Here is a 57,671-nt window from a genome sequence, read left to right on the forward strand (position 1 = left end):
ATTACTTGAGATCAAAGGTTTCGGAAAGCATAAAATTGAAAATTATGGTGAAGAAATACTGGAGATCCTTGAAAGTGTCTGATTTTTTCAGAAGAAATGACCACATAATTGTAAAAGCTGGGGGAAGATTCTTTCTTCAGCTTTTTTATGCTGTGTAAAGTCCATGCAATTCCGTACTTTTGCGTAGATTAAAAAGACATACAAGAAATGAAGCCAAGTTTAGCAAAAGGAACAAGAGATTTTACGGCGCAGGAAGTTTCCAGAAGAAAATATATCATCAATATTCTACAGAATAATTTTGAATTATTCGGATTTCAGCCATTAGAAACACCTAGCTTTGAAAACCTTTCTACTTTAACAGGGAAATATGGAGAAGAAGGAGATCGTCTGATTTTTAAAATTCTGAATTCCAGTATTAATGAAGCTAAGGACGAAAAGAAAACTCAGATGCTTACAGATTTTCAAAGAGCATTAGAAAAGCCTTTCAGCTCGGAAAATATTACAGATAAAGCCCTTCGTTATGACCTTACAGTACCTTTTGCAAGATTTGTAGCTATGAATCATGGAAAGCTTACATTTCCTTTCAAGCGTTCCCAGATCCAACCGGTTTGGAGAGCAGACAGACCTCAAAAAGGAAGATACAGAGAATTTTACCAATGTGACGCAGACGTTGTAGGTAGCGAAAGTTTATTGCAGGAAGTAGATTTGGTTCAGTTATATTTAAAATCATTCTCTGATCTTAAAGTTCCTGTAACCATTCACATGAACAACAGAAAAATCCTTTCAGGATTAGCCGAGTATGCCGGAATTACAGATAAACTGATTGATTTTACAGTAGCTCTTGATAAACTTGATAAAATCGGAAAAGACGGAGTTGTTAAAGAATTATTAGAGAGAGAAATATCTCAGGATTCTATTGATAAATTGGATTTCTTATTTAGTCAATCTGATGATGCGTTAGAAAACCTTCTTCAGCTAAAAGAAAAATTTGCAGGGAATGAAATCGGATTACAGGGAGTAGAAGAATTAGAGTTTGTTTTAACTCAATCTCTGAATCTTGGAGTTGATATGCAGAATCTTGTATTCAATATTACCCTAGCCAGAGGACTTGATTACTATACCGGAGCAATCTTTGAGGTGAAAGCTGACGAGGTAGCAATGGGATCCATCGGTGGAGGTGGTAGATATGATAACCTTACAGAAGTTTTCGGGGTTAAAAATATTCCGGGAATTGGTATTTCATTCGGATTAGACAGAATTTATCTGGTAATGGAAGAGCTTAATCTTTTCCCTGATGAAGCGTCTTCAAAGACTGAATATTTGTTTGCCAACTTTGGAGGTGAAGGAATCACAGAAGCTTTAAAACTGATTATGCAACTTCGTACAAAAGGTATTTCAGCAGAATTGTACCCTGAGAATGCGAAAATCAACAAACAATTTACATACGCAGAAAAGAAAGGTATTAAAAATCTTGTTTTCTTAGGAGAAGAAGAAATTAAAAATGGAACTGTTACCTTTAAAAATCTTGAAGTTGGAGAACAGAAAACTGTTTCTCTGAATAAGTTTTTAGGATAAGAACCATTCTATACAATATAAAGCAGCTCAGGTTTTTTGATAAAAGAAAACTGTGAGCTGTTTTTTTAGAACAAAAGAAAGGTTTAAACCAGTTATAAAATTTTTATTAATGCCTTAGAAGCGGTTGTGTACTGCATCTGAAAGAACCTCCGAAACTTCTGCTTATTGAAAAATCTATATATTCTACTTTAATACCATATTGTTCAATTTGGTCCCCAATATACTTGAAATCAGGATCTGTAATATAAACTTCAGGAGAAACAGGAAGTCCGTTGGTGGCTAAATTCATCGCTTCATGCAAGGTAACATCAATTCTTTCCCAGTTTTTTAATGCTGTCGGAATTCCATCTAAGAACGCTTCTTCACAAACAACCATTAATCCTTCTTTTACAAGACCCAGAGCGCAGTCGAGATGTAAAATATCCGGATGAAGCTTTACTTCTTCTACTGTGTATCCTTGTGGTTTTAAAAGTTTTTCCAGCCATTGAATTCCAAGCCTGTTAGATGCTAATCCAGAATTTCCAACAAAGATCTGTTTACCGAAAACCAATACATCTCCACCTTCCAGAAAAGGTCCTTTTCCCAAAGTAGTATCTTCCGGCACGGCAATTTCAGGTGAAGGAACTGCCAAATAATAACAATCCTCCGGATATACTTCCTCAAGAAATAAATCCCTCACCGGGAAAACCTCATTTCTCCGATGTAAAAATCTCAGTGAAGATTCTATGACATGATTTCCTACTGTAAAAAATGGATCTCTCACAAAAAAGTTGGAATAACCCGCATTTCCCACTGCCTTTTTCTCAGCATCCGTAAGCTTACGCGGACGAAGAACCTGCACACCGTATTTTTCAAGGGTCTCTTTCAAATTTGTTCTTTCAAGTTCCCATTGCTTTTGAAGATCAGGAAATGCTTCAGAATAATCTTTTCCTTTGTTTTCAAAGTTTTCTTTTACCGCATCTTTACTTAGAAATCGAAGATCTTCAGGGCGTGGCTCTAATGGATAACCAAATTCCGATTGAGCAAGAACAACTTTTTTCAAGGGTGCAAATTCATTTTCAACAAAAATCATAAACTTCAATTTTTTTACGTTTATATATGAGCAACTTTCAAACCGTTAAAGGATAAAACTTTTTAAGCCGAGCTTAAGGCAAAAATAAGCTGAAATTATATCAATTTTAAGAGGTTAAAGAAAAAAACTCTCCAAACTATAAGAATTGAATATTTTTGAAGGTAAAAATCGGGTCAGAATTTGTAATTTGGGATCGATATAAAAATCGAGTAGAACTTTATAATTCTATTCAACAAAAACTTAAACATAAAGACCAAATGAATATGATTTGTGCATTGTGCGGAACACCGCTTACATCTACAGATATGCTTGTAGGAAAGAATAAACTTGCTGATGGCGGTTATTTATGCGCTGGATGTTTTAACAAAGCCATTACTGTAAACAGAGACCTTATCAATACTCTTGATCAGTTTTATTTTGCTGAAATCAATGGGATGCTTCTTAAAAGTAAGATTGATGCAAGCCAGAATCCTGGCGGTTTTCAGTACGGAAACACCAATAGTTACGAGTATGATGCTCCTACAAGGCTGGATGAAATCAAAGATCAGATAGTTGCCCTGAATGTAAGACTGAGTGTTTTAGCTAATGAAGAAGTCAACGAAGTGGATAAAGTTCTTGATAAAGATGAAAGACTGATCGCCATTGCAGAATGTATCGATATGAGTAGCAGTAGAGAAGGAATTCTCTTTTCAACACAGAAAAGAGTAGTTTTCATGGATAAAAAATTCCTTGGCGGAGTAGTAAAGAATGAGTTCACACATCAGAATATTATATCTGTAGATCAGGCGGAGAATCTTTTGTATTCCGTTTTGAGGATTAATACCAGAGGAGCTGCTGCAGATTTTAAACTGCATAATAAAAGTGATGGAAGAGCTTTCTGTACTATTGTAAACGGGCAGATCAATGAACCTGCAAAACCAACCTATCAACAACCTGCACAGCCACAATCATTCTATCAGAATACTCAGACATCTACACCCCAAAATACATCCAGCAGTCCAAAAGAATCAGCAGAAGCTATTTTTGAACAATTAGAAAAGCTTGGAAAATTAAGACAAATGGGTGTTTTAAGTGAAGAAGAATTCTCATCGCAGAAAGCAAAATTATTAGAAAGACTTTAAAAAAATAAAGTTCGGTTGATCAGAAAATTATAAATAATGATTTTGAATATTTTCTATTGTATCATTGCTTGTGATTTTTATTGATACAAAAAGGATCGTATTTTTCATGTTCCGTTTAAAAACTTTTAAACATAAAAATTAAAATGAACACAAATTGTGCTCTATGCGGTATACCTTTAACGTCCATGGATAAAGTTTTGGGAGAAAATAAACTGTCAGATGGTGGTATTCTGTGTAATAAGTGCCTGAATAAAGCAACCAATATTAATAAAGATCTGGTATATGACCTCATCAACTACAGTCTGGCTGAGGTAAGAGATATCGTACTGGGAGAAAGTATTGTTGAGAAAGAAGAAGAGGAGGAGATCGAAATACAACCTGTCATAAAAGAGTCTATTTCTAGAACGATGGTAACATTTTCACATTCTTTTCAATTCAATGTTAATAAAAAAGAAGAACCTACAAGGCTTGATGAAATTAAAGATCAGATTATAGCTTTAAATGCCCAACTCAGTATTTTTGCAAATACCGAAGTGAACGAGTTGGCAAATGTTTTGGATAATAATGAAAAGCTTATTGCCATTGCCGAAGGAAAATACCTCTACAATAATCTCGAAGGAATTTTAGTTTCAACAGAAAGGAGGGTTATTTTTATTGATAAAAAACTTTTAGGAAGTATAACAGAGGATGAGTTTCCACATCATAAGATTGCATCTGCACAACATAGTTACGGACTGATTTCTTCCGAATTGAAATTGTTTATAAAAGACGGTAAAAAAGCAGAATTCAAATTATACAACAGAAATGCTGCAAAAAATTTTTATGAATCAATACAAGGTTACATAAACAGACCTCAAAAGTCATCAGAAGAAAAGCCAGAATATAGCCAGGCGGCTGAAGCAACATCAAAAAAAGATGAAACAATAGCTATCTTTGAAAAACTTGAGAAGCTAGGAAAGTTAAGAGAAACAGGAATTTTAACAAACGAAGAATTTGAAGAGCAGAAGAAAAAGTTGCTTGGGAAATTATAAAAATTAAAAAAATGAGTAGTAATTGTTCATTATGTAGAACGGAATTAACGTCTATGGACACACTTCTGGGAGAAAATAAACTGTCAGATGGCGGAATTTTATGCAATAAATGTTTAGATAAAATAAGCTATATCAATCAGGAAGTGCTTTATAACCTTAGTAAATTCAGTATAGATGATATTGTTAATATTGTAGAGAACAAAAAGACAGAGCAGAACCAGCCTGTTATTTTAAAAGATGAAAACCTTCCTATAGCTGTGAATGCTGAACCGGAAACTTTGTCCAAAGAAGTATATAAAAGAAGAAAGAGAAAAATAAAAAATGAACTGGAAAATCTGAATGCCAACCTTTCTGCATTCACAAGAGGTGAAATTAAAGAACTTCCAAACCTTATTCCGGAAGATGAAAAGATGATTGGTATTACGGACGCTCAGTTTAAAAACACTTTAGATGCCGGAGTTTTAATAGCGACTGACAAACGAATGCTTTCCGTATCAAAATCAATGTTCGGATCTGCAAAAATTAATGATTTTCATAATGATACCATTAAGTCTGTAAGCTTTGTGACAGATCCCAGATCACCGATCATTAAGCTTCATCTAGAAGAAAGAGTAGTAGAATTTGAATGCTATATGGATAAAGAAGATGCTGAAAAATTCTATGATATTATAAGACCAATTTATAATAGCCCTTCTATACAACAGAAACCCCAACCAAAGCAAGTTGCTACCACAAGTCCAATTCCTTCCGGTGAAATCTTTGCACAGCTTGAAAAGCTAGGAAAACTAAGGGAAAACGGAATTCTGACAGATGCAGAATTTGCAGAGCAAAAAAGAAAGCTGTTGGGACTGCTTGAATAAACTTTTAACGGTGAAAATGTTTCTGGAGCTGTAATATTTTTTTGATTTAATTATTTTCTTGTCAGGAAATAGTAATTTAGAAACATAAAACTATTGCTATGGGTAAAAAATCCAGATTAGACGAAATAAAAGATGAACTCGAGAAGTTAGACATCAATCCAACATTTTTTGCAGGAAAAGAGATTCGGGAACTTCCTGATATCCTTTCAACAGAAGAAAAAATTATTTATCTCGTGGAAGGTAGAAATAAAATGACTACCCATCATATTATTTTAGTAGCTACTGACAGGAGGCTTATTTTTGTTGATAAAGAATTTATGTACGGATTAAAAGTTGAAGACTTCTCTTATAATAAAATAAGTTCAATACAATATGAGACAGGGATAATGCTTGCGTCCATAGATATTCAAGTGTCTGATAACCTTGTAGAGATTGATGGAGTAGGTAATTACGAAGCAGAGCTTTTTTGCGAAAAAGTAAGAGATTTCATGTCTCGTCCTGATAAATATTTTCCCGATAAACCAGAACTTACTGTTTTCGATCAATTGGAACAGCTTGGGAGATTAAAAGAGAAAGGTATTTTAAGTGAGCAGGAATTTAATGAACAAAAGAAAGTTCTGTTAGAAAAATTAAATACAGATAAAATGTAAAAGCAAAAAAGTCATCGTAACTACTCGATGACTTTTTCTATATATGAATGTTAAAAAAACTACTCTTATTTATTAGCTTAATGAATCTTCAGCCTTTGCTTTTGCTTCATCTACTTTATTCTGAACCTGGGAAGCAACATCGTTGGCTTTACTTTTAATATCATTTCCCCATTTGTTAAGATTGTCTTTTGCAGTATTAAGCTTATCTTTTACAGCTTGTTGATCTTCAGGAGATGAATTTTTATATTTCCAATATGCTAAAGCACCTAAACCTAGTAACGCTAATACGCCTTTTGTTTTGTTTCCCATGATTTCTATTTTTATGAATTAATATTAAAATTTGTTATTAGTAATCATGTAAAATACGTGCCAAAAAATTGTGTAAAATTATAAAAAAATGTTAAAATTAAGAAAAGGTTTCAAAAATTTCTCCATCAAAACTAGCGAAGACCATAGTAGGGTAAGAATCCTTATGATATACCTTCCCATTCTTGTCAATAGCTATAGCGCCCGCAAATCCATCAATAGTTTTAAGTTCGGCAAAAGTTTTATTGAAAGCCGCCTCCAAGCTCATTCCGTCAGTAACTCTGGTGACTATTTTTGCGGCGGTAGCATTACTTACAATATCTTCGCCTACACCAGTACAACTTACAGCGCAGAAATCATTGGCATAGTTTCCGGCAACAGTGGCAGAATCTGAAATTCTTCCCGGAATTTCAAAACCTTTACCTCCAGTAGATGTAGCAACCGCTAATTTTCCATCTTTATCAATAGCGACACAGCCTACTGTTCCTTTTCCACCGTTATTCAGCTTAGCTTCGTATTCCTTTCTTCTTTGTGGAATCTCTGTAGAAAAATTTTCAAATCCATGTTCTGTGGCATATCTTTTTGCTCCGTTTCCTCCTAAAACTCTATCGTCTTCACCAATTAGACTCTTTGCTACGAAAACAGGATTTTTTACCTCCTGAATATTGATGACTCCACTCAGCTTTTGAGTTTCACCATTCATAATCGCTGCACTCATGCGGATCACTCCATCACTTTGAATCTGTGATCCGATTCCGGCATTATATAAAGGATCGTCTTCCAACAAAGAAACGGCGTAGGCAACTGTATCGAAGGCAGAATGCGTTTGAAGATACTGAAATGTTTTTTCAGAAATTTCCCTTAAAGAGTTTTGTTTTGCTGTTTTTATTTCGTGGCTTTGGTCGCTTTCTGAGAAGAAGCCTCCATGGATAATGATTTTCATAGAATAAGAGTTGATGAATAATTTTTACGAAGGTAATTTATAAATAAAAGATAAAAGATAAAAGATAAAAGATAAAAGATAAAAGATAAAAGATAAAAGATAAAAGATAAAAGATAAAAGATAAAAGATAAAAGATAAAAGATCTTGTCATTAAACAACTATAGCCATAATCATTATCCATCCGGATATCAACATCAATAAGGACGGGCTTTAGCCCACTCAATAAATGAAATATTCAAATTCAATTGGCTTTAGCCAAAACTTATTATATTATCTGTTTTGAGTAAAGGAGTGAATTCAAAACAAAAAAAAACGAAACCGAAGTTCCGTTTATATAGTGGTATGAGTTTATCTATTTATCTTGTGGAATTGGATTGAACTGTGAATTCTCAATCGTTAGTATTTTCGTTGTAAGATCATAATGATCATTCATAGACATTACATGTACTGTTAAATTATCAATAGAAATAGGTTCTCCAAGGTTAATATTGGTAAGATTGGTATCCTTGATGAATCTTCCGTCTACAAGGATGACAAGTCCTGAACCTACAGCAGTCATCACATCGTTATGAATGAAAAGTCCCGTATCTTCACCCAGCCCAATTCCTAATGTTCTCGGATTATTGACTACAGCCTGAAACAGACGCCCGATTCTTCCTCTTTGTACAAAGTGTGTATCAATGATAACATTATCTATTAAGCCTAACCCTTGTGTAGTTTTTATTTCACCTTTTAATAAAGCTTCAGAGCTACTTCCTTGATAGATCATATTTTCAGAGGCTGCCGCTGCACCTGCAGAAGTTCCGGAATAGATAAAGTCCTGTTCCTGGTATTTTAATAAAATAGTATCGTGAAATCTAGTGCCTCCAAGAATAGAAGTCAATCTCAGTTGATCTCCGCCTGTGAACATCATTACATCTGCAGCATTGGCTCTTGCAACCATTGCATCAGAATTGGCTTCCTCACGGTTATGAATATCAAGAATGTTGACGTTTTTAGCTCCCAGGAATTCAAAAGCTTTTTTGTATTCGGTACCTACGATCTGAGGAATCTGAGAAGCGGTAGTTACGATTTCAATTACCGAATTTTCCTTGTGTTTTGATTCATTGATGATCTTTCGCAAAATCCCACGCTCAAAAAAGTTAAGGTTTTTCTCAATATTCTGATCATAATCGGTTTCCGCAAAGCTTCCTTTATTTACAGCTCCTCCGATAACTATTAATTTTCCTACAGGTTTCGTCATGGTACAAAATTAAAAAATAATTAACATATTTGGCGAAATTCATGCCATCTTTAGTTGATTTTTAATCTTTTAGGAATGTTAATTAAATTTAATTTTTTTTTAACAAATCTTTAAATGTGGTATAGTTTTTTTTAGGGTTTTATATTATATTTGGTTGTAAAATAAGTTATTGTTAACTGTTAAAATGCCAATAGACTATGAAAATCGAAAAGATTCAGGCACTACGCGGTCCTAATATCTGGAGTATCAGACGAAAGAAGCTGATCCAGATGAGGTTAGACCTTGAGGAAATGGAAAATTATCCCACTAATAAAATTGATGGATTCAGGGAAAGAATAGAGAAATTGATTCCTTCACTGATCACTCACCGATGTTCGGAAGGAGTGGAAGGCGGGTTTTTCCATAGAGTGGAGACGGGTACCTGGATGGGACATGTCATTGAGCATATCGCTTTGGAAATACAAACCCTGGCGGGAATGGATGTCGGCTTCGGAAGAACCCGTGAAACCAAAACTCCCGGAGTTTATAATGTAGTATTCAATTATCTTGAAGAAAATGTGGGAATCTATGCCGCAGAAGAAGCTGTAAAAATTGCAGAAGTATTAATCGAAGGGAAAGATTATGATTTGAATGCGTGTATTCAGAAATTGAAAGAAATCCGCGAACGAGTACGTCTTGGTCCTTCTACTGGAAGTATTGTGGAAGAAGCGGTCTCCCGAAAAATTCCATGGATAAGATTAGGAACGAATTCACTGGTGCAGCTGGGATATGGAATAAACCAACAGCGTTTCCAGGCTACTATTACAGGGAAAACAAGTTCTATTGCTGTAGATATTGCATGTAATAAGGAATTAACAAAAAGAATGCTTCATGATGCTGCAATTCCGGTGCCTATTGGTGATCTGATCGTGGATGAAGAAGGACTTAACAATGTTATTAAAAAAATTGGATATCCTATTGTATTAAAGCCTTTGGACGGTAATCACGGTAAAGGATCTTCTATTAATGTTAATGATTGGGATTCTGCTAAAATAGGACTGGAACACGCACAGAAATATTCTAGGAAAGTTATTGTTGAAAAATATATTACCGGATATGATTTCAGAGTATTGGTAATTGATAATAAAATGGTAGCGGCTGCACGAAGAGTTCCTGCTCATATTGTTGGAGATGGAGAATTGAATATCCAACAGCTTATTGATAAAGAAAATCAGGATCCACGAAGAGGATATGGTCATGAGAATGTTCTTACCGAAATTGAAGTGGATAAAGATACTTTAGAACTGCTAGAAAAGCTTCAATATTCTCTGGGAACTGTTCCGCAAAAAGGAGAAGTGGTCTACCTTAAATCTACGGCAAACCTTTCTACAGGAGGAACGTCAATAGATGTTACGGATATGGTACATCCGGAAAATATCACCATGGCAGAAAGAATTTCCAAAATTATTGGTCTGGATGTCTGCGGGATAGATATCATGGCGGAAAACCTTACACAACCTTTAAAAGAAAGTGGCGGAGCTATTATAGAAGTTAATGCAGCTCCAGGATTTAGAATGCACCTCGCTCCAAGCGAAGGACTGCCAAGAAATGTTGCCGCTCCGGTTGTAGATATGCTATATCCACAAGGAAAGCCTTTCACTATCCCAATTATTGCAGTAACAGGAACAAACGGAAAGACCACCACCACAAGATTGATTTCTCATATTGTGAAAAGCAATGGATATAGAGTAGGATTTACTACATCAGATGGAATTTATATCCAAAATACAATGCTTTCAAAAGGGGATACTACAGGACCGATTTCAGCAGAGTTTATTTTAAAAGATCCTACTGTAGAATTTGCTGTTCTTGAAACGGCAAGAGGTGGAATTCTTCGCTCCGGATTAGGATTTTCACAATGCGATATTGGGGTTCTGACTAATATTGAAGAAGATCATCTGGGAATGAATGACATTCACAATTTAAAGGATCTTACCAAGGTAAAACGCGTTGTATTAGACAGTGTAAAGAAAACCGGCTGGAGTGTACTGAATGCAGACAATGAATACTCCATGAAAATTGTGAAAGATCTCGACTGTAATGTTGCTATTTTCAGTATGGATGAAAATAATCCTCATATTGTAAAGTTTGCAAAAGAAGGACGAATCACCTGCGTTTATGAAGAAGGTTTTGTAACCATTAAAAAAGGAGATTGGAAGATCAGAATTGGTAAAGCTAAAGATTTCCCGATTACAATGGAAGGGAAAGCCAGATTCATGATCGAAAATGTATTGGCTGCCAGTTTGGCTAGTTATCTTCATGGCTTTGGAATTGAGGATATTTCCAATTCACTACGAACGTTTATCCCAAGTGCACAGCTTACCCCTGGAAGATTAAATGTCTTTAAGTTTAAAAGCTTTAAAGTATTGATCGATTTTGCCCATAATCCTTCCGGATATGAGGCTATTGAAGATTATCTGAAAAACATTGAAGCTACAAAGAAAATAGGTATCATTTCCGGTGTTGGAGATAGAAGAGATAACGATATCAGAGAATGTGGAAAGATTGCAGGACGAATGTTCGATCATATTATCATCCGTAATGAAAAACATCTTCGAGGAAGAACCGAAGAGGAGATTAATGGATTAATCATTGATGGAATGCAGGCTTCAGGAAAAGATGTCAGCTACGAGATTATTCCTAAAGAAATAGAAGCGTTAAAACACGCGATGGGAATGGCAGAAGACGGAACATTTATTACCGCTTTGAGTGATGTGATTTCCAATGCTATTGATCTTGTTCAGGAGTACCAGGCAAGAGAATTGCTGGAAGATGAAAAGAATCTGTAAAGATCTAATTTTGAAATAAATAAAGCGGCTGTACTTTGTAGTGCAGCCGTTTTTTATGAATTCTGAGAATATCTTGCAGATTTTATTTATATAAATAAAAGTTTTGTTTTGAGAATTTAGATCTTCAGCAATTTTCTAGCTTGCTGGAGTACAGCATCCCGATCTTCGGAAAATGTCAGAAAGTATTGGGTCTGCCATTCCTGAGTTTTTTGAGCTTGTTTGCTTTCTGTTTTATACCAAGCTGGATAAACTCTTATTCCTCGTTTGCCTATCTTTTTTTCGTTAGATAAAATTCCTTTTTCCAATAAAATGTTTTTAGGGAAAATAAATATCCCTGAAAGATTATCTTTAAAAGAAGCAACGAAATAAAAGTCAATATCATCAGCGATATCAAAAGGAGTTGTTTCTCCATTTTCATTTCTTTTCCAGATTGTTACAAACTGTCCCGTTTTGGTAGATGTTATTTTTGAAATCCGAAATTTTATATTCCAATTATTTACAGTAAAATTAAAACCTGAGTATTCTCTGCATTCTTTATCTTCTTCAATATTTGAACACTTCAATCCAAGGGGCTGGAAGAGCTGTTCTTCGATGGTTTTTACATTCACTATATTCTTGTTTAAAGTTGGTTGCCAAATCCAAAGTAGTTGATCCTAATCTGTTCAGATAGGCTACCTTTTGATGTGTGTGGAACTTCCCCTCCGCTGAAAGGGTGGCAAAATTCAAAGAATTTTTGGCGGGGTGTTTTAATAAGGTACAATCTTCACTTCATTTATCCTTCTGCAAAAAAAGCATTAGAACTTCCAATCCAAATTGCATCTTTCTTATTGAAATCAACATTTACCATGGCTGCTTTCGTCATTCTTCCCAAGTTTTCTAATAGAATAGGGTGATCATCATTTTCTTTCCAGACGTATAATAAACGAATCTCTGCCTTTGCAAAGTCACCGTTAATATCCTCAAAAATAGGTTCGTAGTTTACTTTTCTTTGTAAAATATAGTTTTCCTTGTCTTTGATAGCGTCTGTAATTTCCTTTGTAGGATTCAAATTGACACCGCCTCCAGCAAATGAAAACAGAGGTTTTAAAACAAAATCTTCAAGGTTTTCACTTTCCGGGAATTCATGTAGAAAGTAACTTTTTGGAACAAATTGATGTTGTAACAATGGTAAAAGAAACTTTGAAATCTTAAAGAACCAGTTGGGATGAGTAATCCATTTAACCTCAACTTCTTCCCGGAAATCAAATTCAGTAACAAGATCAGGAATTCTATCCAATTCATCAAAGATCACACGGTTGTAGATTCTTTTAATCTCTATTTGTTTACCTTTATTTTCATAAAAAAGTCTTTTACCTTCTTTCTTTATTTTGGTAAGGCAAACAGTTTTTATGCCTAATAATTTCTCTGTTAAAGCAAAATCAATCGCTGTTTTCTGTTTTTCAGGGAAAATTTCAAGAAGAATAACATGTTCGGGGTTTTCATCACCCACAATGACCTCTTTTAAATGCTGCTTAAAAGTTTCATGAGGCATGGTATTTCGAATATCAGAAAGAAAAGGATATACTTCACAGAAAGTATCTTCATAAGCTTTTTGAAAGGCATATAATGAAGGAAAAGCCTGTAATTCTATCAATTGTGGCTCAATTTCTCCATTCTCGTTTTTGCATACCCCAAAATCTATGGTAAAAAAATGCGGTTGATCCGTATCATTAGGAACTCTGCAATTGTCAGGAACAGCTTTTTGAAGAAGTTCAGCAGGAAGCGCTTTGATTTGACTGAGAATACTCTCACTTGCATCAAGTAATTTGCCTTCGAATTCTTTGGTCAGAAAAATGGGACTTTCTGAGATTCTGAAAGCCGGCTGCATACCGCTTTTTTGTGCTAAAATCTCTTTCAGCTGCTTATATTTTTCATCTGAAAACTCCTGGTTAAATTGTTTCCTGTATTTTGGGATCATAGTTTTTCTTTTGCGATGGTAAAAAATCGAACAATGACGTTCGATTTTGATATTGTAAATGATTTAACCACAAAAGTCACAAAAGTTTTTATTTTTAAGAATATAAAACGCTGTATAATAAGTTTACATCCAATGAAAATCAAAGATTTTCAACAAAACTTAAGTGTTACACTTTTGAGACTTTTGTAGTAGGTATTAATTATTAAGCCAAAGATTCAGCTTCCTGCAAAATGTTTTTTTTTGCAAACTGAAGAAATCTCGGAAGAATCTGATTTCTAGTGAGGATGATTTTGTCTTCATCATCAATTCTGTCCATCGTTTCAAGATATTTCTCCATTCCGAAATTCTGGATCATAGCTTCTTTGTTTTTGTCGTCTTTCAGGTTTTCAATCAATGCTTCAGGGCTGGCTTCCGGATGAAACTGAGTCCCGAAGATTTCGTCGGAGAAACGAACTGCCATTACCGCTCTTTCCAGATTGATATGAGGGCGGAATTTTTCAATAGCCATAATCGTCATTCCCAGTTCTTCAAAACGGTCATGGTCCGGCTCAATGAATTGATAAGCACGAGAATCTACCGCATAGAAGGGATCCTGAAGGTTTTTAAATAAAAATTCACTTTTACCTTCTTCTGTTTTGTGAACAGGCATTACACCGAAGGAATAGGATTTTCTTTTGCAGATATTTCCTAAATTCCAATGAATGCTTGCTAATTGAAATGAATGACAGATCAGAAACAGATATTTTTTATCTTCACTATATTTATTATGTTCAAAAACAGAATCTAAAAAATTAGCAAACCTGTTTTCCCACTCAAAACCTTCTCTGTGTGGAGTGCCCGGTCCGCCTGAAGAAATAAAAATATCAAAGTCTCCGATTTCCGGCATTTCATCTTTAAACCTCACATCAAATGTCTTGATGATTACATTTTCTTCAGAGTTCTGCTGAAATGCTTCAGAAATTTCTTTAATGTTTCTAAAGCCTTGATTAACATGGTTGTTGTTCATGTCCAGCAGAGCAATTCGAATATCTTTCATTACATCATATTTTTTGTAAAGTTACCAAAAATATTACGAAGCAGGTTCGCCATGTGTTATGCCATACTCTGTTTCTGAGATCATATAATCTACAACTTTGGTGAGATCACCAGTCTCTTTGAAGATTCTGAGCTGTCGATCTGCGCCGGTTCCGTTTTCAAGGATTTTCCAGGCGTATTCAACTTCTTTTCTGCATCCAAGATCATCTACAACATCATCGATAAATTCCAAAAGTTCTTTTAATAAATGTGGATATGGCACGGATTCTTCTTTCCCGAAATCGATCAGGTGTGCTTCAATACCGCTTTTGGATGCACGCCATTTGTTCTCGTTCAATAATAGTCTTCTGTAGCTTCTGAAGCTCAAATTTTGTTGGTGAAGTTTATAGATTTTAGCCACTAAACTCTGCATGATTGCGGCAAGACATACCGTTTCATCAATTCTTAAAGGCATATCACAAATCCTGAATTCAATGGTAGGGTAGAACGGATGAACACGTAAATCCCACCAGATTTTCTTGGCATTGTCTATAGTTCCCGTTTTTATCAGAAGATCAACATAACTATCAAACTCTGCCAATGAGTTGAAGTAACTTGGAATACCGGTTCTCGGGAATTTTACAAAAATTTCCTGTCTGTAAGATTTAAAGCCTGTATACCTTCCAATCCAAAAAGGAGAATTGGTGGAAAGAGCATAAACATGGGGTAAAAAGTAACGCATTACGTTCTGGATTCTTACGCCTTCTTCACGGTTAGGAATTCCAATATGTACATGAAGCCCGAAAATAAGGTTTTCGCGTGCTACATCTCCCATGTCGTCCACGATTTTAACGTACCTTTCCCCTTGAGTGATATTATTATCAGACCAATGCGAGAAAGGGTGGGTTCCGCCGCCGGAAACACGTAATCCCTGCTCGTGAGCGATGTTGATCAGATGTCTTCTTAAACTGGTTAATTCAGCTCTTGCTTCCTGGATGTTCTGGCAAATTCCTGTTTCCATTTCAATCATGGATTCATGCATTTCATGTTTTAAGTTTTCACTCAAAACGGCTTTTCCGCCTTCAATGATCTTTGAAACATGAGAAATAAGATCTCTGCTTTGAACATCAATGATCTGATATTCTTCTTCGATTCCAATAGTAAACTGATGCATTGTGTTGTGTTTTTTAATTCTTTTTTCAATGTTATTTTATGGAATCCTTCACAAAGGTACCCCAAGTGATATTGGGTTTTCCCGGAACATATTCCTTCGCTTTTTCTACGGCTAGTTTTGCTGCATGTTCTACAATCCAAGCGAAATTCTCTTCACCTACAGAGTTTCTGTCGGCATCAGGAGCTGGATTACAGAAATCGATAGCATAAGGAATTCCGTCTCTTACTGCAAATTCCACAGTATTGAAATCATATCCTAATGCTTCATTCATGGTAATGGTATAATCATGAATGGTTTTCAATAATTTTTCAAGCTCTTTTCCTTCTGTCTGATGTGTAGTTGCATATCTTAAATGAGGAGCATTTCTAGGCTCATACGGCATGATATGAACATATTTTCTGCCCAGGCAATATACTCTGTAATAATCATCAAAGATAATCTCTTCCTGAACCATCATTACTAATTGTTCGGTTTCTCCCAGCTTATTCCAAAGGTCATCCGGATTTTCTATTCTATAAACATTTTTCCAGCCACCGCCATCGTGAGGTTTCATATAAGCCGGAAATCCTACATAGTTGAATATATATTCCCAGTCATGAGGAAATTTCAGGTTTCTGAATGAAGTTTCCGATGTATTGGTTGGTCTTTCATGTGATGGAAGTAAGACTGTTTTAGGCAATGGAATTCCAAGTTTGCTCATCAGGGCATTGTTGAAAAACTTTTCATCAGCACTCCACCAGAACGGATTGTTGATGACATAAGTACCGTTAAGTGCTGCATTTTTCAGATATGCTCTGTAAAAGGGAACATCCTGCGAAATTCTGTCAATGATTACGGCATAACCATAGTCTGCACCTTGCTCAAGCTTATCAATGGTAACAGGTTCAGCAACGATATCTCCACCTCCTAATTCATTTACTTTATCAATAAATGCCCAGGGAAATGTGTCCTCCATACCGAATAGAATTCCTACTTTTTTTGTCATAATTTTTGTTTTTAAAATTGGTGTGTATTTTTTTCTATTTTAATAATTGCACTTTTCAAACATTTAGCAGCAATTTTTAAAAATAACTTAAGTTTAAAATTTTTGAGGTTTTATTATTAAACTATTAAGAGAAATAAGCTCCTATGAACGTAGGAAATACCATTCTCCACAAAGGCCAGTCGTGTCCTATCCATTTTCTTTCATCGTACCAGAAGTTGATTCCTTTTATTCTTAAAATTTCTGCCATTTCTATATTTTTATCCTTACAGATATCCTGATCGGAAGTACTTAATACAATATGCATATGTTTGTATTTCCATGCTTCATCATTTCTTACAAACTCTCTTGGACAGTTGAAATAAACAAGATCATCTGAATAACCATCCATAAAATTCCTTATACTGAATGCTCCGGAGAGACAAAACAGATGGGAAACAATATCAGGAAATCTAAATGCAAAATTAGCAGCATGATATCCTCCAAAACTGGCTCCTGCAACGGCTACACGATGAGTTTTATGAAGTTTCTGAATATAAGGAACAAATTCATTGATGAGAAACTGTATATATCGTTCATAGTTTTTTATTCTTTGCTGAGGAGAGATCTTTTCATCGTAAAAGCTCCAGCTGTCAATAGTCTGTATATTATAGAGCCTTACTTTTCCCTGTTCTACAAACCAATTGATGCTTCCGTTAAGATGGAAATCATGGTTTTGGGTATATTGTCCCTGAGATGTCGGAAACATAATGATAGGATACCCGTCATGCCCGGTCACTTCTACCTTAAGGCTTATTCCCAATATGTTGGAATAGTATTCTGTATGTTCTATGTGAGACATTGACTTATTTTCTTTAAAGTTATCTTAGCTGCTCAGTTTATTGCTTTTAGGAGGAAGAATGTTTAGCATTTCGGCGTTGATCTTTTCTGTGGTATGATCTAATCTTTTCTCAATAATTTTCGCATCATTGGATTTATAAACTATTCCAACGTGGTAATCTATCGGAAGAAATCTTACAACTTCTTCACATTCAAAATCACTGTAATCCGGTTCTTTATCTTTAATTAAGGCAATAATTAACCCTGAATAATATCCTGTAGGTGGTATAATACTATATTTTTTATTTCTCAGAAGAGCATCTTCAATTTTTGCCCATTCTCTCCAAATATTAATGCCGCTTGAAGCTTCCACCAAATCTGGAATGTGTGCTCCACCTACTCGGGAAGATGTTTCAAGGAAATACCATTTTCCATCCTCTTTTCCTTTAATAAATTCTGTATGCGTTGCTCCGTTGAGAAGTCCAAAACTGGAAAGTACTTTAGCATTGATCTCCTCAAGTGCTTTGAATTCTTCAGAATATCGTCCTAATGTTTTGGATCTGAATACACCTCCTTCATGAGAAACCTGCATGGGTGGAGCCAAATATTTTGAGGAAGAGGTAAATACAATCTCTTTATTGAATGTAAGGCTGTCTACATGGTAAACGTCTCCAGGTTTAAAGCTTTCCAATAGAAAAAGATGGCGTTCTTCACCAAGTTCATTCAAAGCCTCGTGAAGCTGTTCTTTGGTTAAAATCTTTTTGATTCCTGAGGCGGAGGCTTCCGAACGGGGTTTCAATACCCATGGCGCGGGAACTTTATCTATAAATTCATTAACAGTATCATCATTGAATACAGCTGTGAATTCCGGAACATTAATCCCGGAATCTTTGGCTTTTTGCCGCATGGCAAGTTTATCTCTGAAATAGCGATGGGTGGTTTGTCCCATTCCAGGAATACGGAAAGTCTCCCGGATCAGGGCTGCTTTTTCTACGTCATAATCGTCGAGAGCTACTACTGCATCTACTTTTCTGGTTTTCATCAGATGTGAAAATCCCTGGATCAGATGTTCCAGATTCCAGACTGATGGTTTTAACTCAGGCATATAAAAGACTTCATCAATAGCATGCCATGGCCAGTTTTTTTCTTTAAGATTCTCTGATGTTACTAAAATGATTTTATTACCGAGCGTCTTCATTTCGTCCATGAAATCATAGCCCTTGTAATAGCACGAAATACATACTATAATTTTCTCCTCCATATAATGTTTTTTAGTTTTTAATGATTTTTCAAAAATAAAAGCATTTCTTTATTGTTTGATTAATACTAAAAAACAAAATATGATGCGCTTTTGAAAAACATACAATCAAGTATACAGAGAATTTTTGTAATAAACTAATTTTTAGTGATAATTTTCGATTAAATCAATCAATAATTGAACCCCATAACCAGTGCCTGCTTTTTCTTTCGCATATCCTACATTCCCAAAGGCAACACCAGCAATATCAAGATGTGCCCATTTTGGGTGATCTTCAATGAATTGCTCTAAGAATTTCGCTGCAATGATACAGTCTCCAACTGGTTTTAAAGACATGTTTTTCAGATCTGCTACATCAGATTGTATATCATCTTTCCATATATCCCATAAAGGTAAATTCCACAGTCTTTGGTTGGTTTTATCTCCGGTTTTAATTAATAGATTTTTCAGTTCTTCATCGTTCGAAAACATTGCTGCGCAGGTATCTCCAAACATTCTTACGGAACTTCCCGTTAAAGTGGCAAGATCAATCAGGAAATCTGTTTTGTAGTTTTTGGCAAGATAAGAGAGTCCGTCTGCAAGAATCAGTCTTCCTTCCGCATCAGTATCAAGAACTTCAATTGTTTTTCCGTTATATGCAGTAATTACATCACTTGGAAGCAGTGCATTTTCAGAAATGGCATTATCAGTAATTGGAAGAATGGCAACAATATTAACCGGAAGCTTCATTTCTGCAGCGTAGATTAATGTTCCGAGAACAGCAGTGGCACCACCCATATCAGATTTCATATAATGCATATTGGTAAATGGTTTCAGAGAAATTCCTCCGGTATCAAATAGAACACATTTTCCAACCAATCCAAATGTTTTGGCATTTTTGACTGTAGTTTTATATTCTAAAATTGTGAATGCAGCATCATGGGCACTCGCCTGGTTAACGGCAAGATAGGCTCCAAGTCCCAGTTCTTCACATTTTTTTCTGTTAAAAGCTGTATATTTTAATTCGTATTTTTTGGCAATATTCTTAAGGTAAGAACTAAATATTTCTGCTTTTTTAAGGTTTGCAGGTTTATTCATCCAGTCCTGGCAGGCAAGCTGTCCATTACTCAATGCTTCGGCTTTCTGACCGATGATATCCAGTTTTTTCTGACTTAAATTTTCAAAATGAAGCTCAAATTTTGCATTCCAGAAAGGATGATTTTTTTCAAAAGGATAGTTGTATGTTCCGATGAGGAGCCCTTTTACAAACTCTTCAAATTGTTTTTCATTAAGGAAATCGGCAAAGATTAAAGTTGGAACTGCCTGTAGTTTTTCCTTTTGGGTTTGTGAGAATTTTAATGCAACCTGCTGAACTTCAAAATTCTGTAGAGTTGACTTCCCTAATCCGATAAAATAGGTAATTCCTTCTTCGTGAGCATTGATAAAGACTTCATGTTTTTTTCCGGTGAAAAATGTGGGAATATTTTTATTGAAATTTTTACTTGCTTTTGTCCATTCTTCCTCCGTAAATAAATGGAAGACTTGAGTGTAATTTTTATTTTTTTTGTTAATTAGTTTCATAACGTTTAGTTCTTAATGCTTTGTTGTTGTGGTTTTACTTCGACAGGGTTTTCTGTATTGTCATAAAACAGCCATTCAATAGCCCTTGGGAATTCCTGAGACCAGTAGAATTCACTGTGAGTTCCTTCCGGATTGATATTGGTTCTGAATTCAAAATCGAAAAGGTTCTTTTTCTCCCATCTTTTCAGATATTCTTCAAAAATATGAATTCTTTTGACCATTTTCGAGCCTTCCTGTCCGCCACCATATAAATATATTTTTGTCTTAAAAGGTATTCTGAAGTTCATCATTGGAAAATTATTGTTCGGTTCTACCCAAAGAGAAGGTGAGAAAATTAATAATTTCGAATAAACTTCAGGATAGAGAAAACCGCTGTAAATACTGATTAATGCACCTAGAGAGCTGCCGCCGATTCCTGTGTTGTCGCGGTCTTTTTTAGTGCGGTAATTAACATCTACATAAGGTTTTAAAGTATCTGTAATGAAGCGGATGTATTTTTTTCCTTCTGAACCGTTCGCAACATTATCGTTATCAAAAATGTATTCTTTGATTCGGTCTTCGCTTCCATGTTCTATCGCAATAATGATGATGTCACCACGTCCATATTCTGCAAGGATAGAAAGCTTTTTATCAATCTCCCAATTCCCGAAACCACTTCCTTCATTAAATAAGTTTTGTGCATCCTGAAGATACAGAACGGGATAATGCTTGTCTGAAGTATGGTAATCATAAGGAAGTACTGCCCAGATTTTACGGTAACGGTCAAGTTGTGGAATGTAGAATTTTTCGGAAATCACTTCAGCGGTAGGAAAAAACTCTTTCTTAAAAGGTCCCCAGTTGAGTCTCCATTTTTCTACCTTATCTGATGTTTTTTCTATAGATTTATTTGCTTTTCTGTTGGGTGTTATATTTCCATGTTTATCCAGTTCAACGTTTTCCCAGCCGCCTTTTGTGAACTTATACTCAATGTTATCTGGAAGCGTCTGGCTGTTGATTTCTATAAAGTAATTATCAGGGGCTGTCTGCTGAAGCTGGTAATTGTAATCTTTTGGATTCCAGTTGTTGAAATTTCCGGTGATAAATACGGGTCTGTCGTCTTTTTCTTCAGTATAAAGTTCAAATCTCATCATAGGTGTTTAATATAAAATTGTGTGTTAAATTTATAAAAAAGTTTGTTTTGGAATTATAAAAAAGTGAATTTAAAAATGATATATTTGATAGGTAGACGAAAGAAGGAAGCTAACTTGATAATTATTTGATGAATAATTAATCGCTATTGTCAGTATTTTTCGTAGTTTCAAGCAAAATATAAATACAAACTGATCTTGATGAACTCTGTTAAAACCTATACGCTTTTCACCGATCATGATGTATATCTTTTTAAAGAAGGTAGACATTATAAGCTGTATAGTAAATTTGGTGCGCATTCCGTGGAAAAGGATGGCGTAAAAGGAGTTTATTTTTCAGTTTGGGCACCTAACGCGAAAAAAGTTTCTGTTATCGGAAATTTTAACAACTGGAATCATAAAGATCATATTCTATTCCCAAGATGGGATGGCTCAGGAATCTGGGAAGGTTTTATTGATGAGCTTACATGGGGAACATTATATAAATATGCTGTTGAAACGGCAAGAGGTGATATTTTAGAAAAAAGCGATCCCTATGCATTAAGCTGGGAACAGAATATTCAGGCTGCTTCATTAGTTTCTACTACCTGGTATGAATGGGATGATCAGGAGTGGATGGAAAACCGAGGAAAAAAGAATAGTCTTCAGGCTCCGATATCTGTTTATGAACTTCATTTAGGTTCATGGATGAGAGATGAAGATGAGCCTAAACGTTTTCTGAACTACCGGGATATCGCAAAGAAACTGGTACCTTATATCAAAGAAATGGGCTTTACTCATGTAGAACTAATGCCTGTGATGGAATATCCATATGATCCAAGCTGGGGTTACCAGATTACAGGATTTTATGCTGCTACTTCACGTTTCGGATCACCCCAGGATCTGATGTTCCTGATTGATGAACTTCATAAAAATAATATAGGTGTTATTCTGGATTGGGTGCCTTCTCATTTTCCGGGAGATGCAAATGGATTGTATCGTTTTGACGGCTCTCATTTGTATGAACATGAGGATCCGAGGAAAGGCTTTCATCCTGATTGGAAGTCTCATATTTTCAATTATGGAAGAAATGAAGTGAAGTCTTTTTTGATTTCCAATGCAATGTTCTGGCTGGACCGTTACCATGCAGACGGATTGCGTGTAGATGCAGTTACTTCAATGCTGCATTTGAATTATTCAAGAAACGAAGGCGATTGGGAACCTAATATATATGGTGGAAATGTAAACCTTGAAGCCAAAGCTTTTCTACAGGAGTTCAATACTGCTGTTTATAAAGAATTTGGAGACAGTATTATAACAATTGCCGAAGAAAGTTCAGACTTTCCAATGCTCACAAAACCTGTACATGATGGAGGAGTAGGCTTTGGAATGAAATGGATGATGGGCTGGATGCATGATACTCTTGATTATTTTAAAGAAGATTTTGTTAACAGAAAATATCATCATCATAAGCTTACATTCGCTTCCATGTATATGTATAATGAAAATTATATGATGCCCCTATCTCATGATGAAGTAGTACATGGAAAAGCGAGTCTTATCTATAAAATGAAAGGCGATGAATGGCAGAAATTTGCTAATCTTCGTACCTTATATGTTTATATGTATACCCATCCGGGAGCAAAGCTGCTTTTCATGGGCGATGAATTTGGACAAACCAGTGAATGGAATTTTACCCAAAGTTTAGACTGGCACCTGTTAGAATATCCTGTTCATAAAGGATTGCAAGAACTTGTAAAGAAACTCAATCATTTATATACAACAGAGTCTGCTTTTTACGAAAATCAGTTTGAAAAAAGTGGTTTTGAATGGATAGAGGCAGATGATCTTGAAAACTCAGTTTATGTTTATCTTAGGAAAGGAAAAAGAAGAGGTGATATTTTGATGACCGTATTGAATCTTGCTCCAAAAGTACTGGATTATAAAATAAAAATCCCTAGTGGAACGCATTGGGAAGTCATTTTTAACTCCGATGATGAAAAATACAGTGGAAGCGGAGTAGAAGCAGAGATACTGGAAGAAAAGTATGAAGGAGAGCATCAAAAGTTCATGATCATAACAATTCCTCCATTGGCTGGAATTATTTTGAGACAGAAAAAAGATAAAAAGTATAAATTACACAGAATCAAATATAAAAGGTAAAAATGGTTATTTATCACTTAAGTACAGAATGTTATCCGATAGCAAAAGTAGGAGGTCTTGCCGATGTGGTGGGAGCTTTGCCGAAATATCAGAATAAAATAAAAGGGATTAATGCTAAGGTTGTAATGCCTTGGTACAACAAACCTTTTGTTTATGACCATGAATTTGAATTGGTGTTTGATGGTTTCATTCATCAGGGATCCAATATGCTGCAGGTTCAGGTGATGAAAGAAAAATCTGATGTATTGGGATTCGAGCTTTATATGGTGAAAATTCCCGGGCTGTTAGATAGAGACAATCCGTACGGTTATCAGGATGAAAGTTTTCAGTTTCTAGCCTTTCAGCAAGGAATATTACATTGGATGTGTGCAATGGAGATAAAGCCGGATATATTACATTGTCATGATTATCATACAGGATTAGTGGCTTTTATGGTTAAAAATTGTCCTGAATTTCAGTTTTTAAAAGATGTGAAAACGGTTGGGACTATTCATAATGGGGAATATCAGGGAATGATGAGCTGGAATATGGCAAACTATATGCCTGCTTTTGATTCCTATAAATGGGGATTGATGGATTGGAACGGAATGATGAATCCATTGGCAAGTATGATCAAATGTGCCGATGCCTTTACAACAGTTTCAGAAGGTTATCTGGAAGAACTTTTTATAAGTTTTCGTGGATTGGAAAGCCTGGTTCGTCAGGAATTCGGGAAAGCCTATGGAATTATCAACGGAATTGATACTGAAGTCTGGAACCCTGCAACCGATCCCATGCTGGATTTCAATTTTAATTCTGAAAATGCTGTAGCTCAAAAGAAAAAGAACAAGGAAAAACTGTGTAAAGAATATGGTTTAAAGCCTAATCTGCCTTTATTTGCTTTTATCGGAAGGTTTGCTACAGAAAAAGGTGCAGATCTGCTTCCTGATGTTGTATGGAAAAGCATCAAACAAAGCTATGGTGCTTTAAATATCATGATTTTAGGCTCAGGAAATACCTATATAGAAAATAAATTAAAGGAATACGATTATACCTACACCAACTTTGCGGTAGATCTAGGATATAAAGAACACCTTTCCCATAAGATCTATGCATCCGCAGACTTTCTGTTGATGCCGTCAAGAGTAGAGCCTTGTGGTTTGAATCAGATGTATTCCATGAGATACGGAACCATTCCGGTAGTGAGATATACAGGTGGATTGAAAGATACTGTAGAAGATATTTCAACAGGAGGAGCAGGATTAAACTTTACCTATGCAGGAGTAGATGATATCGTTCATGCGATGAACAGAGCTCTCGGAATCTATAATCAGAAGAAAATGATGGAAGATCTTATTCATGCCAATATGAATTTTGATTTTTCATGGGAGAAATCTGCAGAAAAATATATAGCTTTATATAAGAACTAAACAATCAGTGACAATATATAGTCATACCAATTAATCTAAGACTAAAATACAAAAATGATATTTGCTTTTCAGAGTAAATGTAGACACTAAAGACAGAACTGTAAAACTAATAAAATAAAAACGCAAGATATTTATGAACCGAAATGTAATCTCTATTGTACTGGGAGGAGGCAGAGGCACAAGATTATTCCCATTAACGTATACAAGATCAAAACCAGCTGTACCCATCGCAGGGAAATACAGACTTGTGGATATTCCTATTTCAAACTGCCTGAACTCAGGGTTGAATAAAATTCTTGTTCTGACCCAGTTTAACTCAGCTTCCCTGAACTCACATATCAAGAATTCTTATCATTTTGATATCTTTAGTCAGGGATTTGTAGATATTCTTGCCGCTGAACAGAATGTTGAAAATGATAGCTGGTATCAAGGAACAGCAGATGCTGTGCGTCAATCTATGAAGCACCTTGAAAAATATGACTATGATTATATCTTAATTCTTTCCGGAGATCAGCTCTATCAGATGGATTTCAGAGAAATGCTGGATTTTCATATTGAAAACGGGGGTGACTTAACCATTGCTACTATTCCTGTAAATGCTAAAGACGCCACAGGTTTTGGAATCTTAAAATCTGATGACGAAGGAAATATTACCTCTTTCTATGAAAAACCGGGATATGATATGCTGGAGGGCTTACAATCTGAAGTTTCAGACGAAAATAAACATAAAGGAAAAGAATTTCTGGCTTCCATGGGGATTTATATTTTCACAAAGACGATCCTGAAAAAAATGTTTGATGAAGGAGCGGGGGATGATTTCGGAAAAGATATTATTCCAAACTCTATCGGGAAATATAAAACACTAAGCTATCAGTATGAAGGATATTGGACGGATATAGGAACAATAGAATCATTCTACGAAGCCAATCTGGATCTTTGTCTGGATCTTCCGCAGTTCAATCTTTTCTCCTCTTCACCTATATATACAAGAGCAAGAATGCTTCCACCATCCAAGATTAACGGATCTTATGTAAGCAAGGCGGTTTTCGGAGACGGATGTATCATCATGGCTGATAAAATTGAAAATTCAGTGATTGGAAACAGGACAAGGATTGATAAAGGAAGTACCATTGTTAATTCATATGTAATGGGTGCCGATTTCTACCAGAACACTACAGAAATTGTAATGAACGACAGAAAAGGACGTCCAAATATGGGAATCGGGAAATACTGCTATATTGAAAAAGCAATTCTTGACAAAAACTGTTATATCGGTGACAATGTAAAGATCATAGGCGGGAAACATATTCCTGATGGCGATTATGGTACACATTCCGTACAGGATGGAATTGTAGTGGTGAAAAAAGGAGCTATTCTTCCTCCTGGAACCCATATTGGATAATAAATAAAGAAGTGGAAGGCTGGAGGCTGAAAGTTATTATAGACGAAGCGATGAATATGCCTTTTCTTCATTGAAATATTTATTTTAATCATAGAATCGTTAGTAATCGTTTTGATAACAGTAACTTATATATTCCTACATCCCGCTTAAAGCCTTTAAATAGGTTAATTATTGTTAAACATAAAACAAGAGTGAACAGCATATTGTTCACTTTTTTTATTTGTATTACTTTTGTGCGATGCGTATTTTTAAAATATTAACTGTAATTATTGTTCTTTTAGGAGGAGCTTATGCTGCTTCCATGTATTATTTCGTGGATGAAAGCAAGAATTTTACTGTAGAAAAAGAGATTGATTATCCGGTAGATAAAGTCTTTGCACAGTTCAATAATCTTCAGAACTTCACAAGATGGAACAATTTTTTTACCAGTTCGCCTACTATAGATATAGATTATTATACGCCATATGAAGGACAGGGAAGCGCCATTAGTTACGTTGATCCTAAAAATGACACAGACGGAGAAATGTTCATCAGATACGAGAACCTGAACAAAACCTTAAAATACCAGCTTTTTGAAGACGAAAATGAAAATCCGACCTTAGTTGATGTCAAATTCAAGCCAATTTCTGCCGAAAAGACAAAAATTATATGGTATGTACACACTCCTAAACTTTCCGTTTGGAGAAGAGTGGAAAATTTTTGGACAGAAGACCGTTTTGCCGAAAATATCAACAAAAGTATGGTCAATCTTAAAAATTCATTAGGAAATAAGGTTGAAAAAGATAACCAGATGGCTGCTATTAAATATGACAGTTTAATGGTAGAAAATGAAGAAGACAAATTACTGCTTGGAATTAATGTAAGTACTTCCAATAAGAAGGATGCTCTTTACAAAAATATAGTGATGAACTATAATAAAGTCTATAATTTTGTTTCAATGGACCTTGGAAAAAAAGATGATGAATTCGGATATCCAATTCTGATGACCGATGCCGATAATTACAAAGATAAGGAGGTTTCATACTTCCTTGGAATTCCACTTTCCAAGAAAATAGGAGTATCTGATAATAATTTTAATTTTAGGTCCGTAAATCCCTCACAAAACTACGTGATGTACTACAAAGGAAACTACGAAGGACGAATTAAGGCAATTCAGCAGCTGATTCAGAAAGCCAAAAAAGACGAGATGCGCTTCGGAGATATCCGTCAGACCTTTATTGAGCGTCCTATGGAAGGTCAGGACGTGAATCTTAAGCTCTCATTATCAGTGTATAAGTAATTTTTTCAGAATAATTTTTTTCTTAAGTTTTTTTAACGGTTTCAGACTGTTCTAACTCGGTTTTTTTTATTAAATTTGAAGATTAATTCTACAAATAAATTTTAATAAATAGATAAACTGTAATAATGGACAGATTTTCATTCCTAAACGCAGCTCATTCTCAGTTAATTGAGGATTTATACCAACAGTACTTAAAATTCCCAGATTCTTTAGAACCATCATGGAAAGCTTTCTTTCAAGGCTTCGATTTTGCTTTAGAGAACTACGGAGATGACGATAACATTCAATTTATTCAGGCTCCGGCCAACGCTGCTCCGGCAGTACAACAAATTTCTCAGGCGGTAACCAACGGAGAAGTTCCTGAACACATCAAAAAAGAATTTAAGGTAGTAAACCTTATCGAGGCTTACAGAACAAGAGGGCACCTGTTTACAAAAACAAACCCTGTTAGAGAAAGAAGACATTACACACCTACTTTAGACATCGAAAACTTCGGTCTTTCTAAAGAAGATTTAAATACAAAATTCAACTGTGCAGTTGAAACAGGAATGAAAGAACCTGCTACTTTAGCAGATTTGATCAAGCACCTTGAAAATATCTACTGTGATTCTATCGGAGTAGAATATATGCACATCAACAATGTTGAAGAAAAAGATTTTATCAAAAGATGGCTTCAGGTTAATGAAAACCACCCAAGCCTTTCTGCAAATGAAAAAACAGAAATCTTATTAAAATTAAATCAGGCTGTAGCTTTTGAAAACTATCTTCACACAAAATTTGTAGGTCAGAAAAGATTCTCATTAGAAGGTGGAGAAACATTAATCCCGGCTTTAGACCAATTGATCTCAAGATCTTCTCAGTTAGGAGTAGATGAAGTAGTATTGGGTATGGCCCACAGAGGTAGATTGAATGTATTGACAAATATTTTCGGAAAATCTTACAAGCAAATTTTCTCAGAATTTGAAGGTAAAGAATTCGAAGAAGATGTATTCTCAGGTGACGTTAAATATCACTTAGGATCATCTAAAAAAATAAAAACAGCTTCTGGAGAAGAAGTTTGTATTAATTTGACTCCAAACCCGTCTCACCTTGAAACGGTTGCTGCTCTTGTAGAAGGTATTTGCCGTGCAAAAGTAGATGATAAATATAAAGATTATTCTAAAATTCTACCAATTATCATCCATGGTGACGGGGCAATTGCAGGACAAGGTATTGCTTACGAAGTTGCTCAGATGATGACATTGGAAGGATATAGAACAGGAGGTACGGTTCATATCGTTGTAAATAACCAGGTGTCGTTTACAACAAACTATATGGACGCAAGATCTTCAACATACTGTACAGACATCGCAAAAGTTACAGAATCTCCTGTAATGCACGTAAACGCAGATGATGCTGAAGCTGTAGTTCACGCTATTCACTTTGCTGCTGATTTCAGAGCTAAATTTGGTAAAGATGTTTATATCGATCTTTTAGGATATAGAAAATATGGACACAATGAAGGTGATGAGCCAAGATTTACTCAGCCTAACTTGTATAAAACGATTTCTAAACACCCGAATCCAAGAGAAATTTATAAAGAGAAGTTACTGAAAGACAGCATTACTTCAAATGATGTAATTGCTAAAATGGAAACAGAATTTAAAGCTCTTCTAGATAAAGACTTTGATGCTTCCAAAGAAATTGAGAAAAACGTAATGGATGTGTTCATGGCTGAAGATTGGGTAAACTATCCAATCGGAAAAAGAGGAGCAGTTCAATTACCTGTGGATACAAAATATGACTTAGTTAAGTTGAAAGAATTGGCGCTGAAAATGTCAACACTTCCGGCTGATAAAAAGTTCATCAATAAAATTACAAGACTTTTCGATAACCGTGTTAAAGCTATTGAAGGAAACTCATTAGACTGGGCATTAGGAGAGTGGTTAGCGTATGCTACACTACTTGTGGAAGGTCACAACGTAAGAATCTCAGGGGAAGATGTAGAAAGAGGTACATTCTCTCACAGACATGCTGTAGTAAAAACAGAAGATACAGAAGAAGAATATATCCCGTTAAGACACGTTTCAGAAAGCAGATTTGATGTGTTCAACTCTCACCTTTCAGAATATGGTGTTTTAGGCTTCGACTATGGATATGCAATGGCTTCTCCAAATACATTGACAATCTGGGAAGCTCAGTTTGGTGACTTCGTGAACGGTGCTCAGATTATCGTTGACCAATATTTAGCTGCTGCAGAAGAAAAATGGAAAATCCAGGATGGATTGGTAATGTTATTGCCTCACGGTTCAGAAGGTCAGGGTGCAGAACACTCTTCAGCAAGATTAGAGAGATTCTTAACACTTTGTGCTAATGAAAATATGGTAGTAGCAAATATTACTTCTCCTGCCAACTACTTCCACTTACTAAGAAGACAATTGAAGTGGGCGTTCAGAAAGCCATTGATCGTTATGAGTCCTAAATCTCTATTGAGACACCCTAAAGTAGTTTCTCCACTTGAAGATTTTGCAACAGGTTCATTCCAGCCAATCTTAGACGATCCAACAGCAGATCCTAAAAAAGTAGAAAAAGTAGTTCTTTGTTCAGGTAAACTGTACTTCGAATTATTAGCGAAGAAAGAAGAATTAAACTGTGAAAATATTGCATTAGTAAGATTCGAGCAGTTATATCCACTTCAAACAGATGCTATTGAAGCGATCTTCAACAAATACGAAAACAGAAAACAATTAGTGTGGGCTCAGGAAGAACCTGAAAACATGGGTGCTTGGTCTTATATTCTAAGAAATTTCAGAGACACAGGAATCCAGGTGGTTTCTCCAGTACCAAGCGGTGCTCCAGCTCCAGGTAGCCACAAAATGTTTGAGAAAAACCAAAATGCAGTGATCAACAGAGTTTTCGATAGAGACGATGCTCCTGTAAAAAGACCTGTTACAGCTTAATTTAAATAATATTCAATTAAAAAATAAAAAATACTCGATATGTCAGTTTTAGAAATGAAAGTTCCTTCACCGGGCGAATCAATCACAGAAGTTGAAATTGCAACTTGGCTTGTAAAAGATGGGGATTATGTAGAAAAAGATCAACCTATCGCTGAAGTAGACTCAGACAAAGCAACTCTTGAATTGCCAGCAGAACAAAGTGGTATTATCACTTTAAAAGCAGAAGAAGGTGATGTGGTACAAGTAGGTCAGGTAGTTTGTTTAATTGATATGGATGCTGCAAAACCAGAAGGTGCTGCACCAGCTGCTGAAGCTCCAAAACAAGAAGAAGCTCCGAAAGCTGCTGAACCAGCTAAACAAGAAGCTCCAAAACCAGCTGCACCAGTTGCCGCACCTCAAACTTACGCTACAGGAGCTCCATCTCCGGCTGCTAAGAAAATCCTTGACGAAAAAGGAATGGATGCTGCACAGGTTTCAGGAACAGGAAGAGACGGAAGAATCACTAAAACTGATGCTGAATTAGCAGCAGTTCCTGCATTAGGAGGAAGCCCTCTTACTGCTACAGGTTCTAGATCTACAACTACGACTAAACTTTCAGTTTTAAGAAGAAAAATCGCTCAGAGATTAGTTTCTGTGAAGAACGAAACAGCTATGTTAACTACTTTCAACGAAGTTGACATGTCTGAAATCTTCAGATTAAGAAAGCAATATAAAGAAGAATTTGCTCAGAAACACGGAGTAGGACTTGGTTTCATGTCTTTCTTTACAAAAGCAGTTACAAGAGCATTACAAATGTATCCAGATGTAAATGCATCTATCGACGGAGACTTCAAAGTAAATTATGATTTCTGCGATATTTCAATTGCTGTTTCAGGTCCTAAAGGATTGATGGTTCCTGTATTGAGAAATGCAGAAAACATGTCTTTCAGCTCTGTTGAAGCAAACATCAAAGATCTTGCTATAAAAGTAAGAGACGGTAAAATTACTGTTGATGAAATGACTGGTGGTACTTTCACAATTACAAACGGTGGTACTTTCGGATCTATGATGTCTACACCTATCATCAACCCTCCACAATCTGCAATTCTTGGTATGCACAACATTATCCAGAGACCAGTGGCTGTTGACGGACAAGTAGTAATCAGACCAATGATGTATGTTGCAATGTCTTATGACCACAGAATTATCGACGGAAAAGAGTCTGTAGGATTCCTTGTAGCGGTAAAAGAAGCAATCGACAATCCTGTTGAAATATTAATGGGTGGAGACGAAAGAAAAGGTCTTGGATTATAGTTTTAATGAAATTATAATATAAATATATAATCTCGCCTTAAAAAAGGCGAGATTTTTGTATCTATTAAGAAAATACTATAATGATGTTTTCAAAAATGACTTCCAATATCAAAGTTTCAGTAATACCTGAATATGATAGTAAGAATAGTTATCCATCCGAAAACCGTTATGTCTTCAAGTACAATATAACCATAGAAAATGACGGAAGCTTTCCTATAAAAGTACTGAAAAGAAAATGGCTCATCTTTGATGTAGGATTTGGATACACAGAAATTATTGGAGATGGAATTATCGGTTTGACTCCTGAAATAGGGACAGGCGAAAATTTTGCTTATTTCTCCAATGTAATGCTTCGTTCCGGAGTAGGAAATATGAGCGGGAAATACCTCGTTAAAAACCTGGAAACACAGGAAACTTTTGAGATTGATATCCCAAAATTTAATTTATTATCTGAAGTTTTGAGTAATTAAAATTATTCTTTAATAAATTGATGTCTGCTAATACCACTTTGAGATTTTACTTCCATAAAGTAGCCCCCTTTCAGCAGGTTAGAGACATTAATTTCAGCATCAGAAGATAGGTTTTGAAGTACTAGTTTTCCCTCCATATTGTACACTTTTATCCATTCAATACGATCTGTCTTTTTCAGATGAACAGAACCTTCTTTTACAGGATTAGGGTAAATTGTTCCAGCTTTGTTAGATAGTTGTGTTTTAGATTCTTTTGTGCCCAAAGTTCCGGATTGATAAAAAGCCTGATGTCCCAAACTATTGGTTATAATAAGATTTCTCATTCCTCCATTATCCAAAATTTGATAGCTGTAACTATTGGAACCTATACTGAAATAATCATTGTATTGCGTGTGAAAAGCTATATTTTCTGGCATTGTACAATTGGTTGTTCCGGTTCCATGAGACCAGAAATTAAAGCTATTAGCTGTTATTTCATTGTTATAGATTAACGCCCATATACCAGTCCCGCAGATTGGGTTGCTCATGCTGGTTGTTGAACCTGGAGGTGGTGGAGTATTAGGAGTTGCTGAAAAAGTTAAAATTGGGCTACCCATTTCGCTGTTCTGAGGGAGAGAATAAGTAGTATTATTTATTACGATTTTCTTTAAGTTCCAGTCTGCACCGTGAAGTGCTGTCTGTGCATGCACAATAATACCGGCGATTGCGGTAATAGATAATAAGAGTTTTTTCATGGTTTTTGTTTTAAAGTTACAGTTTTTTTATATTATTTTTTAATGCTGAATCATTTATTTCTTCATTTCTTGTAATGAACAGCTTTTCAAAAGCAAGTAAAGAAATTTTTGCACAAACCTCTGCATCAGCTCCAGCCCTGTGATGGGTAAAGTCAATATTATGATATTCAGCCAATGGTTTCAAACCATATTTGGGTAAATAATTCCATGATTTCTTGGCAAGCTGAATACTACACAGATAATTAATATTGGGGGTAAACATTCCATAATGCTGAAGACATCCTCTTAGAACAGAAGCGTCAAAACCTGCGTTATGAGCTATCATTAAACTTCCATACATCATATTCTGAGCCTCATACCAAATTTCATCAAATGTAGGAGCGTCTTTTACATCTTCCGGATGAATGCCGTGAACAGCAACGTTAAATCTACTGAAATAAGGAAAGCTTGGAGGCTTGATCAGCCAGGTTTTAGTTTCCACAATTTTAGAATCCTGCACTATACAGATTCCCATCTCACATGCTGAGTTTTTTTCGTGAGTGGCTGTTTCAAAGTCTATTGCGCAGAAGTCCATTTGTTTTAAAATTTGAAGTTTGATATTATTGAAAATGTAAAACTTGCAATGTAATAATATATAAATAATCCGACGATTAGTAATACCCTACTTACCACCTAAAAAATGTCTAAAAATTAACCATTTTGATTGATAAAATTGCTCTTTCTGATGGTTTTGTCTAAGTTTCCAGGTTCCTGGAAGTTGTCCATAGAAACCAAAATGAGCTCTTACAACTGCCCAAAGGTGAGGAAAACCCTGTTTTAATCCAAAATAAATTCCAGCTACACCATCCAGACATAATCTGAAAAAAATAAGCCCTATTAATTTGGGAAAAGGGAGATTCTTAAGCATCATCGACAAATTATTTCGGATATTCAAGTAGGTCTTCTGTGCACTTTGTTTATTCAACGTTCCGCCACCTACATGATATACCTTAGATTTACCTGTATAAAAAATCTTTTTACCTGTATTGATCAATCTCCAGCAAAGGTCAATTTCTTCCTGATGGGCGAAAAATCTTGCATCAAAACCTTTCTGTTCCCAAAAATCTTTTGAACGGATAAAAAAGCAGCATCCGGAAGCCCAGAAAATTTCTGTTTCATCATCATACTGTCCTTTATCTTCTTCCAGATCATCAAATACACGTCCACGGCAGTAAGGGTATCCTAAATTGTCTATTAAACCACCTGCTGCACCCGCAAATTCAAAAGAGTTTCTATTGGTATAAGATAAAATTTTAGGTTGAATAGCAGAAATGGAATCGCTTTTTTCAAATAACTCCAATACAGGATCAATCCAGTTTTCGGTAACTTCTACATCAGAATTAAGAAGGCAGTAATATTCATTCTTGATCTCTTTTAATCCTTCATTATAACCTCCGGCAAAACCATAATTTTCATTGTTTTTAATAACTTTTACAGTAGGGAAGTGAGTATTCAGGAATTCTCTGGAATCATCCGTAGAAAGATTGTCAATGACATAAATATCTGCATTTTGAGAAAATTGAACTACACCGGGAAGGAATTTTTCAAGCCAATTTCTTCCGTTCCAGTTTAAGATGGCAACTGCCAGTTTTTTCTGCATGTAAATCTATTTTTTTTCAGAATCAAAATTTTTGATGGAATCCTGATACTTCCATTTTCTGTGTGACCAAAGATAGTTGTCAGGGTGCTTGTGTAAAGTGTTTTCCAACATTTTATGGAATTTTCTTACCACTTCATGTTCTACAAACTTTTCATTGTCCGGATAGATTCTGTAGTAATTAACCTGATAATACCCGCGCTTTACTTTTTTCATTTCACAATAAATAAAAGCGAGATCCATTCTTGTGGCTAATTTGTCATAACCTATAAAAACAGGAGTTCTTTGGTTCAAAAATTCCAATCCGTAATTAACATGTGAAAAATGAGGAGTTTGATCAGCCACAAACATGTAGATAGAATCTCCATCATTTTTGCTTCTGAAAATATTAAGGATTACTTCGTTTGCTTCCAGAGCTTCATTTCCAAATTTGTTTCGGACTTTTTTCATCTGATTTTCCCAAAAATCACTGTTTACTTTCCTATACACAGGGTGACAGTGTTTTTGAGGAACAATTCTTGCCAAAGCATTAATCCATTCCCAGTTAAAAACATGTCCGGCAAGAAGAATAATATTTTTACCCTCCTTTTGCACTTCATGAAATACATCCTGATTGATGTGCTGCATTCTTACTCTGGACTCTGTTTCAGAAATACTGAATGACTTTATTGTTTCTACGAGATAATCGGAGAAATTACGATAGAATTTTTTTCGGATTTTTCTGATCTCATCTTCAGATTTATCAGGGAAGGAGTTTTTAAGATTTTGGGTAATAACCTCTTTTCTATAGCCTACCAGATAATAGTTTAGGAAGAAAATAACATCCGAGAATATGTACAATATTCTAAGCGGAAGTTTGGAGACGAAAAATAATATTTTAATTAAGAAGCTCATAAAACACGCAAATTTAGTGATAATAAAATTATGGTTCTATTTTTGCTGAGGGATAAGTATTATTTTTTTACTTTTATGTTATGAAAAAATTGACATTAATTGCTTTTTTGGGATTAAGCTCTCTTGCTTTTTCACAGGAAGTGAAGAATTTACCGGCTCAACAAACAGAGCTGGATGCTAAGAAAAAAGCTGCGGAAGAGAAAGCTAAGCTTCCTAAACCTTATAATCCAAAGGCTGATGCACAGGCTGATATTAAAAAATTAGTTGCAAAAGCTAAAAAAGAAGGGAAACAAATTCTTATTCAGGCTGGTGGAAACTGGTGTATCTGGTGTCTCCGTTTTAATAATTTTGTACAGGAAACTCCTGAACTGAAAGAAATTGTAGATAAAAAATATTTGTATTATCATTTAAATTATTCTCCGGACAATAAGAATGAGAAAACTTTTGCTCAGTATATCAATATTAAGGAACAGCAATTCTATCCATTCTTTATCGTTTTAGATGAGAACGGGAAAAAAATCCATGTTCAACAAAGTGAGGTTTTGGAAGAAGGAAAAGGATACAGCAAAGAAAAGGTTAAAAAATTCCTTGAGGAAGGAAAGCTTCTTTAAAAAGGTTTTTTTTATATCTGAATATTTATATAAAAGGTTGTTTCTATGGAAACAACCTTTTTCAATTGATAATTTTCTCCTTTTAAGTTAAATTTGTGTAATTTCTGTTTAAAAAAGAATCATAGTAATTTTTTTATCCAGCTTAATTTTTTTTCAGAATAAGGTGGATATTTTATATTCGGTTCACCCCAGGTTGTTTTTTCAAGAACAGATTTCTGATGTGAAAAAGCTTCAAAGCCAAATTTTCCATGGTAATTTCCAATTCCGGAAGTTCCTACACCACCAAAAGGCAGATGATCATTGCTTAAATGCATCACAGTATCATTAATGCATCCACCACCAAAAGAAATTTTTTGGGTAAAATGTTCTTTTTCTTCAGTATTATTGGTAAAAAGATAGGCGGCAAGAGGTTTTTCCAATTCGAGAATAGCTTTTAAAGCGCTGTTATAATTTTTAAAACTGGTAACAGGAAGAAGAGGACCAAAGATTTCTTCCTGCATAATCTCATCTTTCCAGTCAACATTATTGAGAATGGTAGGTTCTATAAACCGGTTTTCTTCATCGAAGTTTCCTCCAAAGTATATTTTTTTCTGATCAATAAGCTTCGTTAAGCGTTGAAAATTTCTTTGATTAATGATTTGGGTATATTGATCTGAATCCGGACTGTATTGAAATTCTTTAATATATTTTCTCAACATTTCCAGGAATTGCTCCTGTACAGATTCTTCAACCAATAAATAATCCGGAGCTACACAAGTTTGTCCGGCATTTAAAAATTTTCCCCAGACAATTCTTTTTGCTGCTATTTCAAGATTGGCATGTTGTGTTACAATCGCTGGTGATTTTCCGCCTAATTCAAGGACTACGGGTGCTAGATGTTCTGCGGCAGCTTTATAAATGATCTTTCCTACTTTGGTACTTCCTGTGAAAAATATTTTATCAAATTTTAGTCTTAAAAGTTCTGTAGTTTCGTCAATTCCGCCTTCGTATACGTACAGATATTCTGATGGAAAGTTTTCATTGATGATTTGAGACATCGCTTTCATTGTATTTTCAGCAATTTCACTGGGTTTCAAAATACAACAGTTCCCGGCAGCAATTGCAGCAATCATAGGAGACAGGGATAATTGATAAGGATAATTCCATGCACCTATCACTAAAGTACAGCCCAATGGATCGGAATAAATTTTGCTGCTTCCCAGTTGATTTACCATGTTGGTACTTACTTTTTTAGGCTTTGCAAGAGCTTTTAAATTTTTCAGATAGTAATCAATATCTTTCAGAATAAAGGAAATCTCTGTAGTATAAGTATCAAATTTCGATTTTCTAAAATCTTTATAGATAGCTTCATATAACAGGGTTTCATTAGATATAATAAGACTTTTAAGCTTTTCGAGATACATTTTTCTGAATGATAAGCTTTTTGTTTGCTGTGTTGCAAAAAAAACTCGTTGTTTCAGTAAAATACTTTCAATTTCCATTAGTGATTTTTTTATTAAACGTTCAGATTTTCAGGATCGTATTGCAGGAAAATTTTTTAATAATAATAAAGTATTAAATTAAATAAAAATTATATAATGTCCTATTTTTATTAATTGAATAGTAAATTTTATAAAAATCATTGTTTGGTGATAAAAAATATTATAGTTTTATATATTTAAATTTTGAGAATGAGAAAATTATTCTGTTTATTTCCCTTATTATTTTGTTATCTCACTTACGCACAATGTACAAGCTGCGGTGTTCAAAATCCTACGGATCCTAATTTTCATTTTCCTGATAATACGACGGTTTGTTTCAGCTCTGATATGACATTCAGTAATCCGACTTTTGGTACAAACTCTAAGATTTGTATTGCACCTGGTGTCACATTGCAATTTCAGAATAACATAAGCGGAGTTACCAATGCTCCTGTGAGTTTTGAAGTTCATGGAACACTTAATTTTAATCAGACAATAACAAGTGTTGCTGATCTTGATGTACATGTTTATGATACAGGGACTATAACTGTAGGAGGTGGGAATGGAAATCTTACGATTAACGGACAGGTTAATAAAATTATAAATGAAGGTATTATTGAGCTTGGTGTTTTACAGCTAGGAGATAATACTACAAATACAATTGATAATTATGGAAATCTGAATATTAACGGAAACCTGAATATGAGTAGCTCTGCAACTACTTTGTTCCGAAATGAAGGAGGCGGACTGATATTACTTAGTGGAAATTACGGCAATAGTGAGCAAAGTGTATATGTAAATTGTGGTACCATTATCTCTCAGAACGGTTTTAATATTAATGGTGGTAAAATTATTAATACAGGATTTTTTACATTAGGAGGAGATATTAATTTATCAGGAAACAGTAGCGAAATTTACAATTTTGGGCTTTTTACTTCGAATGGAAATATAAATAATGCACCTGCTGATGCTATTATTTATAATGAAGGAGAAATGTCTATAAACCAATTTCAGGGAGGGAATGCTGCTATTCAAGGTCCTTCTTTATCCTCAAAAAAAGGATATGTTGTTTTGCAAAATCCTATTCAGGTGGGAAATGTTACGTTAGGACCTAATCTTGATTTTAGGAGGGCAACAGGCATATCTGATCCAAGTACAGTTTTCATGAACAGTAATCCGAGTTTTCTTGCAAATGTTACTTATGATTGTGCATCTACAAGTAGTTGTAGCGCACCTCTGATCATTAATCCGGGATTCTGTCCTGCAATTAACGGAGATTTGCCCCCAATGGCTGTAGATGATATGTACACTATCGCTGCAGGAGAGACTTCTGTAGGAATCGTTCTGGATAACGACTTTGAAACATATGGTGGAGCACAGGCAACCCTATCCAATGTTATTTTATCTCAGATATCAACTTCAAATCCTAATATTTCACTAAATACCACTGATGGGCATATTCTTGTCGCTTCTGGTACGCCTCCGGGAACCTATACTTTGGTTTATCAGATTTGCCAGACAGCTTCTCCGTCAAATTGTGATACAGCAACAGTCACCGTTACTATTCAGGGGAATGTGCCTTGTTATAAACCTGCGGTGACAACGGGAACAGTTCTTTCTTCAGATTTTGGAATTACCTCATTAAACAGAGCTGATAGAGGTGGAATTAACTGGCCAGGGGCAAGAAAAGGGGCTTGGGTTGTATTGGAATCAAAAAATAAAGGTTTTGTTCTTAATCGGCTTACAGATGCTCAAGTATTAACTATTCCACAGACAGAGCTCAAAGAGGGAATGGTTGTCTATAATACTACACAAAATTGTCTACAGATCAATATTGACGGAACTGTTACAGGCTGGAAATGTTTTAATACCCAAACCTGTCCGGACTAACAGAAAACAAAATAATTATGAAAAAGATAACATTAATTATTACAGTTATAGTTTACGGAAGCTTTAATGCTCAGGTTGCTTTAGGAAAAACTATATTAGAATCGGCTTCTTCATCTGTTGAATTCGGCAATGAAAACCGAGGGCTTGTTCTTCCCTGGGCAACAAGTACTTCAGCACTTCAGAATGTAGTGAATGGTACCCTAGTATTTGATACCTCAGATATGAAGGTAAAAGTTTACCAGAATAATATTTGGAAAGATCTTTCAGTAGATGCCACAGGAACTGCTGACACTAGTCTACAGGATAGTTTAACTGACCATCCTGATGCAAAAGTTTCTGTAGGAACACCGTCATCTGTTTCCGGAATTCTAGTGCTGGAAGATGTCAATAAAGCTATGATTTTACCAAAAGTAGCTTCTCCTCACCTCAATATTATCTCGCCTGCAGCCGGTATGATGGTATATGATACTCAAAAAAAGCAATTGGCAGTTTTCAATGGAACAGTCTGGTCTTTTTGGGGAGAGTAATTTTACATGATGTTCCTTACTGCTATTTTTACTGGATGGTAAAGTAATAGTAAAAGAGCTGTTACTAAAGCTAACCAGAATAATCCTGTGAAAATTTCCATATTGGATAAAAGGATTGATTGCGCCATTATTTTAGTTTTAAAAGCTGCTGCTGTCATAGAAAGTGATTCATTGACAGGGAGTTTTGAGATCTGAGCTCCAAAAATCTGATTCCACTGACTGTAAAAGACAGGATTGGTATCGGTAAGATTAAAACTTAAGGTATCGGCATGTTTTAAAGTTAAAAATAACATTAGATTCTGCATCAAAGCATATCCAATGGCTGTTGTCCAGAAACGGGTTGTAGTTCCGAGGGCTGTAGCATTGGAAACATATTCTTCCGGCATTCCTGAAATAAGAAAGAAAACGAGCGGAGTAAATAATAATCCTTGGGCAACACCTTGCAAAAATAAAGGCGGACATATCGTGGAAAGGGTAGTATCCGGATAAAATGTGTAAGTAAACCATGCACAATCTATCGCCAGTAACAGAAAGCCTGTAAAGAAAACAATTCTTGAAGAAATTCCTTTTACCAGACAGATTCCTGATAAAAATACACCCAATAGTGTTCCGGCAACGTTCCAATAATGAATATTTACAATATAATCCCAAGGCCATTTCCAGACGGTTGCCATGATGCTGTACACATTGTTTAATCCAGATCGGATCAGATAAAAGATGAAGAAAAGGAACATCCCAACAATCACATTTTTTGAACTGAAAACTTCATAATGGAATAATGGTCTTTTGGAGTTTCTCTGTTTTAGCATAAATAAACCTCCTGAAAGTAAAAATACGAACAGACACATGATGATGGTATCGGATTCAAACCACATCAGTCTTTTTCCATAAATGATAGCATAACCTCCAGCCTGTAAACAAACCCAAAGCAAAAACCAACTGGTAATATCCAATTGATATAGAGGTTTTTTGGGAAAGAACCTGTTTCTATTGAAAATGGCAATTCCGATGATGAGCACAAAGACATGAAAGTAAACCATCATTAAAACCATATGCTGAAAATCATAATTTTCAATACTTGATTTCAATAAGGAAGTGGTTACTGTTCCGCCGGTAAGCATAATGGAATACATCAAAAGATAGGAGAAAACTTTGGCATGTTTTGTTTTTAATTCGGCAATAATTAAAGGAAGAAAGATAGCACCTTCCAGTAGTCCGAAGATTCCTTCTAAAAATCGAATGACTAAAATAACATGATAATCATTGGTGACGGATAAAACATAGAGAATAATCACGGAAACGGAAGCCATCAGCAAAACATAGTATTTCACACTGAAGTACGCCATAAATCTCTGTAAAACTAAAAGGGTAACCACAAATGTCCCATACATCAAAATCATTAGGTATTGGATGTCATCCGAGTCTACATCCATAAAAGAAGATGTGAAGGCACTGTTTGAATGTAACAGTGACAACAACATCAGGTGGGGGAATAAAGCCAGCACAAGAAGTGGCAGTTTCAGCCATTGTGGTACCCATTTATGATAAACTGTGTTATGTTGCATAATTTTTTTGAGAAGCAAAAAAGGCAAAAGACTAATAAAGCTTTTTTTGCAATTCAGCCGTTTAGTAATGTTTAAAAAATGCGAAAAGACAAAAGGGCAAAAAGTGTAAAAAAGAGTAAAAGGTAAATGACAAATATGACTAAAGAAAAAATTAGCAGATTTGCATTTTGCGGTTTTGCCTTTTCGCAGAAAATAATTTTAATTTGAAAATCTGAGAATGAATAAATTTGAAATGATTGTGAGCTCAGTATCTTTTTTTTTTAATACTTTCAAACACGTTCACTCTCAATCTTAGATCTTCTTCGCGCTCACCAGAACATTCATCCCGGAAAGTAATTTTTCGTTATCTTTATTTTGATCAAGAATAATTTTCACAGGAAATCTCTGTTCAATTTTCACAAAGTTTCCGGTTGCATTATCAGGTTTTATCAATGAAAATTGAGATCCTGAAGCAGGTGAAACAGAAAGAATTTTCCCTTTGAATTCAATATCAGGGTAAGCATCCGCAGTAATGATAACTTCCTGCTTGGAGTCTATTTGTCCAAGTTGGGTTTCTTTATAATTGGCAATAATCCATTTTTCTTTGCTTACGATTTGCACCAAAGCCTGTCCTTCTTTGATTAGCTGTCCTTCCTGGATGGTTTTTTTACCAACCCAGCCATCATAAGGAGCTGTAATCACAGTGTAAGAAAGAAATAACTGAGCATTGTTCAAATTTGCAGAACTTTGCTGAATCTGGCTTTTGGCAGGTGCTACTTTGGTTTGCTGTTCGCTAGCTCCAGCTTTTACAGCATTTTTCTGTTGTTCCAATGCCAAAAGATTCGCTTTTGACTGTTCATAAGAAGCCTTTACATTTTCAAAATCCTGTTCTGTAGCAGCATCTTCATTCAATAGATTTTTATATCGTTTATAATCTTGTTCGGTTCTCCAGATATCAATTTTTGCAGAAGCAATTTTAGCATCAATGATTTTTGTATCACTTTCTTTGGTATTTACACTGCTTTGGATCGTTGTAATATTCTCAGTGTTGGCATGAAGATTTGCCTCTGCCATATGTACCTGGTTTACAAATTCTCTGTTATCAATGATGATTAAAGTATCTCCTTTATTTACAAATTGGTTTTCATTAAACTTTATAGCTTTGATAAACCCTGAAACTTTACTTGATACCGGTGTAATATATTGTTCGATCTGTGCATCATTGGTTGTAACATTTTTTCTCGAAAAAAGATAAAAACTTACCATTCCTGTGACTCCACTTATGATAAGAATCCATGCCAGTAAAGTGATCGTCTTATTGATTCTTTTTTCCTTTTGTGTCAGTTGTTTCTGTGCCATAGTTTTTATAAGTTTCCAATCGTGTATTGGAGTTGATAGTATTTTAGTTGACGGTTAATTTTTACGGAGATAAGGTTAGATTCAGCTTCCAGATACGTATTGTCTGCATCAATAAGTTCAGTGATAAGGCTTAATTTATTTGCATATTTTGTTCTTACAATACGATAATTTTCTTTTGCCTGATCAATGGCTTCTTCAGCAATTTTTACCTTCTGTTCGGTTTCTTCAAACTTCTTGTAAGCTTCATACACATTATGTCTGATCTTCTCATCGTTTTCTTCAATTTGCAGCTTAGCCAGATCAATATTCTCTTTAGCTTCCTGCATTCTATACTTATTTTTATACAGGTTTTCGATAGGATAGGTCAGGTTTAATCCGATCATTCCCAAACGATAAGCATAAGGCTCAGGAGGAAAGAACATCATATTTGGATACTTTAAAAAATATTCTCCGCCCGCAGTTATTTTAGGTAGATAATTTGCTCTGGTTATTTTCTGGTCCAATTCCTTTAATGAAAGGTTTTTATGGGTCATTCCTACAGACTCATTTTGGTTTAAAGCTGTTTCTGTAAGTTGGTCAACGTAAGGAATGGCTTCTTTATCTGAGATAAGATCTTCTGTATACACGTGCATTTCCTGAGGTTCCGGAAGAGAAAGGATTGTTTTTAACTTATGTTCGGCGATCTGTATATCGTTATCCAGTTCTGTCCAGCTCATTTTGTGGTTAGAAAGCTGTAAAGATGTTCTTAAAACCTCATTCACTGTCACTACACCATTTGCTTTCAAAGCTTTTACCTGTTTGATATTGATGGAATCCTCCTTCATTTTATCATTGATAAGACTTTGTTGTTCTTTCAGGTGATGAATTTGTAGAAAAGCAGTAATGATTTCCATTTTAAGCTGTCTTTCATCAAGATGTGTTCTTAAGGTTGAAATTTCAGTGTCAATAGCAGCTTTCTTCTCTGTATTTTTTATTTTTCCACCCATATAAACCGGAATGGAAGCTGATAAAGTAAAATCATACATTCCATTGATGGCGTCATACTTTGTTGGCTTATTAAATACACCATCCTGATATTGGAAAAGGTTTGTAACCTGGCTGTAGCTTGTATGAAATTCTATATCCGGCAGTTTTTCCATTTTCAGGTCTTTTTCCTTTGTTACGGACATTTCCTGTTTTAAATGGCTGATCTGGATATTCTTATTGTTTTTTAAACCGATCTCTATAGCCTGCTGTAGACCAAGATGTTGGTAGTCTATCATCTGTGAGTGTAAAAAATTGCTCAATAACAAGCACAACGCGATGCACTGATATCGGCATGCGTTAAATATCATATTCATAAATTAATTAAAGGATTTTTGCTAAAATGATTTTGATACTGCAAATTTACGACGAGTAGAGCCGGACACTATTTGTGAAAACAGAAAAAGATTTGTTCATTTACGCCATTTTGAAAAAACTTCATATCTTTATTTCATGAATAACAGCCATTTTAAAGACGTAGAAGACGAGGATGCGGAATTTTACGTATATCATGTTCTTACGGGAAATATCACGACGGAAATTCATTATCACAGTTCTGCACAGTTAGTCTATGCAGAAGGCGGTATAGTGCATGTTTTTACAGATTTGAAACACTGGTATCTTCCGGCAAGATGTTTTATGTGGATTCCCGCAGGAACTCCTCATTATTTGTTTTCTACCAGTCCAAAAGTTGATTTATATAATTTTTATATGAAGAAAGAAGAGGGTGAAAGTGGCTTTTTTGATGAAATTAATATTTATTCAGTCAATGAGCTTCTTCGGGAAATGATTTTATACACCAAAGAATGGAATGGGAAAATCACAAAAAATGATGGGTCAAAATATTATTTTCTTAAAGCTTTAAAAGGCGTTTTGCCTGAAAAAAGAGATAAAAATCTCGCATTTCCGGTTCAGCACCCATTTCCAAAAGATGAAACTTTACTAAAGATAGCCAGATATATTCATGCTAACCTTGAGAAGCCTCTTACCATCGAATCTACAGCAAAAGAATTCGGGATGAGTACGAGAACCCTTTCAAGAAAGTTTAAAGAGACTTTAGGCATGAATTACGTCCGTTTTCTGAGAGCTTTAAGAATAACCCGTTCTCTTGAGCTAATGCTGGAAGATAAATATAATATGTATGAAATTGCAATGATGGTAGGCTATAATAGCTTGTCTTCTTTCAGTAATATTTTCAAAAAGGTAATTGGGGTAGCACCAACGGAGTATCAGCAGAAACTGAGAGGAGATAGGTAGAAAGTGGGAGAGTTTGAAATTAGTTAGGGTTATGGGTTACGTAGTGACAGGTTTTTATAAGCAGGATAAGATTTTTCTACTACATACCTTGCTTCTGGGTTAATTGAGGTTAATAAAAAACTCATTTAACAAATAATAATAGTTAAGATTTTCTACATTCCCCTTCCCTGAAGAGGTGGCTTTTTGCCAAGAAAAAAGACGGGGTAGTCTTATCAATAACTTTCCCGAATTATATACAAAAAAACCACCTCAAATAAATGAAGTGGTCTTGTATTTTGAGAAATTCTCAGTCGCTTATTAAGCTTCTTCAGATTTAGCTTCTTCCTTCTTAGCAGCAGGAGCAGCTACAACTGGAGCATCAGAAACGATGTCGAATTCGTAGTTGTACTCAACATTTCTGTGAAGTCTGATAAGAGCAGCAAATTTACCAGTTCTCTTGATAGTGTTACCAGGAATTTTGATATATTTTTTCTCTACAGAAACACCAGCTTTTTCTAAAGCAGCAGATAGATCAGCATTGTTGATAGATCCGAATAGTTTGTCACCAGCACCTACTTTTGCAGGAATAGTGATAGAAGTTTTCTTCAATTGCTCAACTACAGCGTTAGCAGCAGCGATTAATTTAGCTTCTTCTTCTTTTCTAGCTTCTAATGTAGCTTCTAAAGCAGCTTTGTTTTTAGGTGTAGCTAAAAGAGCAATTCCTTGAGGAATTAAGAAGTTTCTAGCATAACCTGGCTTTACGTTTACTGTATCAAACTCAAGTCCTAAGTTTTCTACGTCTTTTTTTAGGATAATTTCCATTGTTGTTGTCCTTTTTTAGATTTTAGTTTTATGATCTAAAATCAAGTTAGAATTAATGATGTATTCAGCAACAAAAGAAGAGATTGCTCTCTTCTTTTATTTATTTTTGTCTTATTTCAATAAGTCAGCTACGTATGGTAGTAACGCAAGGTGTCTTGCTCTTTTGATAGCAGCAGAAACTTTTCTTTGGTATTTTAAAGAAGTTCCAGTGTATCTTCTTGGTAAAATTTTACCTTGCTCGTTTACAAATTGTAATAAGAAATCAGCATCTTTGTAATCAACGTGCTTAATTCCGTATTTTTTGAATCTACAATATTTCTTTTCAGATTTTGTATTGATATCAAGCGGAGTAAGGAATTTTACTTCTGATTCTCCTCCAGCTGAGGCTTGTTTAGCCATTTCATCTATTGCCATGTCTTGTCTTTTTTAAAAAATAGGGTTAATTAATTAAGCTTTAGCTGATTTTACTTTAGCTCTTCTAGTTACAGCGTACTCAACAGCGTGCTTGTCAAGTTTAGTAGTAAGGTAACGGATTACTCTCTCGTCACGTTTGAATGCTAATTCTAAGTCAGCTACTACAGAACCTTCTCCTTTAAATTCGATTAAAGTATAGAACCCGTTCTTTTTCAATTGGATTGGGTAAGCTAATTTTTTTAATCCCCAGTTTTCTTTAGCAACGATTTCGCAGTTCTTTTCTTTGATAAGATCTACATACTTGTTCACTGCTTCCTCTACCTGTGACTCAGATAGAACGGGAGTTAAAATGAAAACAGTTTCGTAATTGTTCATAATGTTAAATGAATTTGTTAATTATTTCGAGGTGCAAAAGTAGAGAATATATTTTTATTATGCAATAGTAGAACAGGAATTATTCAATCTCATTGAAAGAAACTTGAGTGTTGATCATGCTTTTTGTACCTTTGTGTGAGAAAAAAATATTTCATGAAAACTAAAATTTATGCTTTACCCTTACTTCTGATGGGGGTTCTATGTTATTCTCAGGATAAAATTGTAAAGAAAAATGGAAATTCTTTCGAAGCAAAGCTGATTGAGATAGGTGGATCTAGCATTACTTACAAAGAATTGGATAATTTGGATGGTCCGATTCATAGCCTAGATAAATCTGAAGTATATCAAATTACATATAGCAATGGCAAGACCGATATTTTAGGGAAATACAAAACAGAGGAAGAAGCCAGAAACTTTATTATATCCAAAATCAATGAGTACGGTATTGATCGTGATAGAAATGATTTGTCACTTCAAACCGAATTTGAAGGAAATGATATTAAAATCAACTCTGTGAATGTAAAAGGACGTATCGTACATGACGGAGACTTATGGGATATAAGTAAAATTGTAAATTTCCACAAAATATCCAAAAGGAAGGATAATATTGCCTTTTTAAATATTGTTACCTACAAAACATCTAAATCAAATAGAGAACTAAGTAAACTGGTAATCAAGATGACTGATTATGAAGAAGCCGTTAATTTATTAGAAGCCTTTAAGGATTTAAATATTATGTTGAAAAAATCCTAAGAATTATCTTTACGGATTTCCGTTAAAAAATTAACTTTCAATACATCATACAAAGAATGTCTGCTCACTAAAATAGAAGCAATAGAAGAAACCATACCGGCAAGCATCAGATGAAAAATCAATGAATGCCTGTCGGTCATTTCCAGTACAATAATTGCTGAAGTGAAGGGAGCGCGGGTAATTCCGGTAAGAAAAGCTACCATACCTCCAAGTACAACAACATTGGTTTCATTAGCTGTTAAATGAATCATTCCCGAGATCACAGAGCCAATACTTGCCCCGGCAGTTAAAGCTGGAGCAAAAATACCACCGGCACCACCAGAGGTAAAAGATAGAGCAGGACCCAGCATTCTTAAAATCGGGACATACCAGTCTTCATGTTTATCTTTCGTGAAAAGGACACGTTCCATGATCTCTTTCCCTGAGCCGAGAATTTCACGGTTGATAAAATAAGCGATTGAAGCAATAATCAGAGCACATATAATCAGGAATACGATATTCGCTTTATCTGTTTTTAAAGTTTTCTTTTTCCAACCATTTATTTTAAGCATAATAACAGACAATTGACTTGCAAGAATACCAGCCGTTGCTGCTACAAGGATAATAGGGAACATCACCATTAAGGAGACATCATTCGTTTTAGGATAACCAAGGTACAAATAAGATCCAGCCAATGTCTGAGCAGTTAAACCTGCGATAATAACAGCTGTAAATAAAGCTGTTTTAAAGTAATTAATATGTGTTTTGGATAATTCCTCCACAGCAAATACAATTCCTCCCAGAGGCGTATTAAAAGCGGCAGCAAGACCCGCAGCAGCACCTGTCATAATCATGTTCTTTTTGGAAATCTTGGGCCACCATTCAGGAAGATATTCATTTACTTTTCTGAAAACAGAACCTGCGATTTGAATGGTAGGACCTTCACGACCTACAGCACCACCTCCAATAACCAATACGACAGAAGAAATAATTTTAAAAACGATAATTTTAAGGCTTAAAAGGCTTCTGATCTTTTTATGCTCCTTGGGATTAGCAAGCTCTACAGCCGCCATCACTTGTGGAATACCACTTCCTTTAGCATTAGGAGCAAATTCTTTTACCAGCCACCATGAAAGGACAAAACCTATAGGAGCAATAATGAAAATCATCCACGCATGCCAGTCAAAGATAAAATTCATAAGGTTTTCACCCCAGGCAAATAGCTGAGCGTATAATACTGCAAAAAAACCAGTAATCACAGATCCGATCCAAAAAGGAATTGCCTGCAAAAGATTGTACTTCAGCTGTTCATTCCGGATGTTGTCAAAGGATTTCTTGATAGATCGGCGAATAAGGATAAGGACTTTCAGCATTTGTTGGTTTTGTGTGATGAAGTTACAGCAAAAATCGGAGATTTAAATTTCCTGCAAAAATTTTGAGATCATTAAAGCATTTTCTGTACTTAAGGCTTTTGGAACAGCTAAACCTACGATATTATTTTTGACTTCAAGTTTAAAATCCCCATCAGTAATAGCTTTTACAGCTTCTTTTCGCTGAGAGTTTAAAAACGCCATAGTCTTATACGGATCACTCCCTAAAACATAAAAGTCTTTAAAATCTCTGCTTTCTTTAAAATTAATATTGAAGCGGCTGAATATCCCTGCAATTTTATCAGCCATTTTTTTCTTATTAATGGAAATAAAACCAAAGTTTTCATTCATTTTCTTCAAGCCCCAAATTTCCAATGTATCATATTCATCAGTCGTCCGAGTTCCTTTAGCTGTTGTTCCTATTGTATTTACAAAAAGAAGGTAAAAACTATTTATCTTACTATTGTCAGTAATATGATAACAAAGCTTTGGCTCTTGTAAGAAGTTGATGTCACTGGATTTAAACTGAGGATAGGGAGAATCTTCAATCTCTACAACAGATACTGTGAATTTTTCTGATAACCGATCATGAATTTCAAAGATTAGCTTTTCATCTTCTTTTGAAAAATTAAATAATTTAGTAACATATAATTTTCTGAAATCAAGTTCCATTGGTAATTGTTTGTTTTAAAGATAAAATTTTTCTGACATATATCCAATAAAAAAACCTCCGATCAGATCGAAGGTTTTGTATTTAAAATGTAATGATAAATTTAAATCTTAATCACTTATTGCTTATATTTCCGTGTTCAGATCCCAGTTTTCAAGGTAATCGTGAACATGCTTAAGCATCATTCCACCTAAAGATCCGTCTACTACTCTGTGATCATAAGAGTGAGACATGAACATTAAGTTTCTGATCGCAATTACATCTCCATCTGCTGTTTCAAGAACTGCAGGTTTCTTAACGATAGCTCCAATTGCTAAGATAGCAACCTGAGGTTGAGGAATGATCGGTGTTCCCATAAGGTTTCCGAAACTTCCAACATTAGAGATAGTATAAGTTGCACCTTGAGTATCTTCAGGTCTTAATTTTTTGTTTCTTGCTCTGTAAGCTAAGTCGTTGATCGCTTTTGCAAGACCTGAAAGTGATAATTGGTCTGCATTTTTGATAACAGGAACGATAAGGTTTCCATCTGGAAGAGCAGTTGCCATACCAATGTTGATATTTTTCTTTTTAATGATGTTTTCACCATTTACAGAAACATTGATCATTGGGAAGTCCTGAATAGCTTTTACAACAGCTTTTACGAAGATTGGCATGAACGTTAATTTCTCACCTTCGCGTTTTTCAAAGATTGCTTTGTTTTTGTTTCTCCATTTTACAACGTTGGTAACGTCTGTTTCAATGAAAGAAGTTACGTGCGGAGCAATTTGTTTTGCTTTCACCATGTTTTCAGCGATGATCTTTCTCATTCTGTCCATTGGAATGATCTCATCACCAGCACTTACAGGGATTGTAGCTGCCGGAGCCGAAGTTGCAGGTTTTGGAGTAGTAGCGACCTGTACCGGAGCAGCCTGTGGAGCAGGTTGATTTCCTCTGTTCGCAACAAACCCTAATATATCTTCTTTAGTAATTCTTCCTTCTAAACCACTTCCTTTAATGGATTTTAGTTCAGTTTCAGAAATATTTTCCTGTTGTGCAATTGATTTTACAAGTGGAGATAGGTAAAGATCTCCTGAGAATTCTACATTTGACGCAGCAGCAGTTTGTAATGGCTGTTCAATTGTTTTTAATGTTTCAGTGTCCGGAGTAGCAGCCGGCGTTTCAGTAGTTGTTTCTTCTGATGCAGTGCCTTCTCCTTCAATTTCTAAAATAGCAATGGGCTCGCCTACTTTTGCAACTTCATCTTTTTGCTTTAAAATTTTCACAATTTTCCCCGAAACTGGTGTCGGAACGTCTGAATCTACTTTATCTGTTGCAATTTCTACTACAGAGTCATCCTCTTTTACGTTATCACCTTCATTGAATAACCAAGTGATAATTGTCGCTTCCATAACACCTTCTCCCATGGAAGGAAGCAATAATTTGTATTCTGCCATTTTTGATTTTTAGATTTTGACAAATATATAAAAAAAATCGGTTTTTTTATGAAATATATAATTTTACGTGAATTCAATGTAAATATTTTCGCCTACATTCAATCCAAACAGGCTTTTAGCTCCGTTTTTCTTACTTCCCTTATAGATGGTAAGCTCCAATAACTGACTATCATTGAAGATTGCAGCTGACTGTCCATGAAATTCCGTCTCTCTTTCCCAATCAGAAACAACCTCCGTATGGCTGGAAAATATTCTTGAAAGACTTAGGTTTCTGAATTTTATAGTAAAATTTTTATATCCTTTGCTGATATTTTCAAAGAACTCTTTGTTGATATTTGAGATTATATTTCCGAAATTATCAATGTAAGTAACTTCGCCAATGATCATTCCTTCAGATTCGTTATAAACAGCTCTTGGGAACATCAGTTGCTTTGCAGACTCTATTTTTCTTCCAATTACTTCTGGAAGTCCTCCGTTGGCAAGATGCACTGCCGCAGGAACAAAAATGTCTGTAGAAGTGAAATTGATAATGTCATCAAAACGGTTGTTCAGAGTAAGCTCATAGATCGCTTCGGGTTTAATGTCAAAAAATACTAAACTCAAAAGACCATTGTCTGCCGCTAAAAAGTATGAATCATCGGCTTTATAGATGATGTTTTTTCTTGATTTATTGTAAAAACTATCCACAGAAAGAATGTGAATACTTCCTTTTGGAAAATATTTATAAGCGTTTCTTACGATGTAAGATGTTTGTATAAGGTTGAAAGCCTGGATGTCGTGGGTTATATCAATAATATTAACCTCAGGATTTAGAGACAGAATTTTGCCTTTCACAGCGGCAACTCTGTAATCTAAATTTCCGAAATCCGAAGTAAGGGTAATAATTGACATGAGCAATTTATAGAATAGTGTAGTCTTGCAAAGTTATTTAAAATAAAAAGAAAGCCCGAAAGATTGTTGAAAAGAATTTGATATAAATTTGAAAAAAAGCTTTAATTTTAAAATCTAAAAATAAAAATACTGCATGTTTGAATTAACATATGATTTGGAAGATATCGATGCGAAAATCTTCTATGGAGTTAATAACCAATATTTCAACTTATTAAAATCAAGCTTCCCGACCATTAAAATAACAGGAAGAGATCATTATATTTTTGCCATGGGAAACCAGGAAGCTTTAGATATACTGAAGCAAAAACTGGATGATATCGTCAAGTTTATCTCAAAAAACAACTCAATTGGGCTTAAAGACGTTGAAAATATCCTGAATATTAAAGATGAAAACGAGAAACACCTGATTTTTGACCAGGATATTATTGTAAAAGGGGTAAACGGGAAAGTCATTAAGGCTAAAACTACCAATCTTAAAAAGCTGGTAAAAGAAACCGAGAAAAAAGACATGGTTTTTGCCATTGGTCCTGCCGGAACCGGAAAAACATATACCAGTGTTGCTTTGGCTGCGAGAGCTTTAAGAGATAAGGAGGTAAAAAGAATTATCCTGACAAGACCCGCTGTAGAAGCAGGGGAGAGCCTGGGGTTCTTACCGGGAGACCTTAAAGAAAAACTGGATCCGTATTTACAGCCTCTATATGATGCACTTCGTGATATGATTCCGCATGAAAAACTTGAAGGGTTTATGGAGAAGAAGGTAATTGAAGTGGCTCCTCTGGCTTTTATGAGAGGACGTACCCTTGATGATGCCTTTGTAATCCTTGATGAAGCTCAGAATACAACCCATGCTCAGATGAAAATGTTCCTGACAAGGATGGGAATGAATGCAAAGTTTATCATTACAGGTGACCCAAGCCAGATTGACCTTCCAAAAAATCAGCAATCCGGATTAAAGGAGGCTATGAGGATCCTGAATGGTGTGAAAGAGATCGGGTTTGTGCACCTTACAGAAGAAGATGTTGTAAGACACCCTGTTGTGAAGAAAATCATCCTTGCTTATAACGATGAAGATAAAAGACTGAGAAACGAATAGTTTGATAGATAAAAATTTTATTAACCTTTTATTGATGTTGAAAATTTTCATTAAAGTTTGTTAAGTTGAAAAAAATAGTTAGTTTTGCAATCCTTAAATGTAAAAACTAATTAAACATGAAAAAACTTTTACTTACTGCAGCAATCGCTGTAATGGGAATTTCTGCAAACGCTCAAGAATTCAAATTTGGTCCTAAAGCTGGTTACTCTTTATCAATGCTTAAAGCAAGTGGTGAAGGGCAAGATTATAAATTTGATGCAAAATCAACTTTCTATGCTGGTGCAATGGCTGAATATAAATTCAATGATAAGTTTGCTGTACAAGGAGAGGTGTTGTATTCTCCAATTGGAGGAAAGCAAGAAGAAGCAGTTGCTTTTACCGAAGCGGGAGTAAATGTAACAGGAACTGAAAAAACAGATTGGAAATTAGGTACTGTACAGATTCCTATCAGTGCTAAGTATTATGCTACTGAGAATTTAGCTTTCGGGGTAGGTCTGAATGTAGGTATTATCACTTCTGCAAAAGTGAAATCAACATTAGAATTATCAGGAACAGCTCTAGGACAAGCATTTTCTGAATCAGAAACAACAACAACAGATGTAAAAGAGCATATGAATAAGTTAAATCTAGCTCCGTTTGTAGGTGCTGAATATACGCTTGAAAATGGATTGTTCTTTGATGCAAGGTATAATTTAGGCGTTTCTAATCTTGCTAAAAAAGAAGATGGAGAAAATGGAACTTTAAAAAACAGCTTCATCCAGGTAGGTGTTGGTTTTAAATTCGGAGGAAACTAATCTGAAATTTAGAAATAAAATAATCATAGGAAAACAGGGCAAATTTGCCCTGTTTTTTTTATTGTTATAGAATGCTATAAAGTGAAATGTATTCCTGTGATGAAAATAATTAGTATTTTTGGAGCGTAAAATTTAAACTTAAAAAAATGAAAAAGTTATTATTAGTAGGTGCTTTTGCACTTCTAGGAGGTGCTGTACAGGCGCAGGAAGGTTTAAAATTAGGTGGACATATTGGTGTTCCTGTATCTGATGCAAGTAATGTTTCGTCTTTTACATTAGGAATTGATGGAGCTTATATGTGGAATATTGCTAAAGGTCTAGACCTTGGGGTAGCAACAGGATATTCTCATTTCTTCGGAAAAGATCATTTTGATGATTTCGGATTTATTCCTGTAGCGGTTTCAGGTAAATATAAATTCAAAGGAGCTCCTATTTTTGTAGGATTAGACTTAGGGTATGGGATTTCTACAAAAGACAATGTGGATGGAGGTTTCTATGCACAACCTAAATTCGGATACCAGATGTCTAAAGGAGAATTATACATCGGATATCAGTCTATAAGCAACAGACGTGATCACGGTTGGTACAAAGACAGCTGGAATGTAGGAGCTGTTAACTTAGGATATAATTTTTATATTAAATAAGAAATGTCTCTAATAGATATAACATACAAAACTCTGGCTGAAAAGCTGGAGTTTTTACTTTTGTAGCTGATATTTCTGTTGTTATCTCCTTTTGAGACTGTAAAATCAAACTTGGATTGTAAACATTTGTTTAAATTTTAAGACTTAATATATTAAATGTTAATGTTTTAAAAATACTTTTTATATGAATTTAAGTGAAAAGGGAAGAATTTCGATAAAAGTGATAAATTAAAAAAAGTAAACATATTCGGCTCCCGATGATAAATTGGAGCTTATTTATTCATAATATTGTGAAAAACTCAAAAGACTCTCTTTAATATGAATTATTGTTGTAAATAGTCAAATTTTAACAATGATATTAATCACATTAACAAATTTTAATATTACTGGGGACCACTGTAAATTTGCCCTCAGAAAGTATTAAAATTTTTTAAAATGAAAAAAATATTATTAGCGGGTGCTGTTGCACTTTTCGGTTTATCAAACGCTCAGATTGCTAAAGGAACTACATATGTATCAGGACAAGTTAACTACGCTCAAAAAGAGTTTAATAACTCTAATGATGAGAGAAGAGAGAACTTTACAATTCTTCCAACAGTAGGTTACTTTGTAAACACTAACTTAGCAGTAGGTTTAGGAGTTGGTTACCAAAATGCTAACACTAAAACGACTACAGATCAAGGTGCTAACACAGTATTAAAGTCTAAAGATACTGAATCTGCATTCGTTGTAGCTCCTTTCGTAAGAAAGTACTGGACTTTATCTGATAAATTATACATCTTTGGACAATTAGAAGTTCCAATGGCATTTGGTCAAACTAAAGACGAAGATACTACTACAACTACAGTAGGTGGAAACACAACTGTTACTTCAACTTCTAACAAGTATAACAAAACTACTATTGGTGTTAACGTTAAGCCAGGTTTAGATTATTTCTTAAACAAAAACTGGACTATCGAAGCTACTATCGGTGAATTCGGTTACAATACTTCTAAAGTAGATGTTGACGGAGCTAACAGACAAAACAACTATAACTTCGGTTTAAACTTAACTTCTGTAACTTTCGGAGTTAAATATGTATTTGCAAAATAATAAACAAAACATATAGCAAAAAGCCCTGAGACTTCTCGGGGCTTTTTTGTATTTTTGGAAACTTTTTTAATAATAATCATGAAAAAAATCTTACTGGCATCTGCAATTGTTCTATTTGCAGGGCTTAATGCACAAACTAAATTCGGAGTAAAGGCTGGATATTCTTTATCAACGTTGAATTCTAATGATGATAATTTTGAAATCGGAGGTATCAAAGCCAGCATGGAATCAAAATCTGGTTTCTATATAGGAGGATTGGTTGAGCATAAACTCAATAATAAGTTTGCGTTACAAGGAGAGCTGGAGTATGCTAATCTAGGCGGCAAAGCTGTTGTGAAAGCTTATGGCGTTACAGTAACGGAAAAATTAAACTTTAACAGAATCGTGATTCCTGTGTCTGCAAGATATTATGCTACACCAGAATTAGGGCTTTATGCAGGTCCATATGTGAGCTTTAGAACCAATACAAAGGTGAAAATGGAAGTGAGTGGAGCATCGTCAAACCAGGAGGCTCTACGTGAAGGAGAAAAATACCTTGAAAAAACTTTTGATGATAATCTTAAGTCTACTGAGTTCGGTTTGTTCCTTGGAGCGGATTATAACGTTTATAAAGGCTTTTTTGTAGACGCGCGTTACAGCTTTGGATTGACCAATATGATTAAAAATCCTGTAGATGGAGAAAAACTAAAGATGAATTTCCTTCAAATTGGAGTAGGATATAAATTTTAATAACTCAATTAATAATAATTAATAATCATGAAAAAACTATTATTGGCAGGTGCAATCGCACTTTTCGGACTTTCTAATGCTCAGATGACTAAAGGTGACTGGGTAATCAGTGGAAACACGGGAATGGGCTTTAATAACAATACAACTACGGTAAAAATTGGAAGTAGCTCTACTGACGGTCCAAAAGTAAATACATTCTCAATTGTTCCTTCTGTAGGATACTTCGTCATTGATAAATTAGCGGTTGGTATTGACTTAGGCTATGTGAATACTACGACTAAATATGAAAAAACTAAATATACGAACTCTACATTCTCTGTAATGCCTACAGCGACTTATTATTTTACTAATTCAAGCAAACTGGTACCATTCTTGGGAGCGGGAATCGGTTATGCATCAAATAAGCAAAAGGCTTCTTATAATGGTATTAATAATGGTATGTATGATCCAATTCTTATGCAGAATACGGAGACCACTACAGATGGTTTGGCATGGAAAGTAAAAGGAGGAGTGACATATATGGCAACTCAGTCTTTAGGGATTAATTTAGGTGTTTCTTATGATCAGTTTTCAAGCAAAGAAACGATCATGAATACAGAGGTTAAGACAAATGTTAAGACTTTCGGTGTGAATGTTGGTTTCTCTTATTTCATTAAAGGAAAAGCGCAAAAATCTGATAAATAATCTATTTATTGAAAGATAAAATAATAAAAAAGCTCTGAGAATTCTCAGGGCTTTTCGTATTTTTGGAAACATTTTTTTATATAATAACCATGAAAAAACTCTTATTAGCAGGTGCAATCGCACTTTCTGGACTTTCTAATGCTCAGATGACTAAAGGCGCCTGGGTAATCAGTGGAAATACAGGATTAGGTTTTAATAATGTTACAACTACTACTAAGGTGGGGGATAAGTCCATTGATATACCTAAAACAAATACTTTTTCGGTAACTCCTTCGGTGGGATATTTTGTAATCAATAAATTAGCCATTGGTATTGACTTAGGATATATCAATACTAAAACTACCTATGAACGTTATAAAAATACAGATATTTCTTTTTCAATAATGCCTACGGGGACTTATTATTTTACTAATTCCAGTAAAATTGTTCCGTTTTTAGGAGCCGGTGTTGGATATGTGTCAAATACAACAAAGATTCGTAGCAGAGATAATAATGTAATTCCTAATACTTTGATTATACTTGATCAATCATCAACTATAGATGGTTTAGCATGGAAAGTA

Annotated in this window: 54 protein-coding genes (2 of these 54 running past the window's edge); 26 read left to right on the plus strand and 28 right to left on the minus strand. The window is 35.0% G+C overall.

Features of this window, described 5'->3' with window-relative positions:
• Window positions 1-82, plus strand: partial view of an HRDC domain-containing protein gene (locus BW983_RS04170; protein ID WP_228408950.1) — the end only. Its footprint begins 371 nt before the window's first position; only the last 82 of its 453 coding nucleotides appear in the window; the start codon falls outside the window, past its left edge; it ends in the stop codon at window positions 80-82.
• A gap of 125 nt (window positions 83-207) precedes the next feature.
• The gene (gene hisS, locus BW983_RS04175) at window positions 208-1,575 is read left to right on the plus strand and encodes a histidine--tRNA ligase (RefSeq protein ID WP_076550138.1); all 1,368 of its coding nucleotides are present in this window, start codon (window positions 208-210) and stop codon (window positions 1,573-1,575) included.
• A gap of 106 nt (window positions 1,576-1,681) precedes the next feature.
• Here hisS and BW983_RS04180 read toward each other — a convergent pair whose 3' ends face one another.
• Window positions 1,682-2,647, minus strand: coding sequence for a dimethylarginine dimethylaminohydrolase family protein (locus tag BW983_RS04180; RefSeq protein ID WP_076550140.1), 966 nt, complete (start codon window positions 2,645-2,647; stop codon window positions 1,682-1,684).
• A gap of 257 nt (window positions 2,648-2,904) precedes the next feature.
• On the opposite strand from BW983_RS04180, the gene BW983_RS04185 reads away from it, so the two are divergent.
• The 4 genes from BW983_RS04185 (at window position 2,905) to BW983_RS04200 (ending at window position 6,309) form a co-directional block, all read left to right on the plus strand.
• The gene (locus BW983_RS04185) at window positions 2,905-3,768 is read left to right on the plus strand and encodes a PH domain-containing protein (protein ID WP_139329219.1); all 864 of its coding nucleotides are present in this window, start codon (window positions 2,905-2,907) and stop codon (window positions 3,766-3,768) included.
• 143 nt (window positions 3,769-3,911) lie between these two features.
• Window positions 3,912-4,799 carry a PH domain-containing protein gene (locus BW983_RS04190; protein ID WP_076550144.1) on the plus strand — a complete coding sequence of 296 codons (888 nt, stop codon included), beginning with the start codon at window positions 3,912-3,914 and terminating at the stop codon, window positions 4,797-4,799.
• 11 nt (window positions 4,800-4,810) lie between these two features.
• On the plus strand, window positions 4,811-5,659 hold the full coding sequence (locus BW983_RS24310; protein ID WP_228408951.1) for a PH domain-containing protein: 849 nt from the start codon (window positions 4,811-4,813) through the stop codon (window positions 5,657-5,659).
• Window positions 5,660-5,757: 98 nt separating this feature from the next.
• Complete coding sequence (locus tag BW983_RS04200; protein WP_076550147.1) at window positions 5,758-6,309, plus strand: PH domain-containing protein; 552 nt, start codon at window positions 5,758-5,760, stop codon at window positions 6,307-6,309.
• A 72-nt stretch (window positions 6,310-6,381) separates the two neighbouring features.
• Here the strand turns inward: BW983_RS04200 and BW983_RS04205 are convergent, their stop codons facing one another.
• The 3 genes from BW983_RS04205 to BW983_RS04215 all read right to left on the minus strand — a co-directional run bounded on the left by BW983_RS04205 (window position 6,382) and on the right by BW983_RS04215 (window position 8,801).
• The gene (locus BW983_RS04205; protein WP_076550149.1) at window positions 6,382-6,618 is read right to left on the minus strand and encodes a YtxH domain-containing protein; all 237 of its coding nucleotides are present in this window, start codon (window positions 6,616-6,618) and stop codon (window positions 6,382-6,384) included.
• Window positions 6,619-6,715: 97 nt separating this feature from the next.
• Window positions 6,716-7,558: an isoaspartyl peptidase/L-asparaginase gene (locus BW983_RS04210; RefSeq protein WP_076550150.1), complete on the minus strand. Its 843-nt coding sequence runs from the start codon at window positions 7,556-7,558 to the stop codon at window positions 6,716-6,718.
• A 352-nt stretch (window positions 7,559-7,910) separates the two neighbouring features.
• Window positions 7,911-8,801 (minus strand): cyanophycinase, encoded by an 891-nt coding sequence (locus BW983_RS04215; protein ID WP_076550152.1) that lies wholly within the window; start codon window positions 8,799-8,801, stop codon window positions 7,911-7,913.
• Between the two features lie 197 nt (window positions 8,802-8,998).
• On the opposite strand from BW983_RS04215, the gene cphA reads away from it, so the two are divergent.
• Window positions 8,999-11,629, plus strand: coding sequence for a cyanophycin synthetase (gene cphA, locus BW983_RS04220; protein ID WP_076550153.1), 2,631 nt, complete (start codon window positions 8,999-9,001; stop codon window positions 11,627-11,629).
• 116 nt (window positions 11,630-11,745) lie between these two features.
• On the opposite strand, the gene BW983_RS04225 is transcribed toward cphA, so the two are convergent.
• From BW983_RS04225 to BW983_RS04265, 9 genes are all read right to left on the minus strand, one after another.
• On the minus strand, window positions 11,746-12,237 hold the full coding sequence (locus BW983_RS04225; RefSeq protein WP_228408952.1) for a MepB family protein: 492 nt from the start codon (window positions 12,235-12,237) through the stop codon (window positions 11,746-11,748).
• A 164-nt stretch (window positions 12,238-12,401) separates the two neighbouring features.
• Window positions 12,402-13,586 carry a hypothetical protein gene (locus tag BW983_RS04230; protein ID WP_076550156.1) on the minus strand — a complete coding sequence of 395 codons (1,185 nt, stop codon included), beginning with the start codon at window positions 13,584-13,586 and terminating at the stop codon, window positions 12,402-12,404.
• 202 nt (window positions 13,587-13,788) lie between these two features.
• The gene (locus tag BW983_RS04235) at window positions 13,789-14,622 is read right to left on the minus strand and encodes a type 1 glutamine amidotransferase (protein WP_076550158.1); all 834 of its coding nucleotides are present in this window, start codon (window positions 14,620-14,622) and stop codon (window positions 13,789-13,791) included.
• A gap of 33 nt (window positions 14,623-14,655) precedes the next feature.
• Window positions 14,656-15,774: a carboxylate-amine ligase gene (locus tag BW983_RS04240; protein WP_065394196.1), complete on the minus strand. Its 1,119-nt coding sequence runs from the start codon at window positions 15,772-15,774 to the stop codon at window positions 14,656-14,658.
• A 31-nt stretch (window positions 15,775-15,805) separates the two neighbouring features.
• Window positions 15,806-16,759 carry an ATP-grasp domain-containing protein gene (locus BW983_RS04245; protein WP_076550160.1) on the minus strand — a complete coding sequence of 318 codons (954 nt, stop codon included), beginning with the start codon at window positions 16,757-16,759 and terminating at the stop codon, window positions 15,806-15,808.
• 124 nt (window positions 16,760-16,883) lie between these two features.
• Window positions 16,884-17,597, minus strand: coding sequence for an alpha/beta hydrolase-fold protein (locus BW983_RS04250; RefSeq protein WP_076550161.1), 714 nt, complete (start codon window positions 17,595-17,597; stop codon window positions 16,884-16,886).
• Window positions 17,598-17,621: 24 nt separating this feature from the next.
• Window positions 17,622-18,836 carry an ATP-grasp domain-containing protein gene (locus tag BW983_RS04255; protein ID WP_076550163.1) on the minus strand — a complete coding sequence of 405 codons (1,215 nt, stop codon included), beginning with the start codon at window positions 18,834-18,836 and terminating at the stop codon, window positions 17,622-17,624.
• 141 nt (window positions 18,837-18,977) lie between these two features.
• Entirely contained in the window at window positions 18,978-20,393 is a 1,416-nt protein-coding gene (locus BW983_RS04260) for a M17 family metallopeptidase (protein ID WP_076550165.1), read from the minus strand.
• Window positions 20,394-20,398: 5 nt separating this feature from the next.
• Complete coding sequence (locus tag BW983_RS04265; RefSeq protein ID WP_076550846.1) at window positions 20,399-21,520, minus strand: alpha/beta hydrolase-fold protein; 1,122 nt, start codon at window positions 21,518-21,520, stop codon at window positions 20,399-20,401.
• Between the two features lie 201 nt (window positions 21,521-21,721).
• On the opposite strand from BW983_RS04265, the gene glgB reads away from it, so the two are divergent.
• The 7 genes from glgB (at window position 21,722) to apaG (ending at window position 32,454) form a co-directional block, all read left to right on the plus strand.
• On the plus strand, window positions 21,722-23,662 hold the full coding sequence (gene glgB / locus BW983_RS04270; protein WP_076550166.1) for a 1,4-alpha-glucan branching protein GlgB: 1,941 nt from the start codon (window positions 21,722-21,724) through the stop codon (window positions 23,660-23,662).
• A 2-nt stretch (window positions 23,663-23,664) separates the two neighbouring features.
• Window positions 23,665-25,071 (plus strand): glycogen synthase, encoded by a 1,407-nt coding sequence (locus BW983_RS04275; RefSeq protein WP_076550168.1) that lies wholly within the window; start codon window positions 23,665-23,667, stop codon window positions 25,069-25,071.
• A gap of 133 nt (window positions 25,072-25,204) precedes the next feature.
• A complete protein-coding gene (locus BW983_RS04280) occupies window positions 25,205-26,473 on the plus strand; it encodes a glucose-1-phosphate adenylyltransferase (protein WP_076550169.1) in 1,269 nt (422 codons plus the stop codon).
• Between the two features lie 238 nt (window positions 26,474-26,711).
• Window positions 26,712-27,752 carry an SRPBCC domain-containing protein gene (locus tag BW983_RS04285; protein WP_076550171.1) on the plus strand — a complete coding sequence of 347 codons (1,041 nt, stop codon included), beginning with the start codon at window positions 26,712-26,714 and terminating at the stop codon, window positions 27,750-27,752.
• A gap of 125 nt (window positions 27,753-27,877) precedes the next feature.
• On the plus strand, window positions 27,878-30,691 hold the full coding sequence (locus BW983_RS04290) for a 2-oxoglutarate dehydrogenase E1 component (protein ID WP_076550172.1): 2,814 nt from the start codon (window positions 27,878-27,880) through the stop codon (window positions 30,689-30,691).
• Between the two features lie 39 nt (window positions 30,692-30,730).
• Window positions 30,731-31,984 carry a 2-oxoglutarate dehydrogenase complex dihydrolipoyllysine-residue succinyltransferase gene (gene odhB, locus BW983_RS04295; RefSeq protein ID WP_076550174.1) on the plus strand — a complete coding sequence of 418 codons (1,254 nt, stop codon included), beginning with the start codon at window positions 30,731-30,733 and terminating at the stop codon, window positions 31,982-31,984.
• A gap of 80 nt (window positions 31,985-32,064) precedes the next feature.
• Entirely contained in the window at window positions 32,065-32,454 is a 390-nt protein-coding gene (apaG, locus tag BW983_RS04300) for a Co2+/Mg2+ efflux protein ApaG (RefSeq protein ID WP_065394208.1), read from the plus strand.
• Between the two features lie 2 nt (window positions 32,455-32,456).
• Here apaG and BW983_RS04305 read toward each other — a convergent pair whose 3' ends face one another.
• The 4 genes from BW983_RS04305 to BW983_RS04320 form a co-directional block, all read right to left on the minus strand.
• Window positions 32,457-33,188 carry a T9SS type A sorting domain-containing protein gene (locus BW983_RS04305; protein WP_076550175.1) on the minus strand — a complete coding sequence of 244 codons (732 nt, stop codon included), beginning with the start codon at window positions 33,186-33,188 and terminating at the stop codon, window positions 32,457-32,459.
• A gap of 16 nt (window positions 33,189-33,204) precedes the next feature.
• Window positions 33,205-33,762: a 3'-5' exonuclease gene (locus BW983_RS04310; protein ID WP_076550177.1), complete on the minus strand. Its 558-nt coding sequence runs from the start codon at window positions 33,760-33,762 to the stop codon at window positions 33,205-33,207.
• An 87-nt stretch (window positions 33,763-33,849) separates the two neighbouring features.
• On the minus strand, window positions 33,850-34,827 hold the full coding sequence (locus BW983_RS04315) for a glycosyltransferase family 2 protein (protein ID WP_076550179.1): 978 nt from the start codon (window positions 34,825-34,827) through the stop codon (window positions 33,850-33,852).
• Between the two features lie 6 nt (window positions 34,828-34,833).
• Window positions 34,834-35,718: a lysophospholipid acyltransferase family protein gene (locus tag BW983_RS04320; protein ID WP_076550180.1), complete on the minus strand. Its 885-nt coding sequence runs from the start codon at window positions 35,716-35,718 to the stop codon at window positions 34,834-34,836.
• An 80-nt stretch (window positions 35,719-35,798) separates the two neighbouring features.
• Here BW983_RS04320 and BW983_RS04325 point away from each other — a divergent pair, with 80 nt between their 5' ends.
• Complete coding sequence (locus BW983_RS04325) at window positions 35,799-36,329, plus strand: thioredoxin family protein (RefSeq protein ID WP_076550182.1); 531 nt, start codon at window positions 35,799-35,801, stop codon at window positions 36,327-36,329.
• A 119-nt stretch (window positions 36,330-36,448) separates the two neighbouring features.
• Here BW983_RS04325 and BW983_RS04330 read toward each other — a convergent pair whose 3' ends face one another.
• The gene (locus BW983_RS04330) at window positions 36,449-37,810 is read right to left on the minus strand and encodes an aldehyde dehydrogenase (RefSeq protein ID WP_076550183.1); all 1,362 of its coding nucleotides are present in this window, start codon (window positions 37,808-37,810) and stop codon (window positions 36,449-36,451) included.
• Between the two features lie 189 nt (window positions 37,811-37,999).
• Between BW983_RS04330 and BW983_RS04335 the strand changes: the two genes are divergently transcribed.
• Together BW983_RS04335 and BW983_RS04340 are read left to right on the plus strand one after the other, a co-directional pair.
• Window positions 38,000-39,679, plus strand: a complete 1,680-nt coding sequence (locus BW983_RS04335) for a hypothetical protein (RefSeq protein WP_076550185.1) — start codon at window positions 38,000-38,002, stop codon at window positions 39,677-39,679.
• A gap of 17 nt (window positions 39,680-39,696) precedes the next feature.
• Entirely contained in the window at window positions 39,697-40,206 is a 510-nt protein-coding gene (locus BW983_RS04340) for a hypothetical protein (RefSeq protein ID WP_076550186.1), read from the plus strand.
• A 2-nt stretch (window positions 40,207-40,208) separates the two neighbouring features.
• On the opposite strand, the gene BW983_RS04345 is transcribed toward BW983_RS04340, so the two are convergent.
• The 3 genes from BW983_RS04345 to BW983_RS04355 form a co-directional block, all read right to left on the minus strand.
• Window positions 40,209-41,771, minus strand: a complete 1,563-nt coding sequence (locus tag BW983_RS04345) for an MFS transporter (protein WP_076550188.1) — start codon at window positions 41,769-41,771, stop codon at window positions 40,209-40,211.
• A 291-nt stretch (window positions 41,772-42,062) separates the two neighbouring features.
• Window positions 42,063-43,109: an HlyD family secretion protein gene (locus BW983_RS04350; RefSeq protein ID WP_076550190.1), complete on the minus strand. Its 1,047-nt coding sequence runs from the start codon at window positions 43,107-43,109 to the stop codon at window positions 42,063-42,065.
• A gap of 5 nt (window positions 43,110-43,114) precedes the next feature.
• Window positions 43,115-44,371 carry a TolC family protein gene (locus tag BW983_RS04355; protein ID WP_076550191.1) on the minus strand — a complete coding sequence of 419 codons (1,257 nt, stop codon included), beginning with the start codon at window positions 44,369-44,371 and terminating at the stop codon, window positions 43,115-43,117.
• A gap of 214 nt (window positions 44,372-44,585) precedes the next feature.
• On the opposite strand from BW983_RS04355, the gene BW983_RS04360 reads away from it, so the two are divergent.
• The gene (locus BW983_RS04360; protein ID WP_076550193.1) at window positions 44,586-45,389 is read left to right on the plus strand and encodes a helix-turn-helix domain-containing protein; all 804 of its coding nucleotides are present in this window, start codon (window positions 44,586-44,588) and stop codon (window positions 45,387-45,389) included.
• Between the two features lie 297 nt (window positions 45,390-45,686).
• On the opposite strand, the gene rplI is transcribed toward BW983_RS04360, so the two are convergent.
• From rplI to rpsF, 3 genes are all read right to left on the minus strand, one after another.
• Window positions 45,687-46,190: a 50S ribosomal protein L9 gene (rplI, locus tag BW983_RS04365; protein ID WP_047095724.1), complete on the minus strand. Its 504-nt coding sequence runs from the start codon at window positions 46,188-46,190 to the stop codon at window positions 45,687-45,689.
• Between the two features lie 111 nt (window positions 46,191-46,301).
• Window positions 46,302-46,604 carry a 30S ribosomal protein S18 gene (rpsR, locus tag BW983_RS04370; protein WP_002979091.1) on the minus strand — a complete coding sequence of 101 codons (303 nt, stop codon included), beginning with the start codon at window positions 46,602-46,604 and terminating at the stop codon, window positions 46,302-46,304.
• A 33-nt stretch (window positions 46,605-46,637) separates the two neighbouring features.
• Window positions 46,638-46,979, minus strand: a complete 342-nt coding sequence (gene rpsF / locus BW983_RS04375; RefSeq protein WP_045497373.1) for a 30S ribosomal protein S6 — start codon at window positions 46,977-46,979, stop codon at window positions 46,638-46,640.
• Between the two features lie 153 nt (window positions 46,980-47,132).
• Here rpsF and BW983_RS04380 point away from each other — a divergent pair, with 153 nt between their 5' ends.
• Complete coding sequence (locus BW983_RS04380) at window positions 47,133-47,732, plus strand: hypothetical protein (RefSeq protein WP_076550194.1); 600 nt, start codon at window positions 47,133-47,135, stop codon at window positions 47,730-47,732.
• Here the strand turns inward: BW983_RS04380 and BW983_RS04385 are convergent.
• The 4 genes from BW983_RS04385 to BW983_RS04400 all read right to left on the minus strand — a co-directional run bounded on the left by BW983_RS04385 (window position 47,729) and on the right by BW983_RS04400 (window position 52,075).
• The gene (locus BW983_RS04385; protein ID WP_076550196.1) at window positions 47,729-49,084 is read right to left on the minus strand and encodes a chloride channel protein; all 1,356 of its coding nucleotides are present in this window, start codon (window positions 49,082-49,084) and stop codon (window positions 47,729-47,731) included. The genes BW983_RS04380 and BW983_RS04385 overlap by 4 nt on opposite strands.
• Window positions 49,085-49,126: 42 nt before the next feature.
• Window positions 49,127-49,753 (minus strand): hypothetical protein, encoded by a 627-nt coding sequence (locus BW983_RS04390; RefSeq protein WP_076550197.1) that lies wholly within the window; start codon window positions 49,751-49,753, stop codon window positions 49,127-49,129.
• A gap of 123 nt (window positions 49,754-49,876) precedes the next feature.
• Window positions 49,877-51,184 (minus strand): dihydrolipoamide acetyltransferase family protein, encoded by a 1,308-nt coding sequence (locus tag BW983_RS04395; RefSeq protein ID WP_076550198.1) that lies wholly within the window; start codon window positions 51,182-51,184, stop codon window positions 49,877-49,879.
• 63 nt (window positions 51,185-51,247) lie between these two features.
• A complete protein-coding gene (locus BW983_RS04400; RefSeq protein WP_076550199.1) occupies window positions 51,248-52,075 on the minus strand; it encodes an SAM hydrolase/SAM-dependent halogenase family protein in 828 nt (275 codons plus the stop codon).
• Window positions 52,076-52,208: 133 nt separating this feature from the next.
• Here BW983_RS04400 and BW983_RS04405 point away from each other — a divergent pair, with 133 nt between their 5' ends.
• The 7 genes from BW983_RS04405 to BW983_RS04435 all read left to right on the plus strand — a co-directional run.
• Window positions 52,209-53,168 (plus strand): PhoH family protein, encoded by a 960-nt coding sequence (locus tag BW983_RS04405; RefSeq protein ID WP_076550201.1) that lies wholly within the window; start codon window positions 52,209-52,211, stop codon window positions 53,166-53,168.
• Between the two features lie 116 nt (window positions 53,169-53,284).
• Entirely contained in the window at window positions 53,285-53,962 is a 678-nt protein-coding gene (locus BW983_RS04410) for a porin family protein (protein WP_076550202.1), read from the plus strand.
• A gap of 146 nt (window positions 53,963-54,108) precedes the next feature.
• Window positions 54,109-54,606 carry a hypothetical protein gene (locus BW983_RS04415; protein WP_076550204.1) on the plus strand — a complete coding sequence of 166 codons (498 nt, stop codon included), beginning with the start codon at window positions 54,109-54,111 and terminating at the stop codon, window positions 54,604-54,606.
• A 435-nt stretch (window positions 54,607-55,041) separates the two neighbouring features.
• The gene (locus BW983_RS04420; RefSeq protein ID WP_076550205.1) at window positions 55,042-55,698 is read left to right on the plus strand and encodes an outer membrane beta-barrel protein; all 657 of its coding nucleotides are present in this window, start codon (window positions 55,042-55,044) and stop codon (window positions 55,696-55,698) included.
• 78 nt (window positions 55,699-55,776) lie between these two features.
• Window positions 55,777-56,427: a porin family protein gene (locus BW983_RS04425; RefSeq protein WP_076550207.1), complete on the plus strand. Its 651-nt coding sequence runs from the start codon at window positions 55,777-55,779 to the stop codon at window positions 56,425-56,427.
• A gap of 27 nt (window positions 56,428-56,454) precedes the next feature.
• Window positions 56,455-57,111: an OmpW family outer membrane protein gene (locus BW983_RS04430; protein WP_076550208.1), complete on the plus strand. Its 657-nt coding sequence runs from the start codon at window positions 56,455-56,457 to the stop codon at window positions 57,109-57,111.
• An 89-nt stretch (window positions 57,112-57,200) separates the two neighbouring features.
• Window positions 57,201-57,671: the 5' portion of an outer membrane beta-barrel protein gene (locus tag BW983_RS04435; protein ID WP_076550210.1), read on the plus strand. The gene runs 183 nt beyond the window's last position; only the first 471 of its 654 coding nucleotides appear in the window; it begins with the start codon at window positions 57,201-57,203; the stop codon falls past the right edge of the window.

The organism is Chryseobacterium ureilyticum (assembly GCF_900156735.1).
Taxonomy (GTDB): domain Bacteria; phylum Bacteroidota; class Bacteroidia; order Flavobacteriales; family Weeksellaceae; genus Chryseobacterium; species Chryseobacterium ureilyticum.

Coding starts and splice junctions, on each gene's coding strand:
- hisS (WP_076550138.1), top strand. CDS start 208: ATGAAGCCAAGTTTAGCAAAAGGAACAAGAGATTTTACGGCGCAGGAA.
- BW983_RS04180 (WP_076550140.1), bottom strand. CDS start 2,647: ATGATTTTTGTTGAAAATGAATTTGCACCCTTGAAAAAAGTTGTTCTT.
- BW983_RS04185 (WP_139329219.1), top strand. CDS start 2,905: ATGAATATGATTTGTGCATTGTGCGGAACACCGCTTACATCTACAGAT.
- BW983_RS04190 (WP_076550144.1), top strand. CDS start 3,912: ATGAACACAAATTGTGCTCTATGCGGTATACCTTTAACGTCCATGGAT.
- BW983_RS24310 (WP_228408951.1), top strand. CDS start 4,811: ATGAGTAGTAATTGTTCATTATGTAGAACGGAATTAACGTCTATGGAC.
- BW983_RS04200 (WP_076550147.1), top strand. CDS start 5,758: ATGGGTAAAAAATCCAGATTAGACGAAATAAAAGATGAACTCGAGAAG.
- BW983_RS04205 (WP_076550149.1), bottom strand. CDS start 6,618: ATGGGAAACAAAACAAAAGGCGTATTAGCGTTACTAGGTTTAGGTGCT.
- BW983_RS04210 (WP_076550150.1), bottom strand. CDS start 7,558: ATGAAAATCATTATCCATGGAGGCTTCTTCTCAGAAAGCGACCAAAGC.
- BW983_RS04215 (WP_076550152.1), bottom strand. CDS start 8,801: ATGACGAAACCTGTAGGAAAATTAATAGTTATCGGAGGAGCTGTAAAT.
- cphA (WP_076550153.1), top strand. CDS start 8,999: ATGAAAATCGAAAAGATTCAGGCACTACGCGGTCCTAATATCTGGAGT.
- BW983_RS04230 (WP_076550156.1), bottom strand. CDS start 13,586: ATGATCCCAAAATACAGGAAACAATTTAACCAGGAGTTTTCAGATGAA.
- BW983_RS04235 (WP_076550158.1), bottom strand. CDS start 14,622: ATGAAAGATATTCGAATTGCTCTGCTGGACATGAACAACAACCATGTT.
- BW983_RS04240 (WP_065394196.1), bottom strand. CDS start 15,774: ATGCATCAGTTTACTATTGGAATCGAAGAAGAATATCAGATCATTGAT.
- BW983_RS04245 (WP_076550160.1), bottom strand. CDS start 16,759: ATGACAAAAAAAGTAGGAATTCTATTCGGTATGGAGGACACATTTCCC.
- BW983_RS04250 (WP_076550161.1), bottom strand. CDS start 17,597: ATGTCTCACATAGAACATACAGAATACTATTCCAACATATTGGGAATA.
- BW983_RS04255 (WP_076550163.1), bottom strand. CDS start 18,836: ATGGAGGAGAAAATTATAGTATGTATTTCGTGCTATTACAAGGGCTAT.
- BW983_RS04260 (WP_076550165.1), bottom strand. CDS start 20,393: ATGAAACTAATTAACAAAAAAAATAAAAATTACACTCAAGTCTTCCAT.
- BW983_RS04265 (WP_076550846.1), bottom strand. CDS start 21,520: ATGAGATTTGAACTTTATACTGAAGAAAAAGACGACAGACCCGTATTT.
- glgB (WP_076550166.1), top strand. CDS start 21,722: ATGAACTCTGTTAAAACCTATACGCTTTTCACCGATCATGATGTATAT.
- BW983_RS04275 (WP_076550168.1), top strand. CDS start 23,665: ATGGTTATTTATCACTTAAGTACAGAATGTTATCCGATAGCAAAAGTA.
- BW983_RS04280 (WP_076550169.1), top strand. CDS start 25,205: ATGAACCGAAATGTAATCTCTATTGTACTGGGAGGAGGCAGAGGCACA.
- BW983_RS04285 (WP_076550171.1), top strand. CDS start 26,712: ATGCGTATTTTTAAAATATTAACTGTAATTATTGTTCTTTTAGGAGGA.
- BW983_RS04290 (WP_076550172.1), top strand. CDS start 27,878: ATGGACAGATTTTCATTCCTAAACGCAGCTCATTCTCAGTTAATTGAG.
- odhB (WP_076550174.1), top strand. CDS start 30,731: ATGTCAGTTTTAGAAATGAAAGTTCCTTCACCGGGCGAATCAATCACA.
- apaG (WP_065394208.1), top strand. CDS start 32,065: ATGATGTTTTCAAAAATGACTTCCAATATCAAAGTTTCAGTAATACCT.
- BW983_RS04305 (WP_076550175.1), bottom strand. CDS start 33,188: ATGAAAAAACTCTTATTATCTATTACCGCAATCGCCGGTATTATTGTG.
- BW983_RS04310 (WP_076550177.1), bottom strand. CDS start 33,762: ATGGACTTCTGCGCAATAGACTTTGAAACAGCCACTCACGAAAAAAAC.
- BW983_RS04315 (WP_076550179.1), bottom strand. CDS start 34,827: ATGCAGAAAAAACTGGCAGTTGCCATCTTAAACTGGAACGGAAGAAAT.
- BW983_RS04320 (WP_076550180.1), bottom strand. CDS start 35,718: ATGAGCTTCTTAATTAAAATATTATTTTTCGTCTCCAAACTTCCGCTT.
- BW983_RS04325 (WP_076550182.1), top strand. CDS start 35,799: ATGAAAAAATTGACATTAATTGCTTTTTTGGGATTAAGCTCTCTTGCT.
- BW983_RS04330 (WP_076550183.1), bottom strand. CDS start 37,810: ATGGAAATTGAAAGTATTTTACTGAAACAACGAGTTTTTTTTGCAACA.
- BW983_RS04335 (WP_076550185.1), top strand. CDS start 38,000: ATGAGAAAATTATTCTGTTTATTTCCCTTATTATTTTGTTATCTCACT.
- BW983_RS04340 (WP_076550186.1), top strand. CDS start 39,697: ATGAAAAAGATAACATTAATTATTACAGTTATAGTTTACGGAAGCTTT.
- BW983_RS04345 (WP_076550188.1), bottom strand. CDS start 41,771: ATGCAACATAACACAGTTTATCATAAATGGGTACCACAATGGCTGAAA.
- BW983_RS04350 (WP_076550190.1), bottom strand. CDS start 43,109: ATGGCACAGAAACAACTGACACAAAAGGAAAAAAGAATCAATAAGACG.
- BW983_RS04355 (WP_076550191.1), bottom strand. CDS start 44,371: ATGATAGACTACCAACATCTTGGTCTACAGCAGGCTATAGAGATCGGT.
- BW983_RS04360 (WP_076550193.1), top strand. CDS start 44,586: ATGAATAACAGCCATTTTAAAGACGTAGAAGACGAGGATGCGGAATTT.
- rplI (WP_047095724.1), bottom strand. CDS start 46,190: ATGGAAATTATCCTAAAAAAAGACGTAGAAAACTTAGGACTTGAGTTT.
- rpsR (WP_002979091.1), bottom strand. CDS start 46,604: ATGGCAATAGATGAAATGGCTAAACAAGCCTCAGCTGGAGGAGAATCA.
- rpsF (WP_045497373.1), bottom strand. CDS start 46,979: ATGAACAATTACGAAACTGTTTTCATTTTAACTCCCGTTCTATCTGAG.
- BW983_RS04380 (WP_076550194.1), top strand. CDS start 47,133: ATGAAAACTAAAATTTATGCTTTACCCTTACTTCTGATGGGGGTTCTA.
- BW983_RS04385 (WP_076550196.1), bottom strand. CDS start 49,084: ATGCTGAAAGTCCTTATCCTTATTCGCCGATCTATCAAGAAATCCTTT.
- BW983_RS04390 (WP_076550197.1), bottom strand. CDS start 49,753: ATGGAACTTGATTTCAGAAAATTATATGTTACTAAATTATTTAATTTT.
- BW983_RS04395 (WP_076550198.1), bottom strand. CDS start 51,184: ATGGCAGAATACAAATTATTGCTTCCTTCCATGGGAGAAGGTGTTATG.
- BW983_RS04400 (WP_076550199.1), bottom strand. CDS start 52,075: ATGTCAATTATTACCCTTACTTCGGATTTCGGAAATTTAGATTACAGA.
- BW983_RS04405 (WP_076550201.1), top strand. CDS start 52,209: ATGTTTGAATTAACATATGATTTGGAAGATATCGATGCGAAAATCTTC.
- BW983_RS04410 (WP_076550202.1), top strand. CDS start 53,285: ATGAAAAAACTTTTACTTACTGCAGCAATCGCTGTAATGGGAATTTCT.
- BW983_RS04415 (WP_076550204.1), top strand. CDS start 54,109: ATGAAAAAGTTATTATTAGTAGGTGCTTTTGCACTTCTAGGAGGTGCT.
- BW983_RS04420 (WP_076550205.1), top strand. CDS start 55,042: ATGAAAAAAATATTATTAGCGGGTGCTGTTGCACTTTTCGGTTTATCA.
- BW983_RS04425 (WP_076550207.1), top strand. CDS start 55,777: ATGAAAAAAATCTTACTGGCATCTGCAATTGTTCTATTTGCAGGGCTT.
- BW983_RS04430 (WP_076550208.1), top strand. CDS start 56,455: ATGAAAAAACTATTATTGGCAGGTGCAATCGCACTTTTCGGACTTTCT.